The organism is Luteibacter jiangsuensis (genome assembly GCF_011742555.1).
GTDB lineage: Bacteria > Pseudomonadota > Gammaproteobacteria > Xanthomonadales > Rhodanobacteraceae > Luteibacter > Luteibacter jiangsuensis.
This window is the reverse complement of the sequence record NZ_JAAQQR010000004.1, coordinates 55,663-113,333: the sequence shown is the minus strand read 5'-3', so window position 1 is coordinate 113,333 and position 57,671 is coordinate 55,663. Positions and strand designations below refer to the sequence as shown.

The following is a 57,671-nucleotide window of genomic DNA, read 5'->3' as shown; positions in this document are numbered from 1 at the left end:
GCGCTTCGCGTCGCTGGAGGGATTCTGGCGGCCGTCGGGTCCGCTCTTCGTGATGCGCGACGTGACCGTTGCGCCGGAAGGCGGCGGCGAACCGTTGCGCCTGCCCCAGGCCGCGGTGAAACTCGATTTCGGAGCCTTCGTGCTTCCGTCGCGACACCTGATCAACCTGCGCCTCCAGGACCTGCGCCTGGGCCTGCGCCGCGCGGCCGACGGACGCTGGAGCATCGACGGCCTCGGCACCGGCGGCGGCACACAGAAGGTGTCGCTGGGGAATCTCTCGGCCGATCTGTGGCTGTCCAACCTGCGCCTCGACATCGCCGACGAAACCACGCACCGCAATTACGGGCTCGTTGCCGACCGCCTGCAGATCAGCCTGCGCGGCCAGGCCATCCGCTTCGGCGGCACGCTGCGGCGCGAACACACGGCAGGCCTGCTCACCGCATCCGGCACGTTCGCCGAGGACGGTTCCAGCGGGCGCATCTACGTGAAAGGCGCCGATGTCGATTTCGCGGGCCTGACCAGCGACTTCGCCGTCAACGGCTACGCGCTCGCCGCCGGCAAGGGCAGCTTCGAGACCTGGCTCGACTGGCGCGATGCGCGCGTCGTGCGCGCCACCTGGCGCGTGGATCTCGACAACCTCGCCGTGCGCGGTCCGGCGCGTACGGTGCACACCGCCGGCCTGCACGGCATCGTCGACCTGCATCGCACCGAAGGCGGCCAGCGGATCGACTGGGCGGGACGCGACGGCAGCGACCTCGCACTGGTGCTCCGGCAAAACGCTGGCCGTACCGACGGTGTCCTGGTCGGACGAAAGCTCGAGCTTGCGCCCCTGCTTCCCTGGGCGGGCATCTTTCCCCAGGTGACGCCGGCGCTGGCGCGCTGGTTTGGCGAGGGGCATCCGCGTGGCCGCTTCGATCAGGCGCGGGTGGAGTGGAACTCCGAATCCGGCATGTCGTTCGCGCACGCGTCGTTCTCCGGCCTGGGCATCGACGCCAGTGACAGCCTGCCCGGCGTGTCCGCGCTGAGCGGCGAACTGTTCGGCGACGGCGAAGCACTCGCACTCAGCCTTCCGGCGCAGGCGACCACGATCGATGCGACCGGCATATTCCGCAAGCCGTTCCAGATGTCCTCCCTGGGCGGCGAGATCGCTGCGTATCGCGACGACGACGGATGGCATGTGGGCGTGGATCCTCTCGATTTCCGTGGCGAGGGCTACGGCGGCCAGGCGCGGGGCGAATTGGTGTTGCCCAACGCGGATACCGGCCCCTTCATGGACATGTACGTGGCGCTGGGCGAAGGCGAGGTTCCCGCGGCAAAACTGTTCTGGCCGATCCACTCGATGTCCGAAGGCGCACAGAACTGGCTCAACAACGGCCTCGTGGCCGGACGCATCGCCGGCGGAGCAGCGATACTGCGCGGCAACGTGCGCGAATTCCCCTTCAAGAATCAGGAAGGCCGCTTCGAGGCCCGCGCCGTCATCGAGGACACCGTACTCAACTACGGCAACGGGTGGCCTCGCGCCGAAGGCATTTCGGCGGTCGCGAACTTCATTGGCAACGGCATGTATGTGGAGGCGTCGGCCGGCCATTCCCTCGGCAACGCGGTGAGCGCCGCGTCCGCTGCCATTCCCGACTTCGGCGACGGCATCCTCGACCTGAAGGTGAGCGGCGCCGGTACGGGCAGCAGCTATCTCGACTTCATCAAGAACAGCCCCGTCGCCAGTCACAGCCGTGAGACCCTCGACAAGTTGAAGCTCGGCGGTACCGGCGAGTTCGGCTTCAACCTGCTCATGCCGCTGAAGAGCGCCAAGGATTTCACCCTGCAGGGCAAGGCCACCATCAAGGACGCCGACCTCGTCGCGGACGAGTGGAAACTTCGCCTGGACAAGATCACCGGTCCGATGACCTTCGACGGCACCGGTTTCAGCGCGAAAGGGCTGCGAACCTCGTTCCATGGCCAGCCGGCGCAGCTCGACCTGGCGATCGCCGGCGCCACCGGCGACCCGGCGAAGATCCTCGACGCCTCGCTCGGCGGTGCGTTCACCGTGGGCGAGATGGTCGGCGATTTCGAAAACCTGAAATGGTTGTCCGACGTGGCGAAGGGGCGCGGCAATTTCCGCATCGGTTTCGACCTGCGCAAGACGGGCCAGGGCGATGCCACGGCGCAGACCCTTCGGGTGGAATCCGACCTCAACGGTGTCGAACTCACCATGCCCACGCCGGTGAAAAAGCCCGCCAACGTCGCGACACCGCTTTCCGTGAGCGTCGGTTTGCCGGTGGACGGCGCGAGGCTCGATCTTGCCCTGGGCGACGTGGTGCGCGGCAGGTTGCGCCTGCCGACGAACACCACGCCGATCGCGGCTGCGTTCAACCTGGGCACCGCCGCGCCGACGACGTTGCCTGCGCAGGGTTACCTGATCGGTGGCCACGCGGCAAAGCTGGATGCGTCGGGGTGGGTGCAGTACGTCGTCGGTCTTTCCACCGGGGAGGCCGGACCCGGTCTCTCGGCGCTGGACGTAACGGCCGATGACACTGAGGTGTTCGGCCAGCACTTCGCCAACATGCATATCGTGGCGAAGCCCGGCCCGAGCGAACTGTCGCTGCGCATGGACAGCGAGGCGATGGCTGGACAGATGACGGTGCCGAACGACGAACTCCGCCGGCGCGGCATCACCGCGCGCATGGACCGCTTGTGGTGGCCCGCGGCAGACGATGCCGCCGCTGCGGCGAAGAAGGGCAAGGCCGCGGCCGGTGCGGCAGCCACCACCGCCGCGACCGTCGCCAAAGCCGAGGAGGCGAAGGCGGCCGCAGCCGCCGCGAAGAAGCCGGTCGACACGAACGAAGCCGGCGTGGCGCCTTCCAGCCTGCCTCCGATGCACCTGCAGGTAAGCGACATGCGCCTTGGCAAGGCGCGCCTGGGCGAGGCCCGCCTCGAGACCTGGCCCACCGATGAGGGCATGCACATCGACCAGCTGCGCGCGCAGTCGAAGAACGTGCAAATCACGGCGTCCGGCGACTGGAATGGCGACGAGAAGCGCAGCAGCACCCACCTGACGATGGATTTCGCATCGGAGGACGTGGCCCGCATGTTCGATGCCCTCGGTTTCGCGGGCATCCTGCAGGGCGGCCGTACGTCCGCGCGCCTCGACGCCACGTGGCCCGGCGGCCCGTCGGCCCTGGCGCTCGCCAACATGGACGGCACGCTCTCCGTGGATCTGGCCAATGGCCGCATCCTCGAGGTGCAGCCGGGTGTCGGCCGCCTGTTCGGTCTGGTGTCCGTCACCGAACTGCCGCGACGTCTCGCCCTGGATTTCGGCGACGTGCTGGGCAAGGGCTTCGGCTTCGACTCCATCAAGGGCGATTTCCGCTTTGCCAACGGTAACGCCACCACGCAGAACCTCAAGATTCGCGCGCCCTCGGCCGAGATCACCATCACGGGAAGGGCGGGCCTGAAGGCACGCGATTACGACCAGGAAGTGTTGATCGTGCCGCACGTGGGGAACAGCCTGCCCGTGGTCGGGGCCATTGCGGGAGGGCCGGTCGGCGCCGCCGCGGGCCTGGCCGTGCAGGGCATCCTCGGCAAGGGGCTGAACCAGGCGGCGCGCAAGCGGTATCACGTGACCGGCACCTGGGACAAACCGGTGTTCACCCCGATCGACAAGGGCCAGCCGTCGACCGATCCGGCCGTGCTACCCGCCAAGTAAAAGGGGCATTTCCCTGTGGGAGCCGCTTCAGCGGCGATCCCGCGGCAGCGGGCAAGCCTGAGGCGAGCGCCCATCGCCGCTGAAGCAGCCCCCACAAGGGTTTAAGCTAGCGTGTCCCGGCCCCAGATAAGGGGCCACATCGTTTCCCCAACCGGCAGACTCATGGATTCCTTGATTTCCCTCGCCGAACGTCGCCTCCTCACCCCCGGTGGCCTCAGTGCTTCCGACCTCGATCGCGTGTTTTCCCAGTTGATGGGCCCCTCGATCGACGCGGCCGACCTGTACTTCCAGCATTCGCGCAGCGAGTCCTGGGTGCTGGAGGAAGGCATCGTGAAGGACGGAAGCCACTCGATCGAACAGGGTGTCGGCGTACGGGCCATTTCCGGAGAGAAAACCGGCTTCTCCTATTCCGACGAAATCGTGCTGCCGCAATTGCTCGAGGCATCGCGCGCCGCGCGCGCCATCGCGCAGGGCGGCGCGGGCGCCGGCAAGCCGCTTTCCCTCGCGACCGGGCGTGGCCTGTATCCCGCCATCGATCCCGTGGAGAGCCTGCCGAACGAGGACAAGATCGCGCTGCTGCGCGAGGTGGACGCATACGCCCGCTCGCGCGACCCGCGCGTAACGCAGGTGGTGGTGAGCCTTGCTGCCACCATGGACACCATCCTCGTTGCCGGTTCCGATGGCACGCTCGCCGCCGACGTGCGCCCGCTCGTGCGCCTCAACGTCCAGGTGATCGCCGAGCAGAACGGCCGCCGCGAGCAAGGACATGCCGGCGGCGGTGGCCGTTACGGCTATCGCGAACTCATCGAGAACGGCCGCGCGCACGCCTTCGCGGCGGAGGCCGTGCGTCAGGCGCTGGTGAACCTCGAAGCGGTGGATGCGCCTGCCGGCAGCATGAGTGTGGTGCTGGGCCCGGGCTGGCCGGGCATCCTCCTGCACGAGGCGATTGGCCACGGCCTCGAAGGCGACTTCAACCGCAAGGGCAGCTCGGCGTTCGCGGGCCGCATCGGCCAACGCGTGGCCGCCGAGGGCGTCACGGTCGTGGACGACGGCACCCTGCCGGGCCGTCGCGGCTCCTTGAGCATCGACGACGAAGGCACGCCGACGGAGTGCACCACGCTGATCGAGAACGGCATCCTCAAGGGTTACATGCAGGACAAGCTCAACGCGCGCCTCATGGGCGTGAAGCCCACCGGCAACGGCCGCCGCGAGTCGTTCGCGCAGTTGCCGATGCCGCGCATGACGAACACCTACATGCTGGCGGGCGACCGCGATCCCGAAGAGATCCTGCGTTCGGTGAAGCGTGGCCTTTACGCCGTGAACTTCGGCGGTGGTCAGGTCGACATCACGAACGGCAAGTTCGTGTTCTCGGCAAGTGAGGCCTATCTCATCGAGGACGGCAAGATCACGCGTCCCGTGAAGGGCGCCACGCTCGTGGGCTCCGGCCCCGACGTGCTCACGCGCGTGTCCATGATCGGCAACGACCTGGCCCTCGACGAAGGCGTGGGCGTTTGTGGCAAGGACGGACAAAGCGTGCCCGTGGGCGTGGGCCAGCCCACGCTTCGCGTCGACGGCATGACGGTGGGCGGTACGGCCGCGTAGTCGCCGCGAGTTTCGCGCAGATAAAAAGGATAGCCCGCTTGCGCGGGTTCATGCTTTGCGAAGACTTACGTCGTTCCTTGCGAAAGGAGAGCCGCTACGCGGCTAGTGTCTTATGGCTTCGCCGCGGCGGACCCGGGCGTCCGGGCGGGGGTCTTCGACTCGGCTTCCTGCCTCGGCGAAGACGGCGGGCCGTCCTGGCCCGCCCCCTACGGGCCTTTTCCACCCGGCCACCCTCGACTCCAGACATCGCGGCGAGGGCGATGGCTGCCGGCATCGGACGGTGAGGTGGTTTGTTGTGTATGACGTGGCGCAGCGTTGTTTGCTTGCGTTGCGGTGATCGTCCGCGTTCAAGTCGCTGGGTGCCTGCTTTCGCAGGCACGGCGGTTGGGAAGGGTGAGGCATTGGGATTCGCAGGTTGCTGTCGGAGCCGCCATGGCGGCGAGGAAACCTGGCTCCGGTTCCCGAGAAATACGACTGCCCAATGCTCTCTGTGGGAGCCGGCTACGCCGGCGATCCCGCGGCGGCGGGCACGCTTGCCGCAAGCACCCATCGCCGCTGAAGCGGCTCCCACACAAAGCGAAACGGCTCCCACAAGAGCGCGACGCGACAGTACCGCAGCGCCCCCACCCTACCGTCGTGCCTGCGAAAGCAGGCACCCAGCGCCTCGGTCGGCAAGATGCGAAAGCACACCATCGGCTCGTGCTTCCTCTCCCCACGCGCGCTTTGCTCTCCCAACAACAACCCTCACCGTCCGGGTACTGGCTCTCAAGCCACGGCACAGGCGCCGATGCGAGGCCGAACAGGCGAGCCCCCCTACGAAGCGAACCCATACCCAGATGCAGCACGCCGAACGATTGCGATCAAGTGAGCAGAGGCGAAACGCAGTGACCAGTGACAAACGCCTGCCTCCAACCTCACTCCACCCCCGCCACATTCTTGACGCGTGACGTTCTGCGCACACGGAACCGCCTTCAGTGAGCCGTCGAAACCCGCTCGTTCGCACGTCTTGTCCAAACCTATCCATGCGCCTCCGTGGCACGACAAAACGGAAGCACATCACGGAACGCAACATCGCGTCGTCATTTTGGGGCCCATACCTCGAATTAGTATTGTGAGTGTCATTCCGCAAGTGGATGATCCGCAGCGACGGCGTATGGACGGCTGAACCCGGTAGGCCAGCAGGGGCTCGCACAGACCGGCACCTGGGTGGAAAGTCCACTCATCGCGAAACGTCCGAAAAGCCGGCGCCATGTGCGTCGGCTGTCCGTTCGTGCGCGTTGCGACATCGTCGTCTCCCAACGTGGCCCAATCAGGGGGACCGGATTCAATGAAGCGACATCCCGCAACAGCGCGGAATACGCCAGGGTTGCGCAGGCTATCGAGCCTGCTGGCCCTCGCGTTCCTCGGCGTGACCGCCACGGCCCAGGCCGTGACGCTCGCACCATCGGACCGCCAGGACATCAACCTCGGCGCGCAGCCGTGGAAATACACGAAGCAAGCCATCGTCAATCCGAACGACCCGGTGGTCTACGCGCCGGTACCGAACGGAGACGACGGCGCCGCCGTCAATTTCGACGACAGCAAGTGGCTGACCGTCGGGTTGCCGCACGCGGCCAACGATTTCACCACCTTCATCAACCAGGAATCCGGCGGCGGTCAGGGCAGCCTGGACGGCGAGATCAGCTGGTATCGCACGAAGCTTGCCGATTCCGCGTCTTATCGCGGCAAGAAGGTGATGGTGGAGTTCGAGGGCGCCCACACGGGCGACCGCGTGTACGTCAACGGCCGCTTCATTCCGGGCACGGGCGTGCTCAACCAGCCCGGCCAGCCCGACGCGGAGGCCACGCACGTCATCGGCTTCCTGCCGCATATCGTCGACCTCACGCCTTACCTGAAATTCGACGGCACCGACGTGCTGGCGGTGAAGGTGAGCCGCAGCGGCGGCGGATTCTTCGAAGATCCCGGTTTCTCCGGTTCCTTCCGCTTCGGTCAGGCGGAGGCCGGCATCTTCCGTCCGGTAAAGCTGCACGTGACGAATCTCGTGCATATTCCGGAGAACGTCTACGCCGGCCAGAACACCTGGGGCACCTACGTGGGCACCCAGGCGATCAGCGCCGACCACACGCAGGCCACCGTCCGCGTGCAGACCAATGTGGTCAATGAGACCGACGCGCCGCAGACGGTGACGCTGACCACGCAGATCGTGGACGCCGACGGCAATCTCGTTGCCAGCGACCAGCGGCAGGGCACGCTCGCGCCGCACGTGATTCCCTCCGACCAGACACCCGTGTTCGACGAGACGCTGACGGTCAACCATCCGACGCTCTGGTATCCGAACAACAGCCTGGACGGCAAGCCGTACCTCTACAAGGTGCTGCACACCGTCAGCATCGACGGCACCGTGGTGGACGCGAAGCAGAGCGCGCTCGGCATTCGCACGATCACCTGGGACAAGGACTTCCCGTACATCAACGGCAAGAAGCAGTACATGTGGGGTGGCTCGGGACGCTACGACTATCCGGGCCTCGGTTCGTCCGTGCCCGAGGAACAGCAGTGGCGTGACCTCAAGCAGATGGCGGCGGCCGGCGGGAACCTGTGGCGCCCGGGTCATTCGCCGTCCAGCCCCGAATTCGTCGAGGCCGCCGACGCCCTCGGCGTCTTCATCGTGCAGCCCAGCGGTGACGGCGAGAACGGCTTCGCGAATGCCTGCACCGCCGGCGACCAGGCGTGCAAGGACATGTGGACGATCAAGCGCGAGGTCCATCGCGACATCGTGATCCGCGACCGCAGCCATCCGTCCATCCTGGCGTGGGAACACGACAACGGCGCGATGAACACCGCCTTCGCGCAGGAACTGCGCGCCATGGCGCGCAGCTGGGACGCCATCGCTCCCCGCGCGGCGGCCGACCGCACGCCCAATGCCGCCAACGGCGACATCCTGAGCTGCTCGAAGGCCGGTTGCGAAACCTACCTGCACTCCACCGAGTATCCGAACAAGCCCGCGTGGGGTGCGGAGTACTGGGGCCCGGGCACGCTGCGCCATTCGTACGACTACGAACTGGCCTTCGCGCTCAACTACCTCGTGCCGTACTCGCAGGCGCGCAAGGTCGGCACGTTCGGCATGGCACAGTGGTACTTCGCCGATACCCCAGGCGAGACCATCGAGCTCGTGGAAGGCCTGGAGGACGCCACGCACTGGGTCTACCAGCGCAACCCGGACGGAAGCATCGCCACGCGGGCCGACGGCACGCCGATCAAGGGTTTCCGTCACAACGCGCGCGGCAACAATGCGTCGATGACCGACGCGAACCGTTTCCCGCGCATGCTCTATTACATCTATGAGTCCGTGTGGGTGCCGTACGACTTGCGCCCGGTGGTGAAGTTGGCGCACACCTGGAACCGCTCCGGCGACATCCAGGTGAATGCGTTCAGCAACTGCCCGAAGGTGCGCTTGCTCGTCAACGGCGTGCAGCAGGGCACCGATCAGGTGCCGAACACCTGGGACACGATCGACGAGGCCTCGTACAACGCCGAGAACGGTGACACGGACCACCTCACCGGCAAGATCGTGGGTGCCGACAAGGCGCAGAAGACCACGAAGCTTCCGGGTCAGGTGCACTGGAACGTCACCTGGCAGCCGGGCCAGGCCGTGGCCCAGTGCATCGACAACCTCGGCAACGTGCGCACCGACGCCAACGGCGCGAACGTGGAAGACACGCTGACGACGGCCGGCGCTGCGCACCACATCGAGCTCGAAGTGGTGAACACGGCCGATCCGATCGTGAAGCCCGACGGCACCCGCTTCCAGATCACGGCAAACGGCTCGGATGCTGCCTTCATCGTGGCCAAGGTGGTCGACGCCAACGGCGTGGTCGTACCGTACGCCGCGCAGAAGGTCGATTTCGAAGTCGACAGTGGCGCGTCGCTGGTCAGCTTCAACGGCGGTACGCAGCAGTACGTCGATTACAGCGACGGCGAAACACCGGATCCGAACGGCGGCATCGCGGAGCCGCACCACTACTATCACTCGCCGGGTTCGCATGAGCTTCAGTTCGAGGGTGGCCTGCAGAAGATCGCGCTGCGCACGAAGTTCGAGACCGGCACGGTCACCGTGAGCGCGTCGGCTCCGGGTCTGCTCACGGGGCACACCTCGTTCGCGATCTCGGCCGTCCCGCAGGCACCCACGCCTTCAGGTCCGCCCTCGGTGATCGCCAACCCGGTCGACGACAGCGTCACCGCGGGCGATGCAGGTCACTTCTCCGTGACGGCATCCGGTGCACAGCCGCTCAGCTTCACCTGGAAGAAGGATGGCGTGGAGATTCCGGGCGCCACGAGCGCGAGCTACACCACGCCTGCCACGAGCCTTGCCGACGACGGCGCGAAGTTCAGCGTCGTGGTGCACGGCCAGGGCCCCGACCAGGAGTCGGCACCCGCGGTGCTGCATGTGTTCGCGTTCAAGCCGATAGCGATTTCCAGCCAGCCGCAGGCGCAGAACGTCGACGAAGGCCAGACGGCACACTTCGCGGTCGTGGCGTCCGGTTCGCCGAAGGTGCAGTACAAGTGGATGAAGGATGGCGTGGCCATCCCGAATGCCACGGGCCCGGTTTACGACACGCCCGTGCTCACCCAGGCCGATAGCGGCAAGAAGTACTCGGTGTTCATCAGCAACTCGGGCAGCCAGCAGCTCTCCAGCGAGGTGCTGCTTACCGTGAACGCGGCGCGTCCGCCGGTCTTCACCGGTGCCATGGGCGACGTCCGCGCGAATCCGGGCCAGCCCGCGACGTTCGATGTGTCGACGCTGGTGGCGGGTACCTCGCCGTACCATTACAAGTGGTCGCACAACGGGCAGCCGGTAGGCGATGACCAGCCCATCTTTACCATCCCCTCGGTACAGCAGGCGGATGTGGGCACCTACAGCGTCACGGTGACGAACATCACCGGCGATGCGGCGGGTGTCACCGCCTCCGCGAAACTGACCCTCGCTCCGCCGGGCGCGAACCTGGCCCGTCAGAAGGGCACGCTCGCCAGCGAGGTGGAGAACCCGCAGGGCACGGCAGCCTGGCAGGCCGTGGACGGCAATGAGAACACGCGCTGGGGCTCCAAGATCGGCGACGACAATGCGTTCATCACGGTCGATCTCGGTTCGTCGCGCGTCTTCAATCGCGTCGTGCTGAAGTGGGAGAACGCCCATGCCGCCGAGTACAAGATCCAGTACTCGGACAGCCCGGATTCCGGGTTCCAGGACGCGTACCACGCGGAAACGAGCAACGGCGGTACCGAAGACTTCACCTTCGAGCATCCGGTGAAGGGCCGTTACGTGCGCATGCAGGGCATCAAGCGTGCGACCGATTACGGGTATTCGCTGTACGAGTTCGAGGTGTACGACTCGGCCGGGTGCTGCTCGTCGACCGACCGCTACACGACATCCAGCGGTTCCAACCGGGTGACCGACACACTGAGCGGCCTGCAATGGGACCGCACCCAGCGCGGCTTCACCGATCAGGGCGCGCAGTTCACCCAGTCGGTGGCGATTCGCGAGTGCGCGAAGGACGGCATGCGCCTGCCCACCGTGGACGAAGCCCTGGCGATCAGCGGACAGAACTATTCGACCGCGGCATTCCCGGGCGCATGGACGACGTGGACTGAAGGGCAGGACCCGAACGACCCCCAGTTCGCCTTCCAGGTGAATTCGCTCGGCGTGAAGAGCCGTGAAGTGGCCGAGAACAATCCGGGCCACGTGCTGTGCGTGCTCGGCACCAAGGCGATCGCGCCGGCGATCACGGCACAGCCCACCAACCAGAAAGCCGGCGTGGGACGTTCCGCGCACTTCGCCGTGACGGCCACGGGCGTCGGCCCGCTCAGCTATGACTGGTACACCGTCAGCAAGAACGCCGATAACGCCGATGTCGAGTCGTTCCTCTCCAGCACGGCGGACGGCGCCTATGCCACGCCTGCCCTGGTGGCGGCGGATAACGGCACGCGTCTCCGTGTGAAAGTGGTGAGCGCCCAGGGGCTTTCGACCACCAGCGACGACTTCATGCTGGCGGTCGACAACTCCACGGACGGCTTCGATCCCGTGTTCGGCACGGTGCCGGTGCAGCAGCCGGGTAATGGCGACAACGGTGGCGACAACGGCGGCGGCAACCCGCCCAGCCCCGGTACGCCGGGCGATGGCAAGGGCGGCGTGAACATCGCCATCGGTGCCACCGCATCGTCGTCCGTGGACCCCGAGCGTGGCGACCTGAGCGCCTCGGCGGCCATCGACGGCAATTTCGACACCCGCTGGAGTTCGAAGCCGGGGGTCGATCCCGCCGATCTCGTCGTCAATTTCGGTTCGCCCAAGACGTTCGACCACGTGATCATGCGCTGGGAGAATGCCTATTCCGCCGAGTACACGATCGACGTCTCGGACGACGGAGCGCACTGGAACACGGTGGTGGGACCGGTTGCGGGCAAGGGCGGCGTGGACACGCAAACCTTCCCGGTTCAGACCGCACAGTACGTGCGCATGAACAGCACCAAGCGTCTCACCGACTATGGCAACTCGATGTTCGAGTTCGAGGTGTACGCCGCGGTCGCGACGCAGCCGCAGCAGCCGGTGACCGACCAGCCGCAGGAAACGCAGCCGCAGCAGCCGGACCAGACCGTGCCCGCCACGGGCAACCTGGCCCTGCATCGCACCGTGCTCGCGTCGGACAGCGAGAATCCGGTGGCCTTCAGGCCGGAGAACGTGAACGACGGCGATGCCGGCACGCGTTGGTCCTCGGGCTTCACGGACGACCAGTGGATCCAGGTGGATCTGGGCTCCGTGCAGACCATCGGCAAGGTGGTGCTGTCCTGGGAGAACGCGCATGCGCTCGCCTATCGGATCGACGTGTCCATCGACGGCAAGACCTGGAACGTCGCGTACGACAACGAGAACGGGCAGGGCGGCGTCGAAACCGTGACGTTCCCGGCGGTCTCGGCACAGTACGTGCGGATGACCGGCCTCAAGCGCTCCACCCCCTATGGCTATTCGCTGTGGGAGATGGGCGTGTACGCCGCCGACACGAACGACGGCACGACGCCGCCGGACAATCCGCAGGCCAACGATCCGTCCCAGGGCTTCGATTACGTCACCTATCCGGGTTTCATCGGCACGCAACTGCGTAACACCACCAACGGCAAGTGGCGCGACGACCAGATCTTCGTTGCCGTCATCGGCCGCGACCCGGCGACCCAGGTGTTCTCGTGGGTGAAGCCGGACGGCACGCTGACGGCCGCATCGGAAGCGGACAACGACGGCCCCGGCCACCTGACCAAGAACGGCCAGAACTACCCGAACTACTTCTTCACGCTGGCGCAGGCGAAGGTGCTCAAGCTGCCGAAGATGGATTCGGGCCGGATCTTCGTCTCGGTCGGTGAACCGATGTACATCAAGATCCTGAAGGCCGCCGACGGTTCGATCGGTTTTGCGGGCCCCAATCCGCTGAACGCGACCGATCCGAACATCGACGTGCACTACGACTGGTATGAGTTCACCTGGAACGACAACGCCATCTTCATCAACACGACGCAGGTCGATCAGTTCTCGATCCCGCTGTCGCTCGATGTGTATGGCGGTGACAAGACCAGGCACGAGTCGTCGGGCATCACGCAGACGCGTGCGCAGATCTTCGCCCAGTACAACCAGGAGGTTCCGGCCGAGTTCCAGCTCACCGAGGCCGATCCGATCCGCATCCTGGCACCGGGCAAGGCCGCGTTCGACACAGGCAAGCCGCAGGAGCACTACTTCGACGACTACATCGACCAGTCGTGGGCTTACTATGAAAGCCACGTGCTGGAGATGACCATCGGCAACAAGCAGTTCGAAGGCACCGTGATCGACGGCGTGCTGACCTTCACCCATACCAACTGGGCCGATACGCACGAGCCGGACGAGCCGCAGGGCATGCTCTTCAGGGTCGGCAAGCCCAGCACGCAGGACGTGCTCGAAGGCAAGGGCACGCTGGCCCGGTCGAACGACCCGTGGGGAGTGGAAGGGCAGCTCGAAGCCCAGATCTGCGCGGCGTTCAATCGCCACGTGATGGAAGACACCACGCTGTGGAAGGACCCCGGTTCGTTCTACACGCAGTCGCCGGCGAACTACTACTCGCGCTTCTGGCACCTGCACGGCGTGAATGGCAAGGCCTACGGTTTCGCGTACGACGATGTTTCCGACCAGAGCTCGACCTTGATCGAGACACAGCCGGAACACCTCGAACTCGGTATCGGCTGGTAAGACTCACGTAGCAAGGAAAACGAAGAAGGGCGGTGGAGCGATCCACCGCCCTTCTTCGTGGGCCATACACGTTGCCGGACTCCTGTGGGAGCCGCTTCAGCTGCGATGGGTGCTCGCTAGAGTGCCCGCTGCCGCGGGATCGCCGGCATAGCCGGCTCCCACATAAAGCCGCAGCGATCTCCCTTGGGCCGCGGCACCTAGTCGGCGGAAGATGCCACCTCGAGTTCCTTCAATATCCGATAGATCTCCCGGAACGCGTGCAACGGCTTGTTCGCCTCGCGTTCCGCTTTCGCCTGGCGAACCAGCGAGCGCAGGTGTTGACGGTCCAGATCGGGGTGCTTGTCGAACAGTTCGCCCAGCGCGGTATCGCCGCCTTCCAGCAGTTTCTCGCGCGCGGCCTCCAGGCGGTGCATGTGCGCCGCTTCCTGACGCTGCCGGTCGCGGTCCTCGCCGAGCGCGGCCCGGGCGTCCACGAAGGCCTCGTCGCCGTGCCTGCGCATCTGCTTGGCGAGGTAGGCGAGCTGGCGCTTGCGGGCAATGTGCGAGGTGACCTTCCGCGTGCGGCCGATCTCGTCGACGATGTCCTCGGGCAGGTTCAGCTTGGGAATGCGCGTTGGCGGCAACTCCACGAGCTGGCCGGCGAGCTTCAGGATGTCCAGCGCGTTGCGGCGCTTTTCGCTGCGGCTGGGGCCGAAGTCCTCTTCGTCGTCTTGCGGGCGGTCGTCGAAAGGCTTCATGGCATGGCATCCGTGATGGACTGGAAATCGTCGGCTTCGCGTTCGAAGGCGAAGCGGGGCATGGTCTTGCCGTCGCGCTCGACCGTTTCGGCGAACATGGCGGCGGGACGGACCCAGAGCCGGCGCTGGTCGTAAAGGTCCTGGTAGATCACCAGTTCCTCCATCGTCTCGCTGTGCAGGGCGCTTCCCAGCACACGGTAGGGCATGCCCTTGAAGTGGCGGTAGTAGCCGACACGGACGCTCATTAGGGTTTCCATGGCACCATGGGCGGTGCCCTTTGCTTTTTATCGGGCAACGCGGCCCCCACTTGCAGGGGATCGGCCGCGTACGGCCCGATATTCTAACCGCCCAAGCCCCAGGACGCCCACGTGAGCCAAGTTGTGACCCCCGACACCAGCCACCAGGACCTCGACCGCCTCGCCGAACTGGCCGAGGAGACGATCCGGCGGGCCCGCGCCGCCGGGGCCAGCCAGGCGGAGGTGTCGGCCAGCATCGACGTGGGCCTCAATGTGAACGTGCGCCTGGGCGAGGTGGAGACGGTAGAGCGCACGCGCGATCGCGGCTTCTCCCTCACCGTGTATTTCGGCGGGCGCAAGGGCTCCGCGAGCACGGCCGACCTGAATCCCGATTCGATCCAGGCCACCATCGACCAGGCCTGCGCGATCGCCAGGTTCACCGAGGAAGACCCGGCCTCCGGGCTGGCCGACGCCGAGCGCATGGCCACGTCGTTTCCGGACCTCGATCTGTGGCATCCCTGGGATCTGGATGTGGACGACGCCATCGCGCTCGGGCGCGACATCGAGGACGCCGGCCGCGCGGTCGCGGGCATCACGAATTCCGACGGCGCCAGCGTGAATGCCGGCCAGAGCGTCTCCGTCTACGCCAATTCCCACGGCTTCGTGGGGCGGGAACGCGGCACGCGGCACTCCCTGTCCGTGGCGCTGATTGCCGGCGACGACGATGGCATGCAGCGCGACTACTGGTACGACAGCGTGCGGCACGCCGGCGACTTCATGGGCGCGGCCGACATCGGCCGCAAGGCGGCGGAGCGCACGCTCGCCCGGCTGGGCGCTCGCCGCCTGGGTACCCGCCAGGCGCCGGTGCTGTTCGCGCCGGAAGTGGCCCGCTCGCTGCTCGGCCACCTGCTAGGGGCCGTGAGCGGCGGTTCGCTGTACCGGCGCTCGAGCTTCCTCGTGGACCACGTGGGCAAGCAGATCCTTCCCTCATGGTTCCGCATCGACGAGAAACCGCTGATTCCGCGAGGCCATGGTTCCTCGGTCTTCGACGCCGAAGGCGTGGCGACCGTGGATTCGCCTCTGGTCGTCGATGGCGTGCTGCAGCGCTACATCCTGGGCAGCTATTCCGCACGCAAACTCGGCCTCTCGTCCACGGGTAACGCCGGCGGCGTGCACAACCTCTTTGTGAAGACCGGCGACGACGATTTTGCCGGCATGCTGCGCAAACTCGGCACCGGCCTGCTGGTGACCGAGGTGATGGGGCAGGGTGTGTCCATCGTCACCGGCGACTATTCGCGCGGCGCGTCGGGCTTCTGGGTGGAGAACGGCCAGATCGCCTATCCGGTCGAGGAAATCACCATCGCGGCCAACCTGCGCGATATGTACGCGAACCTCGTGGCGGTCGGATCGGACGTGGACCGCCGCTCGCACGTGCTTACTGGGTCGTGGCTGGTGGAGAAAATGACCATCGCGGGCGAATAAGCGCAAGGCGGGAACGCGCTGTAGAAGCCGCTATGGCGGCGAGCAACCGGCGTCACGGCATCGTCGCTTTGTGTGGGAGCCGCTTCAGCGGCGATGGGTGCTCGCGGCACGCTTGCCCGCTGCCGCGGGATCGCCGGCACAGCCGGCTCCCACAGTTCGTCTTCCCTGTGCCAAACGTCGGCTTGACACCAGCTCGGACGCACGGGACAGTTGAGCCCGACATCGTCCACGGAGTTCCGCCATGAGCACGCCGTCCGACCAGATCCCGCCGTCGCCGCCCCCCTACGAGCCCACCGGCCCTGTAGCGACAAACAACGACGACAAGAACATCGCGATGCTCACCCATCTCTCGGGCATCATCTTCAGCATCATCGTGCCGCTCATCGTCTGGCTGGTGCACAAGGACCGCACCGACAAGACCTATCTGGTCGGCGAGGCCAAGGAAGCCCTGAACTTCCAGATCACCGTGCTCATCGGCTACGTGATCTGCTGGGTGCTCGCGTTCGTCATCATCGGTGCGTTCCTCACGCCCCTCCTGTGGCTGTTCAACCTGATCTTCTGCATCATCGCGGCGGTTCGCGTCAGTTCGGACGGCAGCTATCGCTATCCGTTCACGCTGCGCCTGATTTCCTGAGCCCACCGGTTCCGGCGCTGCACGCAGAGGCCCGCTTCGGCGGGCCTCTTTCGTTCTCTCCGCCCGCCGGGCAGGCGCTCAGAGCGAGCGCCCCATGCTGGCCTGCGCCTGCTGCGCGCGCGTCTCCTCCATGATTTGCGCCTGCCGCTGGTCGTACTGCTGGATCTGCTCGATGGCCTGTTCGGGGAGGGGCGGCTCTTTTTCCAGATCGATTAGGGCCGGCCGGGTCCGGACGCCGGTCCCGATGAACTCGATCGTCATCCGGTCCTCGTCCAGGCGCACGTCGAAAAGATTGTCGGCCGTGATCCGGCTGGCATGGCAGGCGGCGGTGAATTCCAGCAGGCGGTCTTCCGAGGCGTCGGGCACGCAGCGCGCCAGCTCGTTGTAGAGCCCGTGCTGGGGATGGTCCGCATGGCGCGGATCGTTCCGGCCGATGGTCGACGACGTGGGAAGGTGCGCCGGCGGCGAGTCCAGGGTCGCTTCTTGCGCCACGTCGTGCGACAGGGTCCGACGTTGTGCGAAGTCGTGCATGGCGGTCGACCACCGGTCGGCGCTGTGTGCCATCGTCGTGTTCATCGACGCGACGACGGACACCTCGCTGCGCCTTTCCGCCCGGTCGAACGGCGCTTCGATGGCCGTGAGCGTGGCGCCGTCCTTGCTGAGTTCGATGCGATCGATGCGCTCAAGGCCGTCGGAGCGGGCGGCGACGACGAGGGCGGCGCTGAGGTTGTCGCTGCGCTGGTCGGGTGTCCGGTCGACCTGTCGGTCGAGGTCATACACATGCGCCTGCGCGTCGCGATACATGCGGTGATCGGGGTGGCTCGGGTCGTCGAGGCGGATGACGGGTACGACGGGCAGCGGTGGCGTCGGCGGTGTCGGCGCTGGACCGGGCATCGCGGGTGCTTCGACGGTTCGCGCTACCTCGGCGGCTTCCGGCAGTGCTGGCAGTGCTTTGGGCGGTTCGGGGGTGACGCGCTGCCAGTCGAACCGGCTGGCCAGAGAGGGATCCACTGCCTCGGCATCTCGGCAGATATCGACGATCTTGCAGTTTGCCAACTCGTCGCGAAGGTTGCGCTGGCCGTCCTTGTCCATGCGCAAGCCGAAGGCGGCGGTGACGCCGTCTGCCTGGAAGATGGTGAACTGCGCCGGATCCGGCGGCACCTCTCGATGCGTGAACAGCGGCCGATCGGTCAGCGCGTTCAGATAGTCGGCCATGCCGTTGAAGGCCAGGGTTTCGAGCCCCGCGTCGTCGTTGCCGCCGCCGACATTGGAATGGCCGCCGGGGAGGGTGGCACTTAAGAAACGGCCGTCGTCGGACCAATCCGGATCGAGGATGGTCTGGTGGGGGAACAACTCGCGCTGCTCGTCGCGGGCAATCTGCGAGAAGCCCGACAGCACGGACTTCGGCAGGCGCGCGTCGTAGTTCTTCGGAAGATTCGTACCGACCGGATCGAACAGTCCGACGGCCTGGGCCACTTCGCCCGGCGGGACGAGGGTGCTCGGCGACTTCACGGTGAGGTTGCCGTGGGCGTCACGCCCGAACTTCAAACCTTCCGGATGGGCGATACCGAACTGATCGACCAGACGCGCCAACCCGGGTACGAGGACGGCGCCTCGGCTGTAGCCGACGCCGACGACGCGAATCTGCGCCTGCGGGTCTTCGCGCTTCCATTGATCCGCTGCCGTCGCAAGATCCCAATAAACTTTCCGTATCTTATCGTCCCACGTGTAAGGATAGGCACCGTCGATAGCGCGGGCGAGCGGATTCTTCTGTGTTCCGATACCTTCGGCATAGCCGACGCGGATTCGATTACTGTGCTCATCAGCAAGTTCGTCGGCTTGCTTCTTCAACTCGCCGATGTTCGTTAGTAATCGATCGTTGTAGGCGCTCTGTCCTGTGCCATCGAACAGGGCGATGAACAGGTACTCGTGCGGCCTGTCACGATGTTGCAGCACCGGCACAGTCTGTTTCGCCTGCTGTTCGCGCATTCGCTCGTAGGCGTCCAAATCGCTCGCGCTGGCCGGGCGAGTCGTACCGCCGGAAAGAAGTTGTCCCATGGCTCACACTCCGTGTGTTTAGTAGTGATAGGTCCTGGCGAGAATCGGTTCGTAGCGAGAAGCGCTATAGGGGTTGCCTGGGATCTGGAAATGCTTCGTCGGGACATAGGTGCGCATGTAGACCCGAATCGTTCTGTCATTGATCTCCAGAAGAATCTGTGGATCCCCGGAAAGCTCTCCGTCAACGAGGTCGGCGACCTCGTCACGAGCTACGTTATGGATGGCTACTTCGTCGCGGAAGATCGAACCGATGTCGATATGTGCTTGATGCGCCGTACCGTCCATGGAGCGCCAAGTGACTTCCGCCGGTTCGGGGAAATTGGCAATGCCGACGTGGCCACCGAGTAGGTGATCGAGATACTTCGGACCGTACTTGGCTGAAGGCGGTGTCGGCTTGTCGCGGATCGACCACGCGCCTGCATACCAGACCTTGCACATTTGCGTGCTGTAACAGACCACCCTGAAGGAATGGTCCTTGAACTTCAACGGCCATTTGGGCGGCTGAAGGTTGAGTTCCGCACGCACCGCGGGGTCGATATATCGCTCCTCGCTTAACGTCTGTGCAGATGCCGCACAAACGGTAACGCCCGAAGAGCTCGCGGCGATCAGCGCCGCTATGGCAAGTTCGCGAGGTTTCATGTCTTCCCGTTCCTTCCCGGGTTTCTGTTGAGATGCGGAGCGTGGCGGTGGTCCCAATTCGCGTCGCACCCGCTCATTGATGATCGCCACGTCATGCAATAGCTGCATGTCGTGCAGCGGATCGCGCGTCGCTAGCTTGTGAACAGGGATGAGCGACGAAGGACGCGCGCCTTCCTCACCAAAGTCGTCTTCAGTTGACATGACGTCTCCATGGTTCATGCCACCGCCGTACTCGTACGGCGTGCGCGTTGCGACAAGGCGGTTCTTGCCCGTCCGCTCTTGGGCCGACGCTCGACAGCGACTTCCGGAATGGCGTCAGGCTCCTGACGCCGCCTGATGGCTGCGGGCGGCATGCTCGCCAATTGCTGGAAAGCCTTGTCCTTGAAGAACCAGTTCTTCCGCGCCCGGATCGGCTTGCAACCCTCGTAGAAGACCAATTCCTCGTCGGCGGGCAGTTCCTTGATTTCCTGCGGCAGCAGCAGTGCGCGGCGTTCCTCGATATGGCTGGTCGACACCTGCCGACCGCTGCCGCCGTGGCTGGTGCTGCGTTGCTTCTTCCGCACGGTGCGGTAGCCCAGCATCTCGCTGTAGGCGTTCGCATCGGTCTGTTCTCGCGGCGCGAACACGATCTGGGCACCGTGGTTGGTGATGAAGTTCTGTGCGTCGTTCTCGCCGTACGTGCCGCTCAGCTGGGCGCGGCTCTGCACGATGCACAGGTCGCGCACGCCGTAGCTCGCCGCGATGGAGATGCGCTTGGCCCAGACGTCCACCCGGCCCATCGCCGTGAACTCGTCCATGAGCATCAGCATCTGGTACTTCAGATCGGGCTCTTCGCCCAGTTGCTTGTCCAGGTTGTTGCCGATCACCGTGCTGAAGAAGATGTTCAGCAGCTTGCTGCTTTCGTCCAGCTTGTTCGTGGGGATGTTCACGTAAAGCGTGGTGGGTGCCTTGCGCAGGCTGCGGATGTCGAAGTCCGTGGCATTGGTCGCCGCCGCAAGGATCGGGCTGAGGAACTGCTGCAAGGGCGCCTGCATCGCGGCGATCACCGAGGAGAAGGTTTCCTCCGCAAGGCCGGCGAGGTTGGCGAATACCGTGCGGGTCTGGGGGCTGAGGTGACCCGATGTGCTGTCCCTCAGAAGGTTGTTCAGCATGTCCCGGCCCGTCTCGCCGTCGCTGCCGCTGGAGAAGCGCAAGATGCGCTCGAAGCTGGGGAAGTCGTCCAGGGTGTTTACCAGGGAAGGATGGGCGCCGGCGCCGCCCAGGTGCTTGCCATCCCAGGCCTCGAACATGCACGAGGCGAAAGCGGTGAAGGCTGCCCGGGCTTGCGTGATCCAGAAGGGATCGGTCCCGGGCTGGTCCGGGTAGAGGATGGCCGCGATGGTCTGCAATTCGCCGATCCGCTTCGCCGGCGCCATGCCGGCGAGCAAGGTCATGGGATTGAAGCGATGCGTATGGCCATGCTCATCGTACGGCGCCCAGACCAGGACATCCTGGCCCATGGCCCTGCGTTGTCCGCTGGTGGTCTTGTGCAGTTCGCCCTTCAGATCGAGCACGACGATCGAATGTTGGTACGTCAGCAGCACCGGTATCGCGAGGCTGGTGGTCTTGCCGGAGCGGGTGGGGCTGATACTGATGATGTGCTGGGCACCGCCGAGCCAGAGATAATGGCCCTTGTACTTGCCGATCAGGATGCTCTCCGGCCTGCGCTTCAGAAGCCCTGCCTTTCGTACGTCGGCCAGGGTGGCGAAGCGGGCGTCGCCATGTGTCGGTTCCGCGCTGGACCTGTGTTTGATCAGCTTGGCCCATGCCGCGCAGCAGGCGAGGAAAGGCGGCACGCAACCCGCGGCGATTCCCAGTTTGATGCGCCATGCGTAGAGCGCTACGCGCGGCTGATCGAGCGCGTGGTAGTACCGCCATGCGTTGTCCCAGCGCAGGGGCTGATCGTCGAGGCCGAGGAAGAGGTTGATGGCATAGGCCGAGCCGTAAGCCGCAGCGACGGTAGCGGCGAGCGGAGCAATGACGGCGACGATCGCCTTCCATGAGCGCATGAGCAGGTTCCTTGCGTAGTACGCAGGGGATGCTCAAATAAGTGGGACGTCGTGGCAATAATCGGTTGCTGACATGCGCTGTAGGCCGCGCTATGCCTGGTTTTCATCGATCGTCTGCGACCAGTGCGGTTCGTCCGGCGTTTCAGATGTTTCGAAAGCTGCGCCTTTCCTCAGTGCCCGCGTCGCGCGGAATACCGCGCCAGTTCGGCGAGCCACTCGCCTCGTTCGCCGAGCGGCCCGATGGCGTCCAGGGCTTCGTCGACCAGCGTGGCCAGGCGTTCGCGCGAGGCATCCAGACCGAGGATGGAAGGGAAGGTGGGTTTGTCGGCGGCGGCGTCCTTGCCGGCGGTCTTGCCGATCACCGCGGATTCGCCCTCGACATCGAGGATGTCGTCGCGAACCTGGAATGCGAGGCCTACGGCGTGTGCGTAGCGGTCGAGCCGATCGAGCATCGCGTCGTCGCGGCAGCCCGCAGCCAGCGCCCCCAGCCGGACCGAAGCGCGAATGAGCGCGCCCGTCTTGTAGGCGTGCATGCGCTCCAGTTCGTCCAGCGAAAGTTTTCGGCCGACACCGGCGAGGTCGAAGGCCTGGCCGCCGGCCATGCCTTCGGCGCCGCAGGCAGCGCCCAACGCGCGCAGCATGGCGATGCGCTGGCGCGGATCGTCGTCGCCGGGCGCGCTGGCCAGGATCTCGAAGGCGAGCGCCTGCAGCGCGTCGCCGGCCAGGATGGCCATGGCCTCGCCGAACACGATGTGGCACGTGGGCCTGCCACGGCGCAGCGCATCGTCGTCCATCGCGGGCAGGTCGTCGTGCACCAGCGAGTAGGCGTGGATGATTTCCACGGCACAGGCGGGCGCATCGAGGATGGGCCCGTCGCAGCCGAGCGCGTGGCCGGCGGCGTAGACGAACAGCGGGCGCAGGCGTTTGCCGCCACCCAGCACGGCGTAACGCATGGCGCGGTGCAGGTCCGCGGGCGGCAGCTGTTCGCCGGGAAGGACACGCGCGAGCGCGTCGTCCGCCCGGCCGACCAGCGCCTTGAGCGGCGCCGGCAGGTCAGTCGATGCGGGAGTCAAAGGGTTCGGCGGTATCGGGGGCTTCGGGGTCCAGCAACAGGCGCACGCGTAATTCCGCTTGCTCCAGTGCCGTTTGGCAATGCCGGTAGAGGCCGATGCCGCGCTCGAACGATTTCAGCGACTCGTCGAGGCTGAGTTCCCCGCCTTCCATCCGCGTGACCAGTTGTTCGAGTTCGTCCAGCGAATGCTCGAATTCGGCGATCGACGACGCGGGCGCGGGGGTGTCTGGGGCTTTCGGCATGGCCGCAAAACTAGCTCAGGCGGGCGTTTCAATCAATCGCCAAGGTGCCACACCGGTGCGCCGCCGACGGCAGCGAACAGGATTTTTCCTTCCTCGCTCAGCCATTTGTCGGCCACGGCGACGAGGCGGCCGCCGGCTTCGACGAGGGGGATGCGCGGGCGTTCCCAGGGCGGCACCGCAGCTTGCTGGAACAGGTCGCGCAGTTCCCGGGTGTGACGGTCGCCATGCGGACGTAGGGCTTCGCCGCCTTGGCGGTAGCGCACGGTCACGGGGGCTGGCAGACGCCCGCCGGTGAGGGCGAGCGTGCCACCGCCGGGAAGCGCCAGCGGCTCCCCCGACCATAGCGCCGACCAGCCTTCGTCGAAGCCGCCGCGCCGCCGCATGGCCCACATGCGACCCCGCCACACGCGCACCTCGGTGTCCGCCCATCCGACGAGCGGCAGGCGTTCCGCCGCGGCCTCGCGAACCTGGCGCTCGAGTGCTTCACGCTGTGCGGTGGTTGGGGCGGACAGGCCCGCAGCATGCAGCCAGTGGTCGAGGAGCGGGGAGCGCCATGCAGGCGGCAGCGCCAGCCAGCCGGTGGCATCCAGTGTGCCGCGGTCGTCACCGAGCCGGTCGAGGGCGCCCAGCCAACCGTCGCGCAGGGTTTCCGCGGCCTCGCCGCAGAGCCGGGCGCTGTGCGCGATGCTGGTGGCGACCTGCGGCCACTGCGCCAGGAGCGCGGGCAGTACCGTTCCGCGCAGATAAGCACGCGCAATGCGCGGATCGTCGTTCGAGGGATCGTGCACCGTGTCGAGAGCGAAACCGGCGACATGGTCGAGCAGCGCAGTGCGAGGCAGCTCGAGCAGTGGGCGCCACAACAGGCCCGCGCCGAGCGGGCGGCAGGGACGCATGCCCGCAAGCCCTTCGGGGCCGGCGCCGCGCAGCAGCTTCAACAGCACGGTCTCCACCTGGTCGTCGCGATGGTGCGCGAGGACCAGTCGCTCCCCGGGTTTCAGCGCGGAAGCGAAGGCCGCGAGGCGGGCGCGACGGGCCGCGGCCTCGACACCTTCGCCGCGGGTGAGATCCACCGTGACGCGCATCGCTTCGAAGGGCACGTCCAACGATTCGCAGAAGCGCCGGCAGTGCAGCGCCCAGACGCCGCTCTCCGCGTGCAGGCCGTGATCCACGTGCAGGGCACGCAACGCGGGACGCGGCGTGCGCATGGCGAGGGCGTGCAGGAGTGCCGTGGAATCCGGGCCGCCGCTGTAGGCAACAAGCAGCGACGTCTCGCCGACCTCTTCCAGCGCACGGTCGAGGTGTGCGGAAAGATCCGGCTTCATTTGTTTCGCGGCTTGTTGCGCACGTACGGGTGCTTTGCATTGCCGATCTGGCGCTCTTCGATGTCGAAGAGACCGATGGCGTTGATGAGTCCGCTGAACTTCGAGTACCCATAATCGCGGGCATCGAAATCGGGCGAGCGCTTGTTGACGATGCTGCCGACGGCCCCGAGCGACGCCCAGCCGTTCTCGTCGGACGCGGCATCGACAGCGTTTCGCAGGAGGTTCGTGAGCTTCGTGTCGCCGCGCAATTCGTTCGGCGACTTCTTTGCCTTTGGTTCCGCGGGTTCGCTCTCGACGGTGCCGACCAGGCGGTCGGTGTAGATGAACTTGTCGCAGGCCGAAACGAAAGGCAGCGGCGTCTTGCGTTCACCGAAGCCGTAAACGATGAGGCCCGCTTCGCGGATGCGCGAGGCGAGCCGGGTGAAATCGCTGTCGCTGGACACGATGCAGAAGCCGTCGAACCGGTTGGCGTAAAGCAGATCCATCGCGTCGATGATCATCGCCGAGTCGGTGGCGTTTTTGCCGCTGGTATAGGCGAACTGTTGGATCGGCTGGATGGAGTGGTCGAGCAACGCCGTTTTCCAGCCCCCGAGATTGGGGCCGGTCCAGTCGCCGTAGATCCGCTTCACGTGCGCGGTGCCGTACTTCGCGACTTCCGCGAGAAGACCGTCGACGATGGCGGGCCGGGCGTTGTCGGCATCGATCAGCACGGCGAGCTTGGCGGTGTTGTCGTTGGCCATCGTGGAACTCCGGAGGCGGCGGATGTCCGATGGTACGCGCTTCGCGTCGGATTGTAGGAAGCCGACGTCACGGTGTCGTTTTGCAGGTGGAGCGAGGCGCTGGGTTCCTGCTTGCGCAGGAACGGCGTCAACCCTCGCTGAAGGCGCCGTAGCCGCGCAGGCGGTGATAGCGCTTCTCGAGCAGTTCGTCGATTGGCAACGCCTGAAGTTCGTCGAGCTGGTTCAGCAGCACGGCCTTGAGGCGCGTTGCCATGGACTGCGGGTTGCGGTGCGCGCCGCCGAGCGGTTCGCGCACGATCTTGTCGATCAGCCCGTTCTCCAGCAGGCGCGGCGCGGTGAGGCCCATGACCTCCGCGGCGTCCTTCGCCTTGTCGGCACTCTTCCAGAGGATCGAAGCGCAGCCTTCCGGCGTGATGACCGAATAGGTGGAGTACTGGAGCATGAGCGTGCGGTCGCCCACGCCGATGGCCAGCGCGCCGCCGGAGCCGCCTTCGCCGGTGACCGTGCACACGATGGGCACGCGCAGTTCGGCCATCTCGAGCAGGTTGCGCGCGATGGCCTCCGACTGGCCGCGTTCCTCGGCGTTGATGCCCGGCCATGCGCCGGCGGTGTCGATGAAGGTGAACACCGGAATGCCGAAACGCTCCGCCATCTTGAACAGGCGCAGCGCCTTGCGATAACCCTCCGGACGGGGCATGCCGAAGTTGCGCTTCACCTTGGTCTTGGTGTCGCGACCCTTCTGGTGGCCCACCACCATGACCGAGCGGCCGCTGATGCGCGCGAGGCCGCCCACGATCGCCTGGTCGTCCGCGAACATGCGGTCGCCCTTCAGCTCGTGGAATTCCTCGCACATGCCCTGGATGTAATCCAGCGTGTAAGGGCGTGCCGGATGGCGCGATACCTGACTGATCTGCCACGGCGTGAGGTTGCGGAAGATCTCGGCGGTCTTGAGCTTCAGCTTCTCGCGCAGCCGGCCCACTTCCTCGTCGATGTTGAACGCCTGACCGCTGCTGGCATGGCGCAGTTCTTCGATCTTGGCTTCCAGTTCGGCAATGGGTTGTTCGAAATCGAGGAAGTTGGGATTCATGAAGTCGCGTGATCCGGGCAAGACCGCTGATTATACCGAGTGGCGGGCTGGCGGGTGTGCGTGAGGGTATGGACGCCCCGCGGCTGCCGTAAGTGGCTGAAACGCCACACCACCCGAACGGGCCCCGGCGCTGTTGCGCCATGTCTTGACACCGGTGTCAGTCCCGTTACACCCTGATGACCAATCCGGTGCGGGGGCACCTGGATGGGGTGGTTCACCCATGGGGCCAGAGGGGTGGGGGAAAATCGGGATGTACTTTCTCGCGGGCGATATCGGCGGCACGAACGGCCACGTCGCGCTCATGCGCGCCGCCGGCGACGGGCGGCCGGGCGGCATTGAAACCCTCGCCTATCGCGTATTCCCCTGTGCTTCGTTTCCTTCGCTCGCCGCGCTGCTCCAGGCATTCATCGCGTCCGAGGTCCACACCCCGGTTTCCCGCTGCGTACTGGCATGCGCCGGCCAGCCGATGGGCGACGAGGTGGTGAACGACAACCTCGCCTGGCCCGTGCGTTCCGACGTATTGCGCGCCACGCTGGGCCTGGACGAGGTCGCCCTCCTCAACGATTTCGAAGCCCTGGCCTATGCCATCGAGGGACCGCTGGCCGCCAGCGGCAGGCATCTGTGCGGCCCGCTCGTCCGTGGCCAGGGGCCGTCGCTGGTGGTCGGTCCCGGCACGGGACTGGGCGCCGCCATGCATGTCCCCGGGTCGCCCCACGCGGCCGTCTTCGCGACGGAAGCCGGCCAGATGGATTTCGCGCCCCACTCGCTGCGCGAGCGCAAGGTGCTGGCGTGGCTGGCACCGGACGGCGGTTACGTACCGGTCGAACGCATCGTATCGGGGCCGGGCCTGCTGACGGTCTACGAGGCGCTGTGTGCGCTCGACGGCGAGGTGCCCTCGCTGGAAACGCCCAGGGCCGTCACAGCCGCTGCCGCAGCGCAGGCCGATGCGCACGCGGTCGAGGCGGTGGAGCTGTTCTGCGCGGCCCTCGGTGGCTTCACGGGCAATCTCGCCATGACGACCATGCCGACCGGCGGCATTTTCCTGGCCGGCGGTTTCCTGTCCTCCATGTTCGACCTCCTCGCGCGCAGCGCGTTCGAAGAGCGCTTCCTGCACGGCCGCAGCGTGCGCGCCTTGCTGGCCCAGGTGCCGGTATGGGTCACCGAGCACGGTTGCCATGGGGTGCAGGGCGCTGCCCACTGGTACCTGCGCCACCGTGCGACATCCGATGCCAGGGAGGGCGCGCACGCGTGAAGCCGGAAATGTCTGCGATACGTCGTCGCCGCCTCCTTCCCGCCTGCACGGCCGTGGCCATGGCCGTGTTCACGACGGGCGCGTCCGCCGGGCTCGCGCCGGTCTGGTCGCTCTTGCCCATGCCCGCCAAGGCCAGGCCGGCCGGTGCAGGATCGGTCGAGATCCGCGACGGCGCGGGCATCGCCGTGCGGGGCACCTCCGACGCCGCCACGACGGCCGTCGTGGACAACTTCGTGCGGCGCGTTGCCGGCGTGCGTGGCCTCGCGTTGCGCAAGGTCGCCAAGGGCGAGCCGGCAGTGGTGGCATTCGACGTTCGCCCGGGCGCCGCGGTCGAAGGCGAGGAAGGCTATGCGATCACCGTGGGCGGGCAGGGCATCGTCGTCACGGCGCGCACGGCGCGCGGTGCGTTCTACGGAAGCGTGACGGCATGGCAGCTGCTGACGCAGGCGGGCTGGACGCGCGGCGCCGTGGCGCGTGTTCCCTACGGCACGATCGAGGACCACCCGCGTTTCGCGTGGCGTGCCCTGCTGCTCGATTCCAGCCGGCACTACCAGAGCGCCGATGAGATCAAGCGCCTGATCGACGCGATGTCGCTCGACAAACTCAATGTGCTCGTGTGGCACATCACCGACGACCAGGGCTGGCGCCTTCCGGTGCCGGCGTACCCGGAGCTGTCGACGAAAGGCGCGTGCCGCGATGCCGTAGGCAACGACAGCGAGGTGTCGGGAGGCCGGTCGAAGCCCTACTGCAAGGTCTACTCGGCCGTGGAGATCAGGGACATCGTGCGCTATGCCGCCGAGCGCTACGTCGAGATCGTGCCGGAAATCGATCTACCGGGGCACTCGCAGGCCGCCATCGCCGCCTATCCATGGCTGGGCGTGACGGGAAGGCGCCCGCCGGTGTGGACCGATTGGGGCGTGAGCCCCTGGCTGCTCAATCCGAACGCGAAGACCCTGCGCTTCGTCGACGACGTGATGGACGAGACGATGCGCCTGTTTCCCTCGCGCCACATCTCCATCGGTGGCGATGAGGCGGACAAGCAACAGTGGAACGCCTCGCCCGAGGTCAATGCGCAGATGAAGGCGCTGAAGCTGGCCAACATGGACGAGTTGCAGGGCTGGTTCATGCAGCAGGTCGCCACCTATCTCGTCGACCACGGCCGTATACCGGTGGGCTGGGACGACGAGGTGGCTGCCGGCGTCGCGCTCCCGAAGAGCCAGGTCGTGATGTCGTGGCATGGCGATCACGACGAGCGCGTGGCGCTCGCCGCGCTGCGCCAGGGCCACGACGTCGTCATGACGCCGCAGGAATCCCTCTACTTCGACCATCTGCAATCCGGTCATCCGGACGAATGGGCCGGCCCCCCGCCGGAGGTGACGCTGCGCCAGGCCTATGACACGCAAGTGGTGCCCCCGGGCGCCAGTGCGGAGGAGGCGGAGCATATCGTCGGCGTGCAGGCCGGGCTGTGGTCCGAGCAGATGCTGACATTCGCGCATGTACAGCACGCTGCGTTCCCGCGCATCGCCGCGCTGGCGGAGCTGGGGTGGTCGCCGCCGGACACCCACGACTGGAACGGCTTCGTGGCGCGTCTCCCGGCAGACATTGCCCGCTATCGCGCACAGGGCATCGGCGTCGCCGACAGTGCGTTCGCGCCTGGCTTCGCGATATCGCGCGCGGCGAACGGCGGGATGCGCGTCGTGCTCGCCAATCAGGTCCAAAGTGGCGACATCCGCTACACCACCGACGGCACCGAGCCTGTCGCCACATCCGCCGTGTATACGCAGCCGCTCGCGTTGCGGGCAGGCACCACGTTGCGGGCCGCGACTTTCGCGCCGGATGGCAGCGTGCTGGCCGCGGCTCGTTCGGCCTCGCTGGACGACGCCGCAGTGTGGAGCCGCGACAGCTCCGCGTTGCAGACGTGCTCGGGGGAGCCGCCGTCGCGGCTGCAAGGTGCGGCCCCAGGCCGAGGCCCGATCCCCGTCTATGCGGTCGAGATCGGTAACGCCTGCTGGATGTGGCGTGCGGCTGACGTGCAAGGCGCTCACCGAATCGCTGTGACGGCAGAAAAACTGCCATGGCGCTATGGCGACGAAGCGCGCGGCGCCGTGGTGCGCGCCGGCGAAGGCACCGACGACGCCATCGAGGTTCGCGCCAACGGTTGCGACGGCCCGCGGCTTGCGACGCTGCCACTTGGCCACGTCATGCCGATGGGCGGGCAGATACGGACGGAGGCCAGGCTATCCGCACCCGTCGCCGCCGATGTGCACGCCTTGTGTGTTTTCGCAACGGGCGACCCACGCCAGGGGCAGTGGGCGATCGGAAAGCTTTCGTTCCTGAAGTAAGGCGGTGCGCCTCAAGGCGCGGCCGGGCAGTACGCGTTCCCGACAGGCAATAGTCACGAGGTCACGGCTCATGTCCACAGCACTTCGCAAGCATCCGTTGTCGTTCGCCATCGCGGTAACCCTGCTGGCCGTCGCGTCGACGCCGGCGGGCGCGCAGGACGCGCCATCCGCCCAGCCGGCTGCCACGCAGGCCGCGCCACCCTCGTCCGCCGCGAAGAAGGGCGGCGGCAAGGACGGACAGGCCGACGACGCGAAAGCCGCCGTCGACCTGTCCGGCGTCACCGTCACCGGTGTCCGCGCTTCGCAGATGAAGGCGATCGACGTGAAGCGCGACGCCGACAAGATCCAGGACAGCATCACCGCCGAGAACATCGGCGCGCTGCCCGATACGACGATCACCGACTCGCTTCAGCGCATCACCGGCGTGCAGATCAATCGCGACGCGGGCGTGGGCACCTCGGTGGACGTGCGCGGCTTGCCCCAGGTGGGCACCATGCTCAATGGCGAGGTGTTCATCACCGCCGACCAGATCGATTCCCAGCAACCCGACTTCAGCATGTTGCCGTCCACGCTGTTCCATGGCGCGGACGTGGTGAAATCCGCAACCGCCAACGAGACCGATGCAGGTATCAGCGGCGCGATCGACCTGCATACCTACCGCCCGTGGGACCTGCCTTCCGGTTTCACCTACAGCTATTCCGCGAACGGCGAGCGCGGTTCCACCACGAAGCACACGGGGCCCGAGGCCAATGGCCTCTTTGCCTATAACGACGGCCGCTGGGGCTTCCTGCTGTCGGGCGACTACTCCGATACCCGGCGCATGAATTCCACCGAGGGCCTGGATCAGTACGGCGCCGTGCTCAACGGCGAGAACGCCACGAGCGCCGGCGGTTATAACGGCTTCCTCACGCCGTGGAACGGCGCGCCCATTCCGTCGCAGATCGTGCAGAACGCGGACGGCAGCGTGGACGTAAACGGCGACGGCAAGTCGAACGGCGTCTTTCTGGGTAGCCAGAATTTCGGCATCAACCAGATCATTACCCAGCGCCAGCGAAAGTCCGGCAATGCGTCCTTCCAGTTCGACATCGGCAACGGCTTCACCCTCACGAGCGATTACTTCTACTCGCAGCAGCACCAGTTCGACCGGAACGTCGGTGTCCAGTTCAATTCCACCAACTGGCAGGGCGCCACCTACGTGCCGCTGCAGTCGCGCGATACTGGCCGCCCGGCGCTCGGTTCGTACGGCACGCCCGAGCCGGGCTGGGAAGGGTCGAACATCTACACCACGCAGGTCTACAAGAAATGGCCGGGCGATGTGGAATCGTATTCGTCGATGATCCGCAAGTTCTCGGTGGCGAAGAACCTGAACCTGCAGCTGGACTACGACGACGGCGGCCCCTTCACCGGCTCGCTTCGCGGTATCCACGACACGGCCTCGCAGTCGTTGCAGGAAACCGACGTCAACATTTCCGATTCGGACGGCGCGCTTTGGCCCAACGTGCTGAAGGACGGCGTGCCCGACGACGCGGTGCCGCCGGGGACCATGGTGTATCCCGAGGAACTGGGCGGCAACCGCGTGTTCAATCCCACGGGCATTCCGCAGAACACGATTCCCATCGTGGCCGACTTCCGCGGGCGATACCTCAAGATCAGTACCCCCGCCGAGCTGGCGGCGGCGTTTGCCAATCCTGCCGCCTGGACCATGAAAACGCTGGAATCTTCCGGCAATTACGACCGCAAGGTGGCCCTCAATGCCCTGCGGTTCGACGGCAAGTTCGACTTCAACGATGGATTCAAGCTCGAGTTCGGCGTGCGCAACAGCATCCGCAACGCGGGCAACAAGGGCTGGACGTTCGAGACGCCGGTCTACGCCGGGATGGGTGCGAGCGATCCGAACGGGTGCCTCGTGCGTTACGTCGGCGCCGACGTGGTGCTGAACAGCGGCTCGTGCACGGCCGGCAACGACCTGGGCTACTTCCGCGCCGGACCATTGTCGGCCATCTCCATGCCCAACACCGCCGGCCCCTTGGCTAACAACTTCAAGGCTTATCACAACCTGCTGGGTTCCGGCATCGACTTCTGGGCGATCGATCCCGACGCCATGAAGAATCCGGAGGCGTACTGGAAATCGCTGTATCCGGACACCGTGCGCGCGGCCGAACCCGGTACCACCTGGGGCGTGCGGCTCAAGGAACTGTCGGGTTACCTGCAGGGTGACTTCAACGGCACGATCGGCGACATGCCGTACAGCGGCAACGTGGGCGTGCGCCTCATTCGCAGCAACCTCGATGTGACACAGCACCTCAGCGGCGATCCTGGCGCCTACGGCGACGAGCCGGCGGACGTGGGCAGGGATATCACGAAGCGCTCGTACCAGGACGTTTTGCCTTCGGCCAACTTCGCGCTGGACGTGACCGACAGCCTGAAATTTCGCCTGGCCTATTCGAAGAACATGATGCCGCTGGACCTCAGCACCTGGGGCGGCGGCCTGCAGTTGAACTACTCGTTGGCCGAGACGCCCGACGGCCCCGTGTTCCGCGTGGCCAACGGTACGTCGTCCGGCAACCCGAAACTCGATCCCTGGCGCTCGACCAACTTCGGTGCCTCGGCGGAGTGGTACATCAATCCCACCAGCATGGTCAGCCTCGCGCTGTTCCGCATCAACGTGGACAGCTTCATCAAGAACGGCAGCGTTACCAATTGCACGCTGCCGGATGAAGACGGCGTGGTCCGCAACCACTGCATCGTGATCACCGAGCCCGTGCAGGGTACGGGCAACAGCATCAAGGGTGCCGAGTTCGACTATCGCCAGGGCTTCACTTTCCTGCCGGGCTTCCTTTCGAAGACAGGTATGGAGATCAATGCCACGTACGCGCCCAGCAACTCGGGCGAGAAGGACCTTGCCGGCAAGAAGATCCCGTTCCAGGACAACTCGACGAAATCGGGCAACGTCATCCTGTGGTACCAGGACGACCGCTTCCAGGCACGCGTGGCGTACAACTATCGCTCGCGGCGCGCGGTGTCCGACAGCGTCGGCGGCATCACCGGGCTGGAGCTGTACGAAGCGCCGCAGGAATACATCGACGCGTCCATCTCGTACAAGTTCGCCAAGCAACTGGAGGTGTTCCTCAACGGCACGAACCTGACCAACGAGTACCAGCGCTACTATCTCACCTGGAAGGACCAGCCCGGGCACTCGACCTTCTCCGAGCGCATGTTCATGTTCGGCATCCGCGGCCAGTGGTAGGGGAACCCATGAGCGAGCGTCACTTCCACCGGTCCATCGGTGTCTTCTCGGGCACCGCCATCAACATGACGCAGATGTGCGGGATCGGTCCGTTCATCACCATTCCATTGATGGTGGCGGCCATGGGTGGCCCGCAGGCCATCGTCGGGTGGATCGTGGGCGCGCTGCTGGCAATGGCCGATGGACTGGTGTGGGCGGAGCTGGGCGCGGCCATGCCTGGCTCCGGCGGCACGTATGTGTACCTGCGCAGGGCTTTCCAGGACCGTACCGGCAAGCTCATGCCGTTCCTCTTCATCTGGACGATGCTCCTCGCCATACCGTTGCTGATGTCCACGGGCATCATCGGCATGGTGGAGTACCTGCAGTTCTTCTTCCCGGACATGGGCTGGTGGACGGCACGGATCGTTGGGGTGGCGGCGACGGCACTCGTGACATGGCTGCTTTACCGCCGGATCGAATCGGTGCGTGTCATCACCATTGCGCTGTGGGCGATCATGCTCGTATCGATCGTCGGCGTGGCGGCCGCGGGATTCTCGCACTTCGACGCCAGGCTGGCCTTCGACTTTCCGCCCGGTGCGTTCGGCCCTCGTTTCTTCGTCGGGCTGGGGGCGGGCCTCATCATCGGCGTGTACGACTACCTGGGCTACAACACCACGGCATACATCGGCGACGAACTGCGCGACCCCGGTCGCACCATGCCGCGCACCATCATCATCTCGATCGCGGCGATGATGGTGGTCTACCTCCTCCTCAACATCAGCGTACTGGGCGTGGCGCCGTGGCGGGAGATCGCCGCTTCCAAGTCCGTCGCGTCGCTTGTGGTGGAACGCAGCTGGGGCCACGTGGCCGCCGAGGTGATGACCGCCCTCATCATCGTCACGGCGCTGGCCTCGGTGTTCACCGGCCTGCTCGGCGGCTCGCGCGTGCCGTTCGAAGCGGCACGCGACAAGGTCTTCCTGTCGACCTTCGGCCGGCTCCATGCGAAGCACGGATTTCCACACGTTGCCTTGCTGACCATGGGTACGGTCACGGCCATCGGTACCTTTTTCGACCTGACCGAAGTCATCAACATGCTGCTGACGGCGACCATCCTGGTGCAGTCCATCGCACAGGTCGTGGCGCTCGTCGTCCTGCGCCGCCGGGAGCCGGGGCTCCACCGGCCTTATCGACAATGGCTCTACCCGGTGCCCTGCATCGTCGCGTTCGTGGGCTGGGTGTACGTCTACGTATCGGCATCGCCTTTGTCGCTACTGCTTTCCGGTGCGTGGATCGTCGCCGGCCTGGTGGTTTTCGCACTATGGGCACGCGTGAACGACGCGTGGCCTTTCGCACCGATCGAGGTCCAGCGCACGGCCGCCGGGGAGCATTGACGCCATGCAGAGAATGATTGTTGCCGCAGCCATCGTGGCGGGCCTGGTCGCCGTTCCCGCGGCGGTGGCTGGCACCACCTACGTCGATACGCGTGTCGCCACGGATGCGGGCAGCGTCACGCCCATCGGCCGCTGGCAGATCCAGGACATGGCGAAGGCGCAGGAGGACGGCGTGGCCATCTCCAGGACCGGTTTCGCCACCAAGGACTGGTACCCCGTCACCGGTCGCGCCACCGTGATGGCCGGGCTCCTGGAGAACGACGTCTTCAAGTTCGACGTGTTCCACAGCGACAACCTTCGTGCCGTGCAGGTGCCCGACGCCAGCGGCAACCTGTTCGTGACGCCATGGTGGTACCGGGCGGGCTTCGTGCTGCCGAAGGCCGCCGGGACGCGACACACCTTGCTGCGCACCCACGGGATCATCGCCGCCGCCGATGCGTGGGTGAACGGACAGAAGGTGGCCGATCGGGCGGATCTCGCGGGGGCCTATCCCGAGCAGGACATCGACATCACACGGTGGGTGCACGCCGGCGCGAACACGGTGGCCTTGAAGGTCTATCCAGGCGACCCGCGCATGAGCCTGTCCATCGGCTGGGTCGACTGGAACCCCACGCCGCCCGACAACAACATGGGTCCCTGGCGTGGCGTGGACATCGTGCAGACCGGTCCCGTGGCGTTGAGTGCGCCGCACGTCGCTCCGACCTTGTCGGCGGACCTCGCGCAGGCGACCCTCGCCGTGACCGTCACGGCGACGAATCTGGACACGGTGGCCCATGAAGCCACGGTCGCGGGCACCGTCGCCGACATGCCGGTGCGGCAGACGGTCCGCCTCGCCCCGGGGGAAGTGAAGGTCGTGCCGCTCGCCTCCGGCCCTGTGCCGGCCGTGACGCTGGACCATCCCAAGGTGTGGTGGCCCATCGGCATGGGCGAGCATCCGCTGTACCGGATGGCCGTCACGGCGACGGTCGATGGCGCGCCGTCGGACCGGGCCGCGACGAGCTTCGGCGTGCGTCGTGTCGAGTCCACGCTCACCCGCCAGGGCTATCGCCAGTTCATCGTCAACGGCCAACCCCTCCTGATCCGTGGCGGTGGCTGGGCGCCCGACATGTTCCTGCGCGACGATCCCGCGCGCATGGAAGCGGAATTCCGTTATGTGGTGAACCTCGGCATCAATACCATCCGGAGCGAAGGCAAGCTGGAAAACGAGCGTTTCTACGATCTTGCCGACCGCAACGGCATCCTCGTGCTGCCCGGCTGGGAGTGCTGCGACAAATGGGAAGCCGCGGCGAAGACCGGCGGCGAGCCCTGGAGCGAAGCCGACATGCGCACGGCGCAGGCCTCGATGGCCAGCGAGGCCCGCCTGCTGCGCAACCACCCCTCCGTGATCGGTTTCTTCATCGGCAGCGACCACGCGCCACCGCCCGCGCTCGCGAAGATGTATACGGATACCCTCCGCGCCGAAGGCTGGTCGTTGCCGATCATCTCGGCGGCCGTGGACGAGAAGACGGCGGAAGCCGGCCCCTCCGGCATGAAGATGGCCGGCCCCTACGACTGGATTCCGCCGTCGTACTGGTACGCGGACAAGCTCGGTGCAGCGTTCGGCTTCGATTCGGAAGTCAGCGCTGGCGCCGTGATTCCGCGCCTCGAGGACGTACAGCGCATGCTGTCGGTGCAGGAACAGGAAGCCTTGTGGAAGTATCCGGAGGCCCGGCAATACCACGCCTCGGCCGACTGGTCGACGTTCGCCGTGCTCACGCCGTTCGACACGGCGCTGGCGAAACGCTACGGCGCCCCTACCGGCCTCGCCGACTACGTGGCGAAGGCCCAGCTGGACAACTACGACAGCGTGCGCGCGCAGTTCGAAGCCTTCAATGCACGCATGGGGGCCGAGAACCCCGCCACAGGCGTCATTTACTGGATGCTCAACAACGCCTGGCCGTCGCTGCATTGGCACCTGTACGACTACTACCTCAATCCGGCCGGTGCGTACTACGGCGCCAAGAAGGCGAACGAGCCGGTGCACATCCAGTATTCGTACGATTCGCGCTCCATCGTGGCGGTGAACCACACGCTGGACGAGCGCCACGGGCTGCAAGCGTCGGTCAAGGTCCGCAACCTCGACGGCGGCGTGCGCTACGAGAAGCAGGTGCAGCACATCGACCTAGCGGGCAACCGTGCGCAAGCGGTGCTCGACCTGCCATCGATCGCCGGCTTGTCTCCGGTGTATTTCGTCGAGCTGGAACTGCAGGCTGCCGACGGGAAAACCGTGAGCCGGAATGTCTACTGGCTGTCCACGCGCGAGGACACGCTCGACTGGCCGAAGTCGAACTGGTACCTCACGCCCGTGACCCAGTACGGCGATTTCACCGCCCTGGCTTCGCTGCCGATGGCTGCCCGCGATGTTCATGCCTCGACCGTGCGCGAGGGCGACGAGGAGGTCACCACAGTCACGCTTTCTGTTCCTTCGTCGTCGCCGTCGGCCGCTGTGCAGGAGCACCTGGCGATACGCCGCGGTGCCAAGGGCGAGCTTGCGCTGCCCGTGACGTGGTCTGACAATGACGTCACGCTCTGGCCCGGCGAATCGGTGCAGCTCACGGCGCGCTATCCGGCAAAGGGCACCGGAGGGTCGGTGGTCGAGGTGTCCGGTTGGAACACCCCCACGGAGCAGGTCGTCGCCAAAGTCACCCGGGGAACGAAGCATTGAAGAGACCTTCATGTCGCGCGTGACCATCAACGATGTGGCCCGTGCGTCGGATACGTCCAAGAAGACCGTCTCACGCGTGCTCAACCAGGAACCTGGCGTGCGCAATGAAGTGCGCGAACGCGTGCTGGCTGCCGTCGCCGAGCTTAACTATCGTCCGCTCACCTCCGCGCGAAGCCTGGCCACCAATCGCTCGTTCATGATCGGGCTGCTCTACGACAACCTCTCGCCCAGTTACATCATGGAAGTGCAGGCCGGCGTGCAGGAAGCCTGCGAGGCGCAGCAGTACAGCATGATGGTGCAGCCCCTGAACTCCAAGGCGCGGGATTTCATGGAGCGCGTCGAAGGCATCCTTTGGCGGCACCGCCCCGACGGCCTGATCCTCACGCCGCCCATCACGGACCATCCGGCGCTGCTCGCCCATCTGCGCGACACCGGCTTGCCGTTTGCCTCCATCGCGCCGCGCAAGTCCAAGGGTATCGCCGGCGTCATCCTGCATGAACGCGAGGCCGCGGCGGCGATGGTCGACCACCTCGTCGCGCTGGGCCACCGCCACATCGCGCACATCATCGGCGACCCGAAGCACGGCGCAGGCGTGTGGCGCCTGGCGGGCTACCGCGATGGCCTGAAGCGCGCCGGTCTCGAAGAACGCGCCGAGTACATGGTCCAGGGCCAGTTCTCGTTCGAATCGGGCGTGAGGGCCGCGCGGCAGCTGCTGGCCCTGAAGGAACGGCCCACGGCCATCTTCGCCGCCGACGACGACATGGCCGTCGGCGCCATCTGGGCGGCCGCCGAAGCGGGCGTCTCGGTACCCGCCGAGGTATCCATCTGCGGTTTCGACGACACCACCATCGCGACCCAGGTGTGGCCGTTGCTCACCACCGTGCACCAGCCGGTGCGCGACATGGGCAAGCGGGCCACCGAAGAACTCCTGCTCGGCCTCCTTGGCAAGGGCGAGCCCCGCATGGTCGAAGTCGGCTACGAGATGCGCCTGCGTGCATCCACCGGGCCCGCACCCCGATAAACCCTGGAGGAAAGTACCGCATGTCAGAGCGCCGGTTCCATTTCATCTCCGGCCTGCCGCGCGCGGGCACCACGCTGCTTGCCGCCATCCTGAACCAGAATCCGCGCTTCCGCGCGGGCATGACCAGCCCGGTGGCCGACATCATGGGCGTCGTGGTGGCCGAGGCCAGCAGCAAGAACGACTTCGCCTTCGACGTCACGGACGAGCAACGGGTGGCCGTACTGCGCGGGCTAGTGGAGAACTTCTATTCCGTCGATACCCGCGCCGAGGCGGTGTTCGACATGAGCCGCCTGTGGTGCAGTCGCATGGGCCTGCTCGCCACGCTGTTCCCGGGGGTGAAAGTGATCGCCTGCGTTCGCCAGCTGGCGTGGGTGCTCGACAGCATGGAACGGCTCGTCCAGAAGCAGCCGGTGAGTGTCAGCAAGGTGTTTCGCTTCGACACCAACACCACGGTGTACTCGCGGGTCGAAGCGCTGACCGATCCCCGCGGCATGGTCGGTTTCGCGTACCAGGCCACGAAGGAAGCGTTCTACGGCGAACAGGCCCGCGATCACCTGTTGCTGCTGACCTACGAGAGCCTGGTGCGCGATCCCGAAGCGTCCATGCGCGCGGTGTACCGTTTCCTGGGCGAGCCCTGGTTCGAGCACGATTTCAACGACATCGCGTACAGCGCCGACGAATTCGATGCGCGCGTGGGCATGCCGGGACTGCATGTCGTCCGCGCGAAGGTCGAGGCCGTCGAGCGCGCGCCCGTCCTGCCGCGTGAGGTCTTCGGCCGATTCGCCAACGAGGCCTTCTGGGCCGATCCGAAAAACAACGTGAACCAGGTGCCCATCGTCTGATCATGATCGAGCCCCATGGTGGTGTGCTGAAGGATCTGTACCTGCCCGATGCAGAGGCGCTCGACGCGAGGCGCGCATCCGGTGCACTGCCGGGTGTGGTGCTCGGTCACCGGCAGCTTTGCGATCTGGAGCTGCTCCTCGATGGTGCGTTCTCGCCGCTCGAAGGGTTCATGGGGGAGGCGGATTACGAGGCCGTCGTGGAGGGGCTCCGCTTGTTCGACGGCACCCTCTGGCCGGTGCCGATCGTGCTCGACGTTTCCGAGGACACCGCGGTATCGCTGGCGACAGGTGAAGATGTCGTGCTGCGGGATATCCAGGGCACTGCGTACGCGGTGCTGACCGTGTCAGACATCTTTCGCCCGGACACGGCCCGCGAAGCCCTCGCGGTCTACGGTACGCATGACCCTCATCATCCGGGTGTCGCCGATCTGCTGCGCCGGGGCGGGGTTTGCCTTGGCGGCCGTGTGCGCGGCGTACAGCGGCCTGCCCACTACGATTTCACCGACTTGCGTGCCTCTCCGCGCGAGATGCGGGCGTGGTTCGCCGGACGGGGCTGGGAGCGCGTCGTGGCTTTCCAGACGCGCAATCCGCTGCACCGCGCACACGTGGAACTGACGCGGCGAGCCATGGAGGCAGTGGGTGGAAACCTTCTGCTGCATCCCGTCGTCGGACGGACACGGGACGGCGACGTCGATACGTATACCCGCGTTCGCTGCTACCGCGCGTTGTTGGCGCATTACCCTCCGGATACGGTGAAGCTGGCGGTGCTGCCGCTGGCCATGCGCATGGCCGGGCCGCGCGAAGCGCTCTGGCACGCCATCATCAGGAAGAACTACGGCGCGAATTTCTTTATCGTCGGGCGCGATCATGCCGGGCCGGGAGCGGACGCGTCGGGTCGGCCGTACTACGAGCCGCTGGCCGCGCAGGCCCTGGTCCAGGCGCATGCCGACGAACTGGGCATGACGGTCGTTCCCTTTGCGCCCATGGTTTATTCGCCGGGCCGACAGGCGTATGTCTCCAGCGAGGAACTGCGCACGGGCGAGGTCGTGCGCGACCTCTCGGGCACCGAGCTGCGCAAGCTCCTTCGTGATGGCGCCCCCATCCCGGAGTGGTTCACCTATCCGGAAGTGGAAGCGATCCTCCGGCAGCGCTTCCCACGCCCCCAGAATCGGGGTTGCGCCATCTTCTTCACCGGCCTTTCCGGCGCGGGCAAGTCGACCATCGCCCGGGCGCTGATGGCCGCGCTCCTCGAAAACACGGCGCGGCAGGTCAGCATGCTGGACGGTGATGAGGTGCGTAAGACCCTGTCGGCGGGCCTGGGCTTCTCGCGCGCGGACCGCTCGGCGAACATCCAGAGGATCGCCTACGTCGCATCGGAAATCGTCCGCCATGGTGGCATAGCCATCTGCGCGCCGATCGCCCCCTACGCCGACGACAGGGCAGCCGCGCGCGCGTTGGTCGAAGCGCACGGCGATTTCATCGAAGTGCATGTCAGCACCGCGCTGGATGTCTGCGAAGCGCGCGATACCAAGGGGCTTTACGCGCAGGCGCGTTCCGGCGCGCTCAAGCACTTCACGGGTATCAGCGATCCTTATGAAGTGCCCGAGGCGCCCGACCTACGCATGGACGGTGCGGCGCAGACGCCGATATCCCTGGCGGCGCGGATCGTCGGCGTGCTTCGCGAGCGTCGACTGATCGCATAGCGAGGCAGCGATTTGCCGGCCGGCACGCCGCAGCATGCGCAGGTCCGTGAGGCGCGAACGACCCATGGCCTAGGCTCGTCAGCGTCGCCATGCGGGTTAATACCGTCAAACCATGTCGGATACCAACCCGTCCCATGTGGGGCGCGCCCTAGGCGCGGCCGGACTAGGGTGTAATCCCGGCGCGGAATCGGACTCCGCGTATGTCCATACCCACAATCGCCAAGGAGCACCATGAATACTCGTTACCCTCCCAGCCTCGCGATGCGCGCGGCTGCGGTCTGCGCTTGCCTCTTCGCCGGCCACGCGGTGGCCGGCAACATGCCGTTCCCATCCAACCTGCCCGCATGCCACTCCTACATCGATGCGGACACCACCTGCCGTCTTCCCGTGAAGAACGGCGACTTCGCCAGTCTGGCCGGCTGGGAGGCCCTCGGACATGTCGGTCTCGGCCGCGAAGGCGACGAGGCCCATGTTTCGATCTCGCCCGGAGCCTCGATCCAGCAGCCCGTATACGCCATGTTCTACAAATGGGACGGTGCCGCGTATGCGCTGCGTTTCCGTGTGCGCGCCGAGTCGTCTGACGCGGAAGTGGACGCATCGCTCTACATGAGCGACGGCGTAGGCCGTAACACCAGGTACATCGGCAGCGTGAAGACCACCGCAACCGCGGGCACGTGGCGCGTCGTCGAACTGGTGGCCAACGGAGTACAGGTTGCAGCTCCTGCGCACGTACTCGTAAGCATCTCGCACGGTGGCGGCGATTCGTCGGTTCAGGTGACTGACGTCACGCTGGTCGAGTCATCGCAGGCCGAAGCGGTGGACGTGCTTTGATGGCATGCCGCTGCCCGTTTGCACGGGCGGCGGCAACTCACTCGGAGGGCCGTACGATGCGCAGTTCCGTGCCGAGCACGCCGGGCAGGGTACGCAAGGTGCGCACGAGGTCGGGCAGGGCGCGTACCCGCCAGGCGTCCCCCAGTTCGAGGCTGGCCTGGCCGACGTCGTTGCGATACCCGGCCAGCAGAAGCGGCGTGCGGCCACCGCGATACCCCATCAGCGCCTGGCGCAGGTGCTGCGGGAAGTCAGAACCCACACCGTTGAGCTTCACCGTCAGTAGCCGGCCGAAGTGTTCCATGGCATCCGACAACGAATACGCCTTGCGTGCGCGTAGCTGGTAACCGCCTGCGAAGTCGTCGATGCGCAGCCCGCCTTCCACCACGATGAGATTGCCCCGCGTAAGCAGCGGCGCCGCGTCGGTGAACACCTCGCGGAAGAAACTGGTTTCCAACAGGCCCGTGGCGTCCTCGATCTGCACGAAGGCATCGCTGTCGCCGCGCTTGCGCATGCCTACGACCATGCCGGCCACGGTCCAGGGCGTTTCCGGGCCGCGACGGAAGCGGCTTGCGTTGTCGTCGTCGTCGCCGCGACGCGGCTTGGGCGGCTGGTAACGCTGCGGAATCTCGCCGATAGGGCAGCTGGACAGTTGCGCCAGTTCCGCCTTCCACGGGTCGGTGGGGTGGCCGGAGAGGTAATGGCCCAGCGTGTCGTGCTCGCCCTGCAGCAGTTGCTCCAGCGGCCATTCCGGCACCGAGCCCGAGAGCTCGATGATGCTGGGCGCCTCGGCCGCACCGAAGGCGTTGCCGAAGATGTCCACCTGGCCGGACGCGCGGTTCTTTGCCTCCTGGTCGGCGGCCCGCATCGCTTCGGGAATGTGCATGAGCAGCGTGGCGCGATTCTCGCCGAGCGCGTCCAGCGCGCCCGACTGCACCAGCGCTTCCATGGTGCGCTTGTTGAGCTTGTTCGAACCGACGCGCTGGCAGAAATCGACCAGCCCGCGGTACGGTCCGCGCGCGTTGCGCTCCGCCACGATCTCTTCGCAGATGCCCTGGCCCACGCCCTTGATGGCGCCTAGCCCATAACGCACCACCTTCGGTTCCACGGCCTCGAACATCCAGGCCGACGCATTCACGTCGGGCGGCAGCACGGTGATGCCGATGGCGCGCGTCTCGTCGAGGAAGGTGACCACCTTCTCCGTGTTGTCCATGTCCGACGAGATCGTCGCGGCCATGAATTCCGCCGGGTAGTGCGCCTTCAGCCAAGCGGTCTGGTAGGACACCAGCGCGTAGGCCGCCGCATGCGACTTGTTGAAACCGTAGCCCGCGAACTTCTCCATGAGGTCGAAGATCGCGTCGGCCTTGTCGCCGCCGATACCGTCCTTGGCCGCGCCCTCACGGAAGGTGGCGCGGTGCTTGATCATCTCCTCGGGCTTCTTCTTGCCCATGGCACGGCGTAACAGATCGGCGCCGCCGAGCGTATAGCCGCCGACGATCTGCGCCATCTGCATCACCTGCTCCTGGTAGACCATGATGCCGTAGGTCTCTTTCAGGATGGGTTCGACGCGCGGATCGGGGTATTCCACAGGCTCCTTCCCGTGCTTGCGCGCGCAGAAGCTGGGGATGAGGTCCATCGGGCCGGGGCGGTACAGGGCGACGAGGGCGATGATGTCCTCGAAGCGGTCCGCCTGCGCTTCCTTGAGCATGCCCTGCATGCCGCGGGATTCGAGCTGGAAGACGGCCACCGTCTGCGCTTTCTTCAGCAGATCGTAGACCTTGGGATCGTCCAGCGGCAGCGATTCGATCACCAGCGGCTCGATGCCTTCGCGTTCGCGCCGCTTGTTGATCGCCTTCACCGCCCAATCGATGATGGTGAGCGTGCGCAGTCCGAGGAAGTCGAACTTCACGAGGCCCACGGCCTCGACGTCGTCCTTGTCGTATTGGGTGACGACGCCTTCGCCGCTGGGTTCGCAGTACAGCGGCGCGAAGTCGGTCAGCGGCGTCGGTGCGATGACGACGCCGCCGGCGTGCTTGCCCGCGTTGCGCGTGAGGCCTTCGAGGCTGAGCGCGAGGTCGATGAGCGTGCGCGACTCTTCCTCCGCCTCGTAGGCGTCGCAGAAGTCCTTGACGACGCGATCGGGCTCCTTCTTCGACTTTTCCGAACGACCGAGGGCGTCGGAGAGTGTGAGGTCCAGTGGCCGGTTCGGAATCAGCTTCGCGATACGGTCGACCTGGCCGTAGCCCATGCCGAGCACGCGCCCGGAGTCGCGCAGCACGGCCTTCGCGGCCATGGAACCGTAGGTGATGATCTGGCTGACGTGGTCGCGGCCGTACTTGCGCGCCACGTAGTCGATCACCTCGTCGCGGCGGTCCATGCAGAAGTCGATGTCGAAGTCGGGCATCGACACGCGTTCGGGATTCAGGAATCGCTCGAACAGCAGCTCGAACTGGAGCGGGTCCAGGTCGGTGATCTTGAGCACCCAGGCCACCAGCGAGCCCGCGCCCGAACCGCGCCCGGGGCCCACCGGAATACCGTTCTGCTTACCCCAGTTGATGAAGTCGGCCACGATGAGGAAGTAGCCGGGAAAGCCCATGCGGATGATGACGTCGACCTCGCGGTCGAGTCTCGCCTGGTAATCCTCCAGGGTCTTGCCCGGCGCCAGCGGGTTCGTCGCCAGGCGTTCCTCCAGGCCCTTCTGCGCCTGTTCCCGGATGTAGGTGTCGAGCGTGTGGCCCTCGGGCACCGGGAAGTTCGGCAGGTAGTAGGTGCCGAACGAAAGTTCGAGGTTGCAGCGGCGCGCCAGTTCGACCGTGTTCTCCAGGGCTTCGGGAATGTCGGCGAACAGAGCCTCCATTTCCTCGGGCGACTTGAAGTACTGCTCTTCGCTGTAGTCGCGCGGGCGCTTGGGATCCGCCAGCACGCGGCCCTGGTTGATGCAGGTACGCGCCTCGTGGGCCTCGAAACCCTCGCGCTCGAGGAAGCGGACGTCGTTGCTGGCGATGACCGGAAGTGCGTACTCGCCGGCCAGCGCCATCGCGGCGCGCACCCAATGTTCCTCGTTCTCGCGGCCGGTGCGGGTCAGTTCGAGGTACAGGCGGTCGGGGAACAGGCGGCGCAAGGCTTCAAGCTTCTGGCCGGCGGCGGGCAGTCCGGCGCCGAGCGCGACACGAGCGGTCTCGCTTTCGCGCCCGGCGATGGCGATGAGGCCTCGCACGCTTTCCGGGTGCATCCAGGCGGCGTCGACCAGCGCCCGGCCGGTGCCCTGGCCTTCGCGCCAGGCGCGCGAAACCAGACGCGAGAGGTTCAGGTAGCCGTCGCGGTCCTGGCAGAGCAGGGTAAGGCGCCACGGGCGCGGATCGTCCGGGCTGGACACCCAGATGTCGCATCCCGCGATCGGCTTGACGCCGGCCGCCGTGCACTGCTTGTAGAACTTCACCAGACCGAAGAGGTTGTTCTCGTCGGTCAATGCGACCGCGGGCATACCCATGCGCGCGCAGGCGGCGACCAGCTGCTTGATGCGGATGGTCGAGTCGACCAGCGAATACTCGCTGTGCAGGTGGAGGTGGGCGAAACGGACGGACATGGACGGCGCCTGATCAGGCCATCGGGAAGGCTAACCGGGGGCGGGAAGCGGAGCAAGATTGACAGCGGACGAAAGTGCGGAATCGGCCTGTAGGAGGGCCGTATCGAGCTTCAGCGCATGTGCGCGTCCGGGTGCTCGATGAACCAGAGTCCGGCGAACAGTTTGGCATCGATCGAGAAACCCTCCTTGGCGCGCTCGAACAGCCAGCGGCCCGCTTCGGCGCGCGGCACTTCGTGCACAACGATGTTCTCGGTCTCGTCGCCGCCGCCCTTGCCGACCTTTACGAGATCCCAGGCGCGGGCGAAGGCGATCATCTCGGTGCTCATGCCGGCCGACGAGGGCCCCTCGTGCACGAATTCGATGTGTCCGCAGGCGTAGCCGGTTTCTTCCTCCAGTTCGCGACGCGCGGCCAACAGGACGTCCTCGTCCTCCGAACCGGCGATGTCGCCCACCAGGCCGGCCGGCATCTCGATGGTGTTGGCGAGGATGGAAACGCGGTATTGCTCCACGAAAACCACCTTGTCCTCGGGCGTGACCGCCAGGATGATCACCGCGCCGCGCGGATTGTTGCGTACGGCATATTCCCAGCGCCCGCGCTGCTTCAAGGTCAGCCATTTGCCGGTGTACAGCGTCTCCTCCGGCGCGGAAGCGTCGTCGGGAACGGGGGAGGCATGCGGCAGCGGGCTGTTCTTCATGGGCGGCTCCTTGGCGGGACAACGAAGTATCCGGTCAAGGGTATCGCGCCTGTGTGACGTTGTATCCGCGTGGAGGTCCGCTAGTCGCCCGCGGCTTGCCGGCTTTGTGTGGGAGCCGCTTCAGCGGCGATGGGTGCTTGAGGCTGGCTTGCCCGCTGCCGCGGAATCGCCGCTGAAGCGGCTCCCACAGCTCAGATCAGCGCCTTTAGCCGCGTGCGCGTCATCGGGCCGAAGCGGATGCGTTCGCAGAGGTCGTCGACGGAGGCGGCGTCGCCGGCGCGCCGGGTCAGCGCATCCGCGGTTTCTGCCACGGCAATGTCCAGGGCGATGCGGGTCAGGCGGCGGCAGAGCAGGGCCTGCTCCGCGTGCTCGCGCAGGCGGGCGGCGCAGGCGGCCGCGCCGCGGATGCGCAGGTACGGCACTTCGTCCACACGCTCGAGGATGTTGTCCAGGCTGCCGAAGTGCGCAAGCAGTGCCGAGGCCGTCTTGGCGCCAATGCCCGGTACGCCGGGGATGTTGTCCACGGCATCGCCGCAGAGGGCCAGATAATCGGCGACCTGATGCGGATGCACTCCCATCCGCTCGAAGACGCCGGCGGCGCCCCAGCGGACGTTCTTTGCGAAGTCCCATTGCTCGTCGGATTCGCCGAGCAACTGGCCGAAGTCCTTGTCCGCGGAAACGATCACGCCGCGGAAACCGTGCGAGCGCAAGCCCCACAAGGCGCTGCCGATGAGATCGTCGGCCTCGTACTGGTGGTCGTTGAGCACGGTGAGCCCCAGCGCCGCCGAGATCTCCCGGCACAGCGCGAACTGGCGCACCAGCTGCGGGGGTGGCAGTTCGCGATTGGCCTTGTAGGCAGGATAGATCGCGTTGCGGAACGAGGTGGTGAGCGACGCGTCGAACGCGACGGCGATGTGCTCGGCGCGGCTGCGCTCCAGCAATTCGCAGAGGAAGCGGGTGAAGCCGTGCACCGCATTGACCGGCTCGCCCTCATGGTCGTGGAACTCGTCAGGCATGGAATGCCAGGCGCGGAACACGTACAGGCTGCCGTCCACGAGGTGGACGAGGGAGTCGCCGCTCACGGCTGCCACACGCTGGCGACGTCGTCGTACGAGGGACGATCGCGCTCGGGCGCTTCCATCGCGGGCGTGCCGATGTGGATGAAGCCGACGATGTGCTCGCGTTTCTTCATGCCGAGCAGCTTCGCCACGTCGCGGTCGTAGGCCGCCCAACCCGTGAGCCACTGCGCGCCGTATCCGAGCGCCTGCGCACCCAGCAGGAGGTTGTACGCGACGCAACCGGCCGTGAGGGTCTGTTCGATCTCGGGCACCTTGCTCTCGTCGTCGATTTTCGCCGACACCACCAGCACCAGCGGCGCATGTTCATAGCGGTGCCGTTCCTTCTCCCGCTTCGCTTCGGAAAGATCGGGGTTTGCCTCTTCGGCAATCTTCGCGAGCTTGCGGCCGAAGGCGAGTTTCGCTTCGCCCCGCAGGATGCGGATACGGAAGGGAACGAGCTTGCCGTGGTCGGGCACGCGCAGCGCGGCCTCGATCAGGCGGCGCAGGGTGGCATCATCGGGAGCAGGCTCGCCGAGCTGGCGCGAAGGCACGGAACGGCGGGCATCGAGGAAGGCGAGATCGGTCATTCGCGCAGTTTACCGGACCCCGCCAGGCCTTGCGGGAGCCAGACTGCTTTGTGTGGGAGCCGGCTCTGCCGGCGATCCCGCGGCAGCGGGCAACCTTGCCGCGAACACCCATCGCCGCTGAAACGGCCCCCGCAGGGCCGCCTAAGGATGGCCGGGCGGCCGGTGATCGTCGGGCGGCGGCGGCAGGGCGTCGTTCGGGCCCAGGTGATCGACCGCGTCGCGGCGTTGCTCGGGCGACTGGCTCTGCCACCGGTCCATGAGCGCCTGACGCTGGGCGGGGGGAAGGTTGCGGAAGCGCTCGAAGGCGTCGTGCAGCTTCTGCCGCTGTTCCGGCGAGAGGTCCTGGAACTTCTGCCGATTGCGACGCGCCTCGGCACGTTCCTCCGGCGTCATGTGCTGCCAGCGCTCGATGCGTTCGCGGATCTCGGCACGGCGCTCGGGCGGCAGCCCGCGCCACCGTTGCGCCTTGTCGAGCATTTTCGACTGTCGCTGCGGCGGGAACGTGTCCCAGTCGTGTGCGAGCGGCGCAAGGATGTCCTTCTCGTCAGCCGACAGCGCGCTCCATGGCCGCGGGGCGGGCATGGGCGGCGGTCCGGCCTGACCCGGCGGCGGTGGCGGCGGCGGGCGATCCTGCGCCATGGCGGCATGCGGTGCCGCGAGCGCGAGCAACAGGGCGAGGACGAGCGGGGCGCGGCGCATGGGCATCACTTTCGGGACGAGGAACGGGTGTCGTTGTAGGCCAGCCAGCTGTAGAACTGGAGGTCCTTGTAAAGAGCGGGGTCGGCGCTGTCGGCGTCGGGCGGCAAGTCGTTGGGCTCGCTGTCGCCCGGCTGGGCGACCACGGTGGGCGACGGCGGACCGCCGCCCGGCTGCCACACCATGAGCGTGGCGAGGGCGAGCACGGCAAATGCCCCGGCGGGCAGCAACAGGCGCCGCGCGGCCGAGGCGTGCGGCCGGGCCAGCGCCGTGCGCCGCGCCGCGCGCAGGCGTCCCGCGATGACCGGATCGATGTCCCGGCTGGCGCGCAGGTAGAGGTTCCTGGCGCGGCGTTCGAGTTCCTGATCGTGCTGGCTCATCGCCATGCCTCCAGTTGACCGCGCAGCGCATGCATCGCGCGCGAAAGGTGAGTCTTCACACTGCCGTCCGAGCAGCCCATGGCCACCGCCGTCTCGGCGACGTCCAGGCCTTCCATGATGCGAAGCACGAAGGCTTCGCGCTGCCGGCGCGGCAGGTTGCGCAGGGCCGCGACGATGTCCGCGTAAGCCTGCGAATCCTGCAATCTTGCGGACGGTTCGGGACTTTCGTCGGCGGGCTCCCACTGGGGTAGCTCGTCGCCATCGTCGTCCTTGCCGCCGCCCAGCCAGCCCACCACGATCGAACGCACCTTGCGGCGCCGCTGCAGGTCGACGATACGCCGGCGCAGGATGCCCCAGAACAGTGGGGTCCATTCACCGGACGGCTTGTCGCTGTAGTGGTGCACGAGCCTCAGCATGGCGTCCTGCACCGCGTCCAGCGCGTCCTCGCGGTTGCCCAGGTGGATCTCGGCCATGCGCCAGGCCCGGCGTTCGATGGCGGCCAGGAACGCGTCCATGGTCGCGGGAACCTCGCGCAGGTCCTCAAGCGATGCGCTGTCGAGCGCGAGCGAGGCGTTCACGCCCTTCTCCGCATCGTCGGTCTCGGCATCCTCGTGCTCCATACGGCCTGGTTCACTCCGGTAAACGCGGTGGGCGACCGCCGGTTGACTACCCGTTCGAGGCAATATCTTCCGGGTGCCTGGATTTATGGGCCCGCAACGGCCAGGCCACCATGGCCGCGAGGGCGGCGCCGGCAAAGGCCAGCAGGATGTCGCCCGGGCCCTGGGCGAGGCGCGCCAGCGCCACGAGCATGGCCGGGCCGGCGTCGCTCATGGCCTGGGCGAGCCCGATGCCCATCATGCCGGCGATGGTGGCCGCGGCGACGAGGCAGGCAGTATAGGCAGCCGCCAGCAACGTGGCGCCCGCGGCCAGAAAGGCGCCCGCAATGCCGCGGAAGCCCAGCCAGCGCCTCGTCACGATGCCCAGCACCCACCCGGCCGGCAGTACCAGGGCAGGCAACGCGCGGCCGAACATCATCGACGGAAGCATCCACACCGCGCCCACGGCGAAGCCGAACATCGCGGCACAGACGATGCCGAAGAGGAATCCGGCGAGCGTGGAACGCCCGGCCTGGTGGGGGTGGGTCGGATCGGACATCGGATCGTGACGGCGGGCAAAGCGGGCATGATAGCGGCCATGGCAGCTTCGCGCTCTTGAGGGGGCCGGCCGCCGCCCCGACCTAGGGCATAATTGACGACTTTGCGGCCGCCCGGCGGCCTTTACAGGACAGCAATGAGCGGTTTCAGCCTCAGCAGCGAGCCCTTCACCCTCGAGCGCGACTGCCACGCGGTCATGGTTCCGCAGGGCGAGACGGTGACGCTTCCGGCCGGACAGATCGGCTACATCACGCAGGCCCTCGGCGGCAGCTTCACCGTGTACGTGGAAGGCAACCTGTTCCGTATCGCGGGCAACGACGCCGACGCGCTCGGCAAGGAGCCGCCGAAACCCATCGAGCTGCCGGACGATGCCTCCGACGAGGACGTCGAGAAGCTGGTGTGGCAGCAGCTGCGCACCTGTTTCGATCCGGAAATTCCCATCAACGTGGTGGAACTGGGCCTCGTCTACGACGTGAGCCTGGAAACCGGCGACGAGGGCGGTCGAAAGGTCTACGTGAAGATGACCCTCACCGCCCCGGGCTGTGGCATGGGCGACATCCTCGTCGACGACGTGCGGACCAAGCTCGAAATCATTCCCACGGTGATGGAAGCGGACGTCGACCTCGTGTTCGACCCGCCGTGGAACCACTCGATGATGTCCGACGCGGCGAAGCTCGAAACCGGCATGCTCTGAAACGCTTCGCCTCAGCGTTCGGGCGTTTCGGAAGGAACGATGCCGACCTCGAGCGACGCGCCATAAGCCGCCAGGGCCTTGATGCTGGCCGGCGAAAACAGACAGGCCGGTACCTCCTGGCCATACATGCGCACATGCAGACCCACGTGCGCGTCGAGTTCGAGCGCATGAATCGCCGCCACGATGTCGTCGCGCCCGGGCGCGAGCACGGCCAGCAACTCCGTCAGCGGGCCGTCGAGCATGTAGGTGCGCTGCCAGGGCAACTCCACGCACCAGCCGTTGGTGCGGCGTTGCAGATCCGACGACGCAATGCTCTCGCCTTTCTGCCAGGTGGTCGCTCCGGGGAGTGCGATCTCCGTGAGCAGCCGTTCCAGCGGGTGCCGTTCCGACGTCAGCCGGAATGCAGCCCGCACGGACGGGGTGAGCCGCCTGAGGTCGCCGTCGATATCGGAGGTGACACTCATCCGTTTTCCTCTCCCGGGGTTCGTTGGTGGTGGCGTACTAGCATCGCGTGTTTTTGCGCCAGTGTCCCTAGGGGGCGTGTCCCTAGGGAAATCCCTAGGTAGTCGACCGCGAGTTCTTGCGCTAGGTTGACCGTGACCTTCGGCAGGGAGAACGAAGGTCGGTTCCGCGGGTGAAGGTCCAGGCCGGTTTCCGAGGGAGCAGGAGGAGGGGACGGCAGGCGACCACACGGGGCCGCAGTGCAACGGGCATCGCGCCACGGCGCGAATTCATATCGTTCGGAATGTGGTCCCCACGGCCGCAATGGCTTCGTGCGGCCCATTCCAGGAGGAGGAACGTAATGGCAAACCAAGTTCGCTTGAAACTCCTGGCCGCCTCGCTGGCCATCGTGGCCGCGTCGACGGCAGGAGCGGCCACCCAGCAGGCCTTGCGCGCGCAAAACCTCGGTTCGACCCCTGTCTCGCAACTGGCCGTGCGTCTCGGCCTGTCGTCCGACAACGGCTTCGTCGCGCAATCCGCGGCCCCGACGGTGCGTGGCACGACCACGGTGCGCATGCAGCAGACCTTCAAGGGCGTGCCGGTTTTCGGCCACAGCATCGCGGTGGAGCAGGACGCGCAGGGGAATGCGCTGGTCGCCAATGGCGTCGTGTCGTCCGAGCTGCAGGTGGATCTCGCCTCCGTCACGCCGCGCTTCGACAAGAGCCAGGCGGTGGCGCTGCTGGTCAAGCAGTCGAGTTCGTTCGTCAGCGGACTGGCCAAACCCGAGAACGGCAAGGCCGACCTCTTCGTCTACCCGCAGGAGGGCGGTCCCGCCCGCCTCGTTTACCTCACCTCTTTCTTCTCCGGCGGCGATCATCCGACCCGTCCCACGGCGATCATCGATGCCAACACCGGGCAGATCCTCGAACAGTGGGACGGCCTGACCTATGCGAACGCCACCGGTCCCGGCGGCAACCAGAAGACCGGGCAGTACACCTGGGGCGCAAACGGCCTGCCGTACCTCAACGTGACGCAGTCCGGCAGCACCTGCACCATGCAGAACACCTACGTGCGCACCTACAACATGAACCACGCCACGTCGGGTAGCGGCACGCTGTGGTCGTTCACCTGTCCCAACTCCAGCGGCGATGCCATCAACGGCGCCTACGGTCCCATCAACGACGCGCATCACTTCGGCGGCGTGGTGCACGACATGTACCAGGCCTACCTCAATGTGCCGCCGCTGAACAACAATCAGGTTCTCCTGATGAAGGTGCACTACGGCAACAACTACGAGAACGCCTTCTGGGACGGCACGTCCATGACGTTCGGCGACGGCGCCAGCACGTTCTATCCGCTGGTGTCGCTGGACGTGACGTCGCACGAGATCAGCCACGGTTTCACGGAGCAGAACTCGAATCTCACCTATAGCGGCCAGTCGGGCGGCATGAACGAGGCATTCTCGGACATGGCAGGCGAAACCGCCGAGTTCTACGACCGGAACGGCAGCAACGACTGGCTTGTGGGCGCCGAGATCTTCAAGGGTAACGGCGCGCTCCGCTACATGTGCAACCCGACCCAGGACGGCGCGTCCATCGACAACGCCGCCAACTACTACAACGGGCTCGACGTGCACTATTCGTCCGGCGTGTACAACAAGGCGTTCTGCCTGCTCGCCAAGAAGACCGGCTGGGATACGTCGAAGGCATTCAAGGCCTTTGCCCGCGCGAACCAGCTGTACTGGACGGCGAGCGCAACGTTCAATAGCGGCTCGTGCGGTGTCGCGACGGCGGCGAACGACCTCGGCTACAGCTCGGCAGACGTGGTGTCCGCATTCTCCAGTGTGGGCGTCAGCTGCAACGGTGGTGGCGGCACGGTGCTGCTGAACAAGACCGGCTTGTCGGGTGCGGCGGGCTCGGTGGTCAACTACTCGGTTTCCGCGGCGGCCGGCACGCTGACGGTCACCATGAGTGGCGGAACCGGCGATGCGGACCTGTACGTGCGTCGCGGTTCGGTACCGACCACCACGGCCTATACCTGCCGTCCGTACCTCAACGGCAACAATGAAACCTGCACCATCTCGGTGTCGTCGGCAGCCACGTATTACATCCAGATTCGTGGCTACTCGGCGTATTCGAATGTGGCGCTGAAAGCCGTGCAGTAACGGCGCAAGCGTCGATCGACGAGGAGGTCCGGGCGGCGACGCCCGGGCCTTTTTTCTTTTATGGTGGGAAACCCACGCGACACTACGGGCGTGGCCGCGTACCCGCATCGCCAGCCGGAATCTAGGTTTGTCGGACCCGCGTATCTCGCGACTCCGAAGGACCTCCCATGCGCTTCGTTCCCCCTATGGCGATTGCCCTGCTGACGATATCGACCCTGGCGACCGCCTCACCCGCCCAGTACATCGTGCACTTTCCCGCCGAAACACATGCGCGTGTTGCACGCAGCGTTCCTGACGCGTCTTTCCTCGCGCTTGCACGCACCGGCGGGCTGCGTCCTATCCGAACCCTTGCCTCTGGCGGCGAGGTCGTCGAACTGCGCACCGAGGAAGCCGCGGCGCTCGCCCGGCAGCCGGGTGTCACCGTGGAGGAGGACCTCCTCCTTGCGCCGCACACGATCGTCGATTCGCTCTGGAAGCGGCAGTGGTACATGCACGACGCCAGGGTGGGTGTCGACGCACAAGTGGCATGGAAATACACGCGCGGCGCAGGTGCGGTGGTGGCCATGCTCGATACGGGCATCACCCCGCATCCGGAATTCGACGGCCAGCTGCTGCCGGGCTACGACTTCGTCAGTAACGTGGACACGGCGCGCGACGGCGACGGGCGCGATGCGGACCCTACCGATCCGGGCAACTGGAGCGAGCCCGGCGATTGCGGATTCGCGGAGGCCAGGCGCTCCACATGGCACGGCACGCATATGGCCGGTCTCGTGGTGGCACGGGCAGGCAACCGCGCCGGCATCGTGGGGCTGGCGCCGGAGGCAAAACTGATTCCCGTCCGCGTGCTGGGCCGGTGCGGCGGACGCGCTTCCGACCTCGCCGACGCCATCGTCTGGGCCAGTGGCGGCCACGTGCCCGGCGTGCCGCCTGTGAGTCGCCGCGCCGACGTGATCAACGTGAGCATGGGAACGAGCGGTCCCTGTGTGTCGTCACTGCGGCAGGCCATCGAAGATGCACGCGCCCGCGGCTCGGTGGTGGTCACGTCCGCCGGTAACGACCAGAAAAACGTCAACACGAACACGCCGGCAAACTGCCCGGGGGTGATCTCGGTGGCCGCGCTAGGCAGGGACGGCGGCATGGCGTGGTATTCGAACTTCGGACAGCAGGTCACGCTGTCCGCGCCCGGCGGCAACCTGCTCGCCGTCGGCATGGACAACATCCTTTCCACCTGGGATACGGGCAAGCGTGGCCACGAACGCTCGGTGTTCGGTTACCGGGGCGGTACGTCCGCGGCCGCGCCGCTGGTATCCGCGCTGGTTGCGCTCATGCGTTCGGCCGATCCGGACATCGGCGTGGACGAGGTGACGGCTCAACTCGTCGACAACGCGCGTCCCATTCCCGGCCGCTGCCCGAAGGGCTGCGGCGCCGGGTTGATGGATGCGGGGGCGACGGTCGACGCCGTGGTCGAGGATCGTGCGCGCCGCCACTGAGCACGGTGCCGTGCCTTGATCGTCCGGCGCGATGTCGACTCAGATGGCCTCGAACCGGTTCGCGTCGCGATTCTTTCGCACCTTGGCCGGATCCCACACGCGGCCGTTCATCGCGATGTAAACGCCGTCGTCGAGCGTCTGCACGGCGCCCACGGCGCAACCGATGTTGAAAACGGCATCCGATCCCTGGAACCGGGCCGGATTGAGCGCGCCGGTAAGGACGATGACCTTGCCCGGAATGCCGGCGAGGACGCGGGCCGTTTCCACCATCGTGTCGGTGCCGTGCGTGACGAGCACATGCCGGTGCGGCTGTGCCTCGATCGTGCTGCGGATGAGGGCGCGATCCTCGTCGGTCACGTGCAGGCTGTCCTTGCGCAGGATGGGAATCACGTCGAAACGAAACGCGACGCCCAGTTGCTGGAGGATGTCGCCGATCTGCGGCGAGCCGATCTGGTAGTCCGACTTGTCGTCGAAGTACACCTTGTCGATCGTGCCGCCGGTGGTCACGATGGTGAGTTGCTGCATGGTCTTCGCCTGGGAGCGGGTGGAGCGGGCCCGCCATTCTACATGGCGGCTGCCCCATCGCCGGCCAGGAGGCTGTCGTCCTCGTTGTCCGGCAAGGCCAGGCGGTCCAGGCCGCGGGCGAGGAACCGCCGGCTGGCCGCTGCAGGGCGGAGGTCGCCGGTCGCCGCGCCCCAACGTGCCGAGCGCAGCAGCAGGGCAGCGGCCATGGTCCGTGCCAGGGTGAAGGCGATACCCCGAGCCGAAGCCTCCAGCGACGCCCGATCGGCCGCGACCTCGCCCAGGAGCGCTTCCGCTGCGTCCAGCGCCGCGACCACGGTGTGCCGCGCCGGTGTTCCGTCGTCGGGAACCAGTTCGTCCACGGCCTGGCGCAGCGGTGCCAGGCCGGCCGACAGCGCTCGCAGCATGTCGAGCGAAAGCACGTTGGTGGTGCCTTCCCAGATCGCATAGACCTGCGCATCGCGCAGCAGCTGCGGGAGGCCGGTGTCTTCGATGTAGCCCGCGCCGCCGAAGCATTCCAGCGCTTCCGAAACGACGCGAATGGACACCTTCGCCGTCCACAGCTTGGCCAGGGGCGTGAGCAGTCGGAGCAGCGCGGCTTCGTGGGTCGCGTGCTCGCCGTGCTCGACGCGGCCGAGCAGTTCCGCAACGTGGAAGGTGAGCGAGAACGCGCCCTCGTACTCGGCCTGCATGTCGGCGAGCGTGCGCGCGTGCAACGGCTGGTCGATCAGCCGGGCACCGAAAGCACTGCGGCGCGTGGCGTAATCGCGGGCCAGCGCGATCGCTCGGGCCATGCTCGCCACCGCGCAGACCGCGTTCCAGGTGCGCGTGACGTTCAGCATCGGCGCGATCTGGCGCACGCCGTGATCGAGCGGGCCGACCGGCGTGGCGGGAAGGCCGTCGAGGTGGATCTCGGCCGTCGGCAACTCATGCGTGCCCAGTTTCTTCTTGAGGCGGTCGATGGTGACGCCGCGCCACGCGCCGGTTTCGTCCTTCGTTTCCACGTAGAAAAGCGCAAGGGTCGCCGTGCCGTTGCCGGCGCCCTCGGGGCGCGCGAGGGCAAGCGCCGCTTCGCCCACCACGGCCGAACTGAACCACTTGCGGCCGTACAGGCGCCACTGGCCCTCGGCGTCCTGGCGAGCCACCGTTTCCGTGCGACCGACGTCGGATCCGCCGGGCGTTTCGGTCATCCACTGGCCGGAGAGCCAGAAGGTGGCCGGATCGCGGCTGAGAAAGTGCGGCAAGGCGCGCTCGATGAGGGCGCGGTTGCCGGACGCGTGGAGCGCGGTGGCCGCACCGTCGGTCATGGCCAGCGGACAGCAGTAGAACTCGCTGGCGACGTGATAGAGGTAGACGCGCGCGAATTCCTCCACTCTGGCCCATGGCGAACCCGCATGGCCGGCGGCGAGCACGGCATGCCGCGTCGTGATGTCAGGCCCTTCTTCCCATGCAGGCGTGAGCGCGATGCGGTCCACCCGGGAACCCCACGCGTCCCACTGCGTTAGCACGGGCTCGGTGCGCGGCGTGCGGCAGCGCCGGTCCCACGCCATGAGCGCGTAGTCCGCAAGGGCATCCAGGTCCGGGCGCATCGCCTCCAGCCTTGCCGACGGCAGCGTATGCGCCAGCCAGGCGTTCAGCACGCGATCGTCGCGGTACGGGTGCGCGAGCCTGGGTGCGCTCTGTACGAAACTCATCGTGGCGTCCACCGTTGCAATCGATGGTTCTAGCCTGCACCGCGGGCACGCGTTCGTCGATACGCTGCGCAGCATGGGTGGGGTGCCGCGCCGTGACGCGCGGTGCGCATTACGCGCGGGTAGGGTCAGCGCCTGCGCCGCACGCCGGCGCCCAGGCTGCCGATCAGCAGCAGGGTGAGGGCAATCTCGATGAAGGCCAGCCAGCGATCGCCCGTGGAACTCCACGCTTCCGATACGCCGTGGCAGAAATAGAACAGCGCGAGGATCCCCACCCACAGCAGGGCGCGGGCCACGTTGGGCAGCGACAGGAGCGGCAGGAGCAGCGGCGGAACGGTGAGCGCAAAGGCGACCCATGTCGGTATGGATACCGGCGGATACATGGTGTACCAGAGCACCTGCACCAGGAGCAGGCCCGCCCAGGCGAACAGGCCCGTGCGCTGCATGGCGGTCACGCGGGCGTGCCCAGCCGGCGGGCCACGTCGGCCAGCCGTTTGCCCAGGGCGCGCGCGAGTTCGCGCTCGTGATCGCTGATGGCGTTGTCGCCCCGTGGACCTGCCACGTGGCTGGCGCCGTAGGGGGTGCCGCCCGTGACCGTGCTGCTGAGCGCGGGCTCGGTGTACGGGATGCCGAGGATCAGCATGCCGTGGTGGAGCAGTGGCACCGCCATCGACAGCAGCGTGGCTTCCTGGCCGCCGTGCATCGTGCTGGTGGAGGTGAACAGGGCGGCGGGCTTGCCGGCCAGTGCCCCGGAGGCCCACTCCGCCCCCGTGGTGTCCAGGAAATACTTGAGCGGGGCGGCCATGTTTCCGAAGCGGGTGGGACTGCCCATGGCCAGTGCCACGCACTCGCCGAGGTCGGCACGCGTGACGTAGGGCGCGCCTTCCTCCGGCTCCGGCGGCATGGCGGTCTCGGTGACCGGAGCCACCGGAGGCACCTGGCGGAGCCGCGCGCGCATGCCGGGAACCTCCTCCACGCCGCGCGCGACGAACCGGGCAAGCTGGGCGGTGTGCCCATAGCGGCTGTAGTAGAGTACGAGGACGTCGTGGGACATGGATGGGTGCCTTTGCGAAGGCCCTTAGTCTCGCAGAACTGCCACGCGTTCCCAATCGTTCGGGACGTAAGATGAGGATGGACATGCCGCTGCGCATCGACCGCGACCGCGCGCTGAGTTTCATGCGCTTCACCTGGCTGCGCTTCGTCGACGACAAGTGCTTCGAGACGGCCGGTGCCCTTTCCTACACCACCCTGGTGTCGCTGGTGCCGCTCACCGTGGCGGTGTTCGCCGTGCTCTCCGCGTTCCCCGTGTTCGCGGAATGGCGAGGATCCCTGGCCAATTACG

At 66.5% G+C, this 57,671-nt stretch carries 41 protein-coding genes (2 of these 41 only partly in view); 18 read left to right on the top strand and 23 right to left on the bottom strand.

Features of this window, described 5'->3' with window-relative positions; genetic code table 11:
- The 3 genes from HBF26_RS10400 to HBF26_RS10390 all read left to right on the top strand — a co-directional run.
- On the top strand, positions 1 to 3,703 hold the 3' portion of the coding sequence (locus HBF26_RS10400; protein WP_167125741.1) for a YhdP family protein. The gene continues 179 nt to the left of window position 1, outside the view; only the last 3,703 of its 3,882 coding nucleotides appear in the window; its start codon lies beyond the left edge, outside the window; its stop codon occupies positions 3,701 to 3,703.
- Between the two features lie 162 nt (positions 3,704 to 3,865).
- Positions 3,866 to 5,305 carry a metalloprotease TldD gene (gene tldD, locus HBF26_RS10395; RefSeq protein WP_167125739.1) on the top strand — a complete coding sequence of 480 codons (1,440 nt, stop codon included), beginning with the start codon at positions 3,866 to 3,868 and terminating at the stop codon, positions 5,303 to 5,305.
- A gap of 1,366 nt (positions 5,306 to 6,671) precedes the next feature.
- Positions 6,672 to 13,565, top strand: coding sequence for a beta-1,3-glucanase family protein (locus tag HBF26_RS10390; RefSeq protein ID WP_167125737.1), 6,894 nt, complete (start codon positions 6,672 to 6,674; stop codon positions 13,563 to 13,565).
- A 197-nt stretch (positions 13,566 to 13,762) separates the two neighbouring features.
- On the opposite strand, the gene yjgA is transcribed toward HBF26_RS10390, so the two are convergent.
- Both yjgA and HBF26_RS10380 read right to left on the bottom strand, forming a co-directional pair.
- Positions 13,763 to 14,302, bottom strand: coding sequence for a ribosome biogenesis factor YjgA (gene yjgA / locus HBF26_RS10385; RefSeq protein ID WP_167125735.1), 540 nt, complete (start codon positions 14,300 to 14,302; stop codon positions 13,763 to 13,765).
- On the bottom strand, positions 14,299 to 14,547 hold the full coding sequence (locus HBF26_RS10380; RefSeq protein ID WP_167125733.1) for a DUF1653 domain-containing protein: 249 nt from the start codon (positions 14,545 to 14,547) through the stop codon (positions 14,299 to 14,301). The genes yjgA and HBF26_RS10380 overlap by 4 nt, the downstream gene beginning before the upstream one ends.
- A gap of 123 nt (positions 14,548 to 14,670) precedes the next feature.
- Between HBF26_RS10380 and pmbA the strand changes: the two genes are divergently transcribed.
- Positions 14,671 to 16,020: a metalloprotease PmbA gene (gene pmbA / locus HBF26_RS10375; RefSeq protein ID WP_167125731.1), complete on the top strand. Its 1,350-nt coding sequence runs from the start codon at positions 14,671 to 14,673 to the stop codon at positions 16,018 to 16,020.
- A gap of 241 nt (positions 16,021 to 16,261) precedes the next feature.
- Complete coding sequence (locus HBF26_RS10370; protein ID WP_167125729.1) at positions 16,262 to 16,654, top strand: DUF4870 domain-containing protein; 393 nt, start codon at positions 16,262 to 16,264, stop codon at positions 16,652 to 16,654.
- Positions 16,655 to 16,732: 78 nt separating this feature from the next.
- Here the strand turns inward: HBF26_RS10370 and HBF26_RS10365 are convergent, their stop codons facing one another.
- From HBF26_RS10365 to HBF26_RS10330, 8 genes are all read right to left on the bottom strand, one after another.
- The gene (locus tag HBF26_RS10365; protein ID WP_167125727.1) at positions 16,733 to 18,712 is read right to left on the bottom strand and encodes a T6SS phospholipase effector Tle1-like catalytic domain-containing protein; all 1,980 of its coding nucleotides are present in this window, start codon (positions 18,710 to 18,712) and stop codon (positions 16,733 to 16,735) included.
- An 18-nt stretch (positions 18,713 to 18,730) separates the two neighbouring features.
- Positions 18,731 to 19,552 carry a hypothetical protein gene (locus HBF26_RS10360; protein WP_167125570.1) on the bottom strand — a complete coding sequence of 274 codons (822 nt, stop codon included), beginning with the start codon at positions 19,550 to 19,552 and terminating at the stop codon, positions 18,731 to 18,733.
- Positions 19,553 to 19,566: 14 nt separating this feature from the next.
- Entirely contained in the window at positions 19,567 to 21,399 is a 1,833-nt protein-coding gene (locus tag HBF26_RS10355; RefSeq protein ID WP_167125725.1) for a type IV secretory system conjugative DNA transfer family protein, read from the bottom strand.
- A 170-nt stretch (positions 21,400 to 21,569) separates the two neighbouring features.
- Positions 21,570 to 22,472, bottom strand: coding sequence for a (2E,6E)-farnesyl diphosphate synthase (gene ispA, locus HBF26_RS10350; protein WP_167125723.1), 903 nt, complete (start codon positions 22,470 to 22,472; stop codon positions 21,570 to 21,572).
- The gene (locus HBF26_RS10345; RefSeq protein ID WP_167125721.1) at positions 22,453 to 22,713 is read right to left on the bottom strand and encodes an exodeoxyribonuclease VII small subunit; all 261 of its coding nucleotides are present in this window, start codon (positions 22,711 to 22,713) and stop codon (positions 22,453 to 22,455) included. The genes ispA and HBF26_RS10345 overlap by 20 nt, the downstream gene beginning before the upstream one ends.
- A gap of 32 nt (positions 22,714 to 22,745) precedes the next feature.
- Positions 22,746 to 24,035: a tRNA lysidine(34) synthetase TilS gene (tilS, locus tag HBF26_RS10340; RefSeq protein WP_167125719.1), complete on the bottom strand. Its 1,290-nt coding sequence runs from the start codon at positions 24,033 to 24,035 to the stop codon at positions 22,746 to 22,748.
- On the bottom strand, positions 24,032 to 24,775 hold the full coding sequence (locus HBF26_RS10335) for an NYN domain-containing protein (RefSeq protein WP_167125717.1): 744 nt from the start codon (positions 24,773 to 24,775) through the stop codon (positions 24,032 to 24,034). Before HBF26_RS10335 ends, tilS begins: the two co-directional genes overlap by 4 nt.
- Before the next feature lie 127 nt (positions 24,776 to 24,902).
- Entirely contained in the window at positions 24,903 to 25,862 is a 960-nt protein-coding gene (locus HBF26_RS10330; protein WP_167125715.1) for an acetyl-CoA carboxylase carboxyltransferase subunit alpha, read from the bottom strand.
- Between the two features lie 250 nt (positions 25,863 to 26,112).
- Between HBF26_RS10330 and HBF26_RS10325 the strand changes: the two genes are divergently transcribed.
- From HBF26_RS10325 to HBF26_RS10285, 9 genes are all read left to right on the top strand, one after another.
- Positions 26,113 to 27,114: a glucokinase gene (locus HBF26_RS10325; protein ID WP_167125713.1), complete on the top strand. Its 1,002-nt coding sequence runs from the start codon at positions 26,113 to 26,115 to the stop codon at positions 27,112 to 27,114.
- 8 nt (positions 27,115 to 27,122) lie between these two features.
- A complete protein-coding gene (locus HBF26_RS10320) occupies positions 27,123 to 29,456 on the top strand; it encodes a beta-N-acetylhexosaminidase (RefSeq protein ID WP_167125711.1) in 2,334 nt (777 codons plus the stop codon).
- A 70-nt stretch (positions 29,457 to 29,526) separates the two neighbouring features.
- Complete coding sequence (locus HBF26_RS10315; protein WP_167125709.1) at positions 29,527 to 32,703, top strand: TonB-dependent receptor; 3,177 nt, start codon at positions 29,527 to 29,529, stop codon at positions 32,701 to 32,703.
- 8 nt (positions 32,704 to 32,711) lie between these two features.
- The gene (locus HBF26_RS10310) at positions 32,712 to 34,073 is read left to right on the top strand and encodes an APC family permease (RefSeq protein WP_167125707.1); all 1,362 of its coding nucleotides are present in this window, start codon (positions 32,712 to 32,714) and stop codon (positions 34,071 to 34,073) included.
- 4 nt (positions 34,074 to 34,077) lie between these two features.
- The gene (locus HBF26_RS10305; RefSeq protein ID WP_240151297.1) at positions 34,078 to 36,777 is read left to right on the top strand and encodes a glycoside hydrolase family 2 protein; all 2,700 of its coding nucleotides are present in this window, start codon (positions 34,078 to 34,080) and stop codon (positions 36,775 to 36,777) included.
- Between the two features lie 10 nt (positions 36,778 to 36,787).
- Positions 36,788 to 37,798 carry a LacI family DNA-binding transcriptional regulator gene (locus HBF26_RS10300; RefSeq protein WP_167125706.1) on the top strand — a complete coding sequence of 337 codons (1,011 nt, stop codon included), beginning with the start codon at positions 36,788 to 36,790 and terminating at the stop codon, positions 37,796 to 37,798.
- 20 nt (positions 37,799 to 37,818) lie between these two features.
- A complete protein-coding gene (locus HBF26_RS10295; RefSeq protein ID WP_167125704.1) occupies positions 37,819 to 38,640 on the top strand; it encodes a sulfotransferase family protein in 822 nt (273 codons plus the stop codon).
- Between the two features lie 2 nt (positions 38,641 to 38,642).
- A complete protein-coding gene (locus tag HBF26_RS10290; RefSeq protein WP_167125702.1) occupies positions 38,643 to 40,343 on the top strand; it encodes a bifunctional sulfate adenylyltransferase/adenylylsulfate kinase in 1,701 nt (566 codons plus the stop codon).
- 231 nt (positions 40,344 to 40,574) lie between these two features.
- Positions 40,575 to 41,174, top strand: a complete 600-nt coding sequence (locus tag HBF26_RS10285) for a hypothetical protein (protein ID WP_167125700.1) — start codon at positions 40,575 to 40,577, stop codon at positions 41,172 to 41,174.
- Between the two features lie 37 nt (positions 41,175 to 41,211).
- Here HBF26_RS10285 and dnaE read toward each other — a convergent pair whose 3' ends face one another.
- The 8 genes from dnaE to HBF26_RS10245 form a co-directional block, all read right to left on the bottom strand.
- Positions 41,212 to 44,757, bottom strand: coding sequence for a DNA polymerase III subunit alpha (dnaE, locus tag HBF26_RS10280; RefSeq protein ID WP_167125698.1), 3,546 nt, complete (start codon positions 44,755 to 44,757; stop codon positions 41,212 to 41,214).
- Positions 44,758 to 44,867: 110 nt separating this feature from the next.
- Positions 44,868 to 45,452 carry an NUDIX hydrolase gene (locus HBF26_RS10275; RefSeq protein ID WP_193569866.1) on the bottom strand — a complete coding sequence of 195 codons (585 nt, stop codon included), beginning with the start codon at positions 45,450 to 45,452 and terminating at the stop codon, positions 44,868 to 44,870.
- Positions 45,453 to 45,643: 191 nt separating this feature from the next.
- Entirely contained in the window at positions 45,644 to 46,534 is an 891-nt protein-coding gene (locus tag HBF26_RS10270) for a 5'-3' exonuclease (RefSeq protein ID WP_425482988.1), read from the bottom strand.
- Positions 46,531 to 47,097, bottom strand: coding sequence for a nitroreductase family protein (locus tag HBF26_RS19555; protein ID WP_167125694.1), 567 nt, complete (start codon positions 47,095 to 47,097; stop codon positions 46,531 to 46,533). Before HBF26_RS19555 ends, HBF26_RS10270 begins: the two co-directional genes overlap by 4 nt.
- A 141-nt stretch (positions 47,098 to 47,238) precedes the next feature.
- On the bottom strand, positions 47,239 to 47,796 hold the full coding sequence (locus HBF26_RS10260; protein ID WP_240151296.1) for a DUF3106 domain-containing protein: 558 nt from the start codon (positions 47,794 to 47,796) through the stop codon (positions 47,239 to 47,241).
- 5 nt (positions 47,797 to 47,801) lie between these two features.
- A complete protein-coding gene (locus tag HBF26_RS10255; RefSeq protein WP_167125690.1) occupies positions 47,802 to 48,173 on the bottom strand; it encodes a hypothetical protein in 372 nt (123 codons plus the stop codon).
- Positions 48,170 to 48,793 (bottom strand): RNA polymerase sigma factor, encoded by a 624-nt coding sequence (locus tag HBF26_RS10250; RefSeq protein ID WP_193569864.1) that lies wholly within the window; start codon positions 48,791 to 48,793, stop codon positions 48,170 to 48,172. Before HBF26_RS10250 ends, HBF26_RS10255 begins: the two co-directional genes overlap by 4 nt.
- Before the next feature lie 46 nt (positions 48,794 to 48,839).
- Positions 48,840 to 49,328, bottom strand: a complete 489-nt coding sequence (locus tag HBF26_RS10245) for a hypothetical protein (protein ID WP_167125688.1) — start codon at positions 49,326 to 49,328, stop codon at positions 48,840 to 48,842.
- A gap of 135 nt (positions 49,329 to 49,463) precedes the next feature.
- On the opposite strand from HBF26_RS10245, the gene sufT reads away from it, so the two are divergent.
- Entirely contained in the window at positions 49,464 to 50,021 is a 558-nt protein-coding gene (gene sufT / locus HBF26_RS10240) for a putative Fe-S cluster assembly protein SufT (protein WP_167125686.1), read from the top strand.
- Between the two features lie 11 nt (positions 50,022 to 50,032).
- On the opposite strand, the gene HBF26_RS10235 is transcribed toward sufT, so the two are convergent.
- A complete protein-coding gene (locus tag HBF26_RS10235; protein ID WP_167125684.1) occupies positions 50,033 to 50,485 on the bottom strand; it encodes a DUF4279 domain-containing protein in 453 nt (150 codons plus the stop codon).
- A gap of 338 nt (positions 50,486 to 50,823) precedes the next feature.
- Here HBF26_RS10235 and HBF26_RS10230 point away from each other — a divergent pair, with 338 nt between their 5' ends.
- Together HBF26_RS10230 and HBF26_RS10225 are read left to right on the top strand one after the other, a co-directional pair.
- The gene (locus HBF26_RS10230) at positions 50,824 to 52,626 is read left to right on the top strand and encodes a M4 family metallopeptidase (RefSeq protein WP_167125682.1); all 1,803 of its coding nucleotides are present in this window, start codon (positions 50,824 to 50,826) and stop codon (positions 52,624 to 52,626) included.
- A 167-nt stretch (positions 52,627 to 52,793) separates the two neighbouring features.
- Positions 52,794 to 54,116, top strand: coding sequence for a S8 family peptidase (locus HBF26_RS10225; protein WP_167125680.1), 1,323 nt, complete (start codon positions 52,794 to 52,796; stop codon positions 54,114 to 54,116).
- A gap of 39 nt (positions 54,117 to 54,155) precedes the next feature.
- Here the strand turns inward: HBF26_RS10225 and HBF26_RS10220 are convergent, their stop codons facing one another.
- From HBF26_RS10220 to wrbA, 4 genes are all read right to left on the bottom strand, one after another.
- The gene (locus tag HBF26_RS10220) at positions 54,156 to 54,641 is read right to left on the bottom strand and encodes an asparaginase domain-containing protein (RefSeq protein WP_167125678.1); all 486 of its coding nucleotides are present in this window, start codon (positions 54,639 to 54,641) and stop codon (positions 54,156 to 54,158) included.
- Between the two features lie 38 nt (positions 54,642 to 54,679).
- The gene (locus tag HBF26_RS10215; protein ID WP_167125676.1) at positions 54,680 to 56,332 is read right to left on the bottom strand and encodes an acyl-CoA dehydrogenase family protein; all 1,653 of its coding nucleotides are present in this window, start codon (positions 56,330 to 56,332) and stop codon (positions 54,680 to 54,682) included.
- A gap of 125 nt (positions 56,333 to 56,457) precedes the next feature.
- Complete coding sequence (locus tag HBF26_RS10210) at positions 56,458 to 56,775, bottom strand: DUF2069 domain-containing protein (RefSeq protein ID WP_167126498.1); 318 nt, start codon at positions 56,773 to 56,775, stop codon at positions 56,458 to 56,460.
- 5 nt (positions 56,776 to 56,780) lie between these two features.
- Positions 56,781 to 57,383, bottom strand: coding sequence for an NAD(P)H:quinone oxidoreductase (wrbA, locus tag HBF26_RS10205; RefSeq protein ID WP_167125674.1), 603 nt, complete (start codon positions 57,381 to 57,383; stop codon positions 56,781 to 56,783).
- Positions 57,384 to 57,466: 83 nt separating this feature from the next.
- Here wrbA and HBF26_RS10200 point away from each other — a divergent pair, with 83 nt between their 5' ends.
- Positions 57,467 to 57,671, top strand: partial view of a YihY family inner membrane protein gene (locus HBF26_RS10200; RefSeq protein ID WP_167125672.1) — the start only. It continues 1,067 nt past the right edge of the window; 205 of the gene's 1,272 nt are visible here — the first part of the coding sequence; it begins with the start codon at positions 57,467 to 57,469; its stop codon lies off the right edge, out of view.

Coding starts and splice junctions, on each gene's coding strand:
- tldD (WP_167125739.1), top strand. CDS start 3,866: ATGGATTCCTTGATTTCCCTCGCCGAACGTCGCCTCCTCACCCCCGGT.
- yjgA (WP_167125735.1), bottom strand. CDS start 14,302: ATGAAGCCTTTCGACGACCGCCCGCAAGACGACGAAGAGGACTTCGGC.
- HBF26_RS10380 (WP_167125733.1), bottom strand. CDS start 14,547: ATGAGCGTCCGTGTCGGCTACTACCGCCACTTCAAGGGCATGCCCTAC.
- HBF26_RS10370 (WP_167125729.1), top strand. CDS start 16,262: ATGAGCACGCCGTCCGACCAGATCCCGCCGTCGCCGCCCCCCTACGAG.
- HBF26_RS10365 (WP_167125727.1), bottom strand. CDS start 18,712: ATGGGACAACTTCTTTCCGGCGGTACGACTCGCCCGGCCAGCGCGAGC.
- HBF26_RS10360 (WP_167125570.1), bottom strand. CDS start 19,552: ATGTCAACTGAAGACGACTTTGGTGAGGAAGGCGCGCGTCCTTCGTCG.
- HBF26_RS10355 (WP_167125725.1), bottom strand. CDS start 21,399: ATGCGCTCATGGAAGGCGATCGTCGCCGTCATTGCTCCGCTCGCCGCT.
- HBF26_RS10345 (WP_167125721.1), bottom strand. CDS start 22,713: ATGCCGAAAGCCCCAGACACCCCCGCGCCCGCGTCGTCGATCGCCGAA.
- tilS (WP_167125719.1), bottom strand. CDS start 24,035: ATGAAGCCGGATCTTTCCGCACACCTCGACCGTGCGCTGGAAGAGGTC.
- HBF26_RS10335 (WP_167125717.1), bottom strand. CDS start 24,775: ATGGCCAACGACAACACCGCCAAGCTCGCCGTGCTGATCGATGCCGAC.
- HBF26_RS10330 (WP_167125715.1), bottom strand. CDS start 25,862: ATGAATCCCAACTTCCTCGATTTCGAACAACCCATTGCCGAACTGGAA.
- HBF26_RS10325 (WP_167125713.1), top strand. CDS start 26,113: ATGTACTTTCTCGCGGGCGATATCGGCGGCACGAACGGCCACGTCGCG.
- HBF26_RS10320 (WP_167125711.1), top strand. CDS start 27,123: ATGTCTGCGATACGTCGTCGCCGCCTCCTTCCCGCCTGCACGGCCGTG.
- HBF26_RS10315 (WP_167125709.1), top strand. CDS start 29,527: ATGTCCACAGCACTTCGCAAGCATCCGTTGTCGTTCGCCATCGCGGTA.
- HBF26_RS10310 (WP_167125707.1), top strand. CDS start 32,712: ATGAGCGAGCGTCACTTCCACCGGTCCATCGGTGTCTTCTCGGGCACC.
- HBF26_RS10305 (WP_240151297.1), top strand. CDS start 34,078: ATGCAGAGAATGATTGTTGCCGCAGCCATCGTGGCGGGCCTGGTCGCC.
- HBF26_RS10300 (WP_167125706.1), top strand. CDS start 36,788: ATGTCGCGCGTGACCATCAACGATGTGGCCCGTGCGTCGGATACGTCC.
- HBF26_RS10295 (WP_167125704.1), top strand. CDS start 37,819: ATGTCAGAGCGCCGGTTCCATTTCATCTCCGGCCTGCCGCGCGCGGGC.
- HBF26_RS10290 (WP_167125702.1), top strand. CDS start 38,643: ATGATCGAGCCCCATGGTGGTGTGCTGAAGGATCTGTACCTGCCCGAT.
- HBF26_RS10285 (WP_167125700.1), top strand. CDS start 40,575: ATGAATACTCGTTACCCTCCCAGCCTCGCGATGCGCGCGGCTGCGGTC.
- dnaE (WP_167125698.1), bottom strand. CDS start 44,757: ATGTCCGTCCGTTTCGCCCACCTCCACCTGCACAGCGAGTATTCGCTG.
- HBF26_RS10275 (WP_193569866.1), bottom strand. CDS start 45,452: ATGAAGAACAGCCCGCTGCCGCATGCCTCCCCCGTTCCCGACGACGCT.
- HBF26_RS19555 (WP_167125694.1), bottom strand. CDS start 47,097: ATGACCGATCTCGCCTTCCTCGATGCCCGCCGTTCCGTGCCTTCGCGC.
- HBF26_RS10260 (WP_240151296.1), bottom strand. CDS start 47,796: ATGCGCCGCGCCCCGCTCGTCCTCGCCCTGTTGCTCGCGCTCGCGGCA.
- HBF26_RS10255 (WP_167125690.1), bottom strand. CDS start 48,173: ATGAGCCAGCACGATCAGGAACTCGAACGCCGCGCCAGGAACCTCTAC.
- HBF26_RS10250 (WP_193569864.1), bottom strand. CDS start 48,793: ATGGAGCACGAGGATGCCGAGACCGACGATGCGGAGAAGGGCGTGAAC.
- HBF26_RS10245 (WP_167125688.1), bottom strand. CDS start 49,328: ATGTCCGATCCGACCCACCCCCACCAGGCCGGGCGTTCCACGCTCGCC.
- sufT (WP_167125686.1), top strand. CDS start 49,464: ATGAGCGGTTTCAGCCTCAGCAGCGAGCCCTTCACCCTCGAGCGCGAC.
- HBF26_RS10235 (WP_167125684.1), bottom strand. CDS start 50,485: ATGAGTGTCACCTCCGATATCGACGGCGACCTCAGGCGGCTCACCCCG.
- HBF26_RS10230 (WP_167125682.1), top strand. CDS start 50,824: ATGGCAAACCAAGTTCGCTTGAAACTCCTGGCCGCCTCGCTGGCCATC.
- HBF26_RS10225 (WP_167125680.1), top strand. CDS start 52,794: ATGCGCTTCGTTCCCCCTATGGCGATTGCCCTGCTGACGATATCGACC.
- HBF26_RS10220 (WP_167125678.1), bottom strand. CDS start 54,641: ATGCAGCAACTCACCATCGTGACCACCGGCGGCACGATCGACAAGGTG.
- HBF26_RS10215 (WP_167125676.1), bottom strand. CDS start 56,332: ATGAGTTTCGTACAGAGCGCACCCAGGCTCGCGCACCCGTACCGCGAC.
- HBF26_RS10210 (WP_167126498.1), bottom strand. CDS start 56,775: ATGCAGCGCACGGGCCTGTTCGCCTGGGCGGGCCTGCTCCTGGTGCAG.
- wrbA (WP_167125674.1), bottom strand. CDS start 57,383: ATGTCCCACGACGTCCTCGTACTCTACTACAGCCGCTATGGGCACACC.